At 73.7% G+C, this 41,963-nt stretch carries 41 protein-coding genes and 1 pseudogene; 23 read left to right on the forward strand and 19 right to left on the reverse strand.

What is annotated here, in order from left to right; translation table 11 throughout:
* On the reverse strand, nt 1-622 hold a 622-nt coding region (sepH, locus tag GFJ45_RS05195), incomplete at its 3' end, for a septation protein SepH (protein WP_153394882.1).
* 112 nt (nt 623-734) lie between these two features.
* Between sepH and GFJ45_RS05200 the strand changes: the two genes are divergently transcribed.
* The 8 genes from GFJ45_RS05200 (at nt 735) to GFJ45_RS05235 (ending at nt 6,509) form a co-directional block, all read left to right on the forward strand.
* Complete coding sequence (locus GFJ45_RS05200; RefSeq protein ID WP_153394884.1) at nt 735-1,403, forward strand: trimeric intracellular cation channel family protein; 669 nt, start codon at nt 735-737, stop codon at nt 1,401-1,403.
* On the forward strand, nt 1,404-2,600 hold the full coding sequence (locus tag GFJ45_RS05205) for a ferrochelatase (protein ID WP_153394886.1): 1,197 nt from the start codon (nt 1,404-1,406) through the stop codon (nt 2,598-2,600). It abuts the gene before it with no gap.
* Nucleotides 2,600-3,502 carry an inositol monophosphatase family protein gene (locus GFJ45_RS05210; RefSeq protein ID WP_153394888.1) on the forward strand — a complete coding sequence of 301 codons (903 nt, stop codon included), beginning with the start codon at nt 2,600-2,602 and terminating at the stop codon, nt 3,500-3,502. Before GFJ45_RS05205 ends, GFJ45_RS05210 begins: the two co-directional genes overlap by 1 nt.
* 206 nt (nt 3,503-3,708) lie before the next feature.
* The gene (locus GFJ45_RS05215) at nt 3,709-4,008 is read left to right on the forward strand and encodes a DUF4193 domain-containing protein (RefSeq protein ID WP_153394890.1); all 300 of its coding nucleotides are present in this window, start codon (nt 3,709-3,711) and stop codon (nt 4,006-4,008) included.
* Between the two features lie 96 nt (nt 4,009-4,104).
* Complete coding sequence (gene dut / locus GFJ45_RS05220; RefSeq protein ID WP_153394892.1) at nt 4,105-4,632, forward strand: dUTP diphosphatase; 528 nt, start codon at nt 4,105-4,107, stop codon at nt 4,630-4,632.
* Nucleotides 4,632-5,429 carry a DUF3710 domain-containing protein gene (locus tag GFJ45_RS05225; RefSeq protein WP_153394894.1) on the forward strand — a complete coding sequence of 266 codons (798 nt, stop codon included), beginning with the start codon at nt 4,632-4,634 and terminating at the stop codon, nt 5,427-5,429. The genes dut and GFJ45_RS05225 overlap by 1 nt, the downstream gene beginning before the upstream one ends.
* Nucleotides 5,426-5,794 carry an OB-fold nucleic acid binding domain-containing protein gene (locus GFJ45_RS05230; RefSeq protein WP_153394896.1) on the forward strand — a complete coding sequence of 123 codons (369 nt, stop codon included), beginning with the start codon at nt 5,426-5,428 and terminating at the stop codon, nt 5,792-5,794. The genes GFJ45_RS05225 and GFJ45_RS05230 overlap by 4 nt, the downstream gene beginning before the upstream one ends.
* Nucleotides 5,781-6,509 carry a DUF3159 domain-containing protein gene (locus GFJ45_RS05235; RefSeq protein WP_153394898.1) on the forward strand — a complete coding sequence of 243 codons (729 nt, stop codon included), beginning with the start codon at nt 5,781-5,783 and terminating at the stop codon, nt 6,507-6,509. The genes GFJ45_RS05230 and GFJ45_RS05235 overlap by 14 nt, the downstream gene beginning before the upstream one ends.
* A gap of 15 nt (nt 6,510-6,524) precedes the next feature.
* On the opposite strand, the gene GFJ45_RS05240 is transcribed toward GFJ45_RS05235, so the two are convergent.
* Together GFJ45_RS05240 and GFJ45_RS05245 are read right to left on the reverse strand one after the other, a co-directional pair.
* Nucleotides 6,525-7,217, reverse strand: coding sequence for a potassium channel family protein (locus GFJ45_RS05240; protein ID WP_153394900.1), 693 nt, complete (start codon nt 7,215-7,217; stop codon nt 6,525-6,527).
* Between the two features lie 52 nt (nt 7,218-7,269).
* On the reverse strand, nt 7,270-7,947 hold the full coding sequence (locus GFJ45_RS05245) for a potassium channel family protein (RefSeq protein WP_153394902.1): 678 nt from the start codon (nt 7,945-7,947) through the stop codon (nt 7,270-7,272).
* 102 nt (nt 7,948-8,049) lie between these two features.
* Here GFJ45_RS05245 and GFJ45_RS16685 point away from each other — a divergent pair, with 102 nt between their 5' ends.
* The 5 genes from GFJ45_RS16685 (at nt 8,050) to GFJ45_RS05270 (ending at nt 17,097) form a co-directional block, all read left to right on the forward strand.
* Nucleotides 8,050-10,125, forward strand: a complete 2,076-nt coding sequence (locus GFJ45_RS16685; RefSeq protein WP_153394904.1) for an APC family permease — start codon at nt 8,050-8,052, stop codon at nt 10,123-10,125.
* The gene (locus tag GFJ45_RS05255; protein ID WP_228386531.1) at nt 10,115-11,365 is read left to right on the forward strand and encodes a class I SAM-dependent RNA methyltransferase; all 1,251 of its coding nucleotides are present in this window, start codon (nt 10,115-10,117) and stop codon (nt 11,363-11,365) included. The genes GFJ45_RS16685 and GFJ45_RS05255 overlap by 11 nt, the downstream gene beginning before the upstream one ends.
* Nucleotides 11,366-11,539: 174 nt before the next feature.
* A complete protein-coding gene (locus GFJ45_RS05260; RefSeq protein ID WP_153394908.1) occupies nt 11,540-14,380 on the forward strand; it encodes an aconitate hydratase in 2,841 nt (946 codons plus the stop codon).
* 90 nt (nt 14,381-14,470) lie between these two features.
* The gene (locus tag GFJ45_RS05265) at nt 14,471-16,003 is read left to right on the forward strand and encodes an MFS transporter (protein WP_228386533.1); all 1,533 of its coding nucleotides are present in this window, start codon (nt 14,471-14,473) and stop codon (nt 16,001-16,003) included.
* Between the two features lie 143 nt (nt 16,004-16,146).
* On the forward strand, nt 16,147-17,097 hold the full coding sequence (locus GFJ45_RS05270; RefSeq protein ID WP_153394910.1) for a hypothetical protein: 951 nt from the start codon (nt 16,147-16,149) through the stop codon (nt 17,095-17,097).
* 25 nt (nt 17,098-17,122) lie between these two features.
* On the opposite strand, the gene GFJ45_RS05275 is transcribed toward GFJ45_RS05270, so the two are convergent.
* The 5 genes from GFJ45_RS05275 to GFJ45_RS05295 form a co-directional block, all read right to left on the reverse strand.
* Nucleotides 17,123-17,908, reverse strand: coding sequence for an iron ABC transporter ATP-binding protein (locus tag GFJ45_RS05275; protein ID WP_153394912.1), 786 nt, complete (start codon nt 17,906-17,908; stop codon nt 17,123-17,125).
* Nucleotides 17,905-18,927, reverse strand: coding sequence for an iron chelate uptake ABC transporter family permease subunit (locus tag GFJ45_RS05280; protein WP_153394914.1), 1,023 nt, complete (start codon nt 18,925-18,927; stop codon nt 17,905-17,907). Before GFJ45_RS05280 ends, GFJ45_RS05275 begins: the two co-directional genes overlap by 4 nt.
* Nucleotides 18,924-19,922 carry an ABC transporter permease gene (locus GFJ45_RS05285; RefSeq protein WP_228386535.1) on the reverse strand — a complete coding sequence of 333 codons (999 nt, stop codon included), beginning with the start codon at nt 19,920-19,922 and terminating at the stop codon, nt 18,924-18,926. The genes GFJ45_RS05280 and GFJ45_RS05285 overlap by 4 nt, the downstream gene beginning before the upstream one ends.
* Nucleotides 19,923-19,942: 20 nt before the next feature.
* Complete coding sequence (locus tag GFJ45_RS05290; RefSeq protein ID WP_153394916.1) at nt 19,943-20,974, reverse strand: siderophore ABC transporter substrate-binding protein; 1,032 nt, start codon at nt 20,972-20,974, stop codon at nt 19,943-19,945.
* Nucleotides 20,975-21,074: 100 nt separating this feature from the next.
* Nucleotides 21,075-21,890 (reverse strand): siderophore-interacting protein, encoded by an 816-nt coding sequence (locus tag GFJ45_RS05295; RefSeq protein ID WP_153394918.1) that lies wholly within the window; start codon nt 21,888-21,890, stop codon nt 21,075-21,077.
* Between the two features lie 138 nt (nt 21,891-22,028).
* Here GFJ45_RS05295 and GFJ45_RS05300 point away from each other — a divergent pair, with 138 nt between their 5' ends.
* Entirely contained in the window at nt 22,029-22,394 is a 366-nt protein-coding gene (locus GFJ45_RS05300) for a hypothetical protein (protein ID WP_153394920.1), read from the forward strand.
* A 57-nt stretch (nt 22,395-22,451) separates the two neighbouring features.
* Nucleotides 22,452-24,359, forward strand: coding sequence for a 1-deoxy-D-xylulose-5-phosphate synthase (gene dxs, locus GFJ45_RS05305; RefSeq protein ID WP_153394922.1), 1,908 nt, complete (start codon nt 22,452-22,454; stop codon nt 24,357-24,359).
* Nucleotides 24,360-24,375: 16 nt separating this feature from the next.
* On the opposite strand, the gene GFJ45_RS05310 is transcribed toward dxs, so the two are convergent.
* Both GFJ45_RS05310 and GFJ45_RS05315 read right to left on the reverse strand, forming a co-directional pair.
* Nucleotides 24,376-26,661 (reverse strand): acyltransferase family protein, encoded by a 2,286-nt coding sequence (locus tag GFJ45_RS05310; RefSeq protein WP_153394924.1) that lies wholly within the window; start codon nt 26,659-26,661, stop codon nt 24,376-24,378.
* 52 nt (nt 26,662-26,713) lie between these two features.
* A complete protein-coding gene (locus tag GFJ45_RS05315) occupies nt 26,714-27,772 on the reverse strand; it encodes a Gfo/Idh/MocA family protein (RefSeq protein WP_194288525.1) in 1,059 nt (352 codons plus the stop codon).
* A 166-nt stretch (nt 27,773-27,938) separates the two neighbouring features.
* Here GFJ45_RS05315 and helR point away from each other — a divergent pair, with 166 nt between their 5' ends.
* Complete coding sequence (gene helR / locus GFJ45_RS05320; RefSeq protein ID WP_153394926.1) at nt 27,939-30,098, forward strand: RNA polymerase recycling motor ATPase HelR; 2,160 nt, start codon at nt 27,939-27,941, stop codon at nt 30,096-30,098.
* Nucleotides 30,099-30,148: 50 nt separating this feature from the next.
* On the opposite strand, the gene GFJ45_RS05325 is transcribed toward helR, so the two are convergent.
* The 5 genes and pseudogenes from GFJ45_RS05325 to GFJ45_RS17045 all read right to left on the reverse strand — a co-directional run.
* Nucleotides 30,149-30,526: a nuclear transport factor 2 family protein gene (locus GFJ45_RS05325; protein WP_228386541.1), complete on the reverse strand. Its 378-nt coding sequence runs from the start codon at nt 30,524-30,526 to the stop codon at nt 30,149-30,151.
* Nucleotides 30,527-30,568: 42 nt separating this feature from the next.
* Entirely contained in the window at nt 30,569-31,048 is a 480-nt protein-coding gene (locus tag GFJ45_RS05330; RefSeq protein WP_153394930.1) for an SRPBCC family protein, read from the reverse strand.
* A complete protein-coding gene (locus GFJ45_RS05335) occupies nt 31,045-31,359 on the reverse strand; it encodes an ArsR/SmtB family transcription factor (RefSeq protein ID WP_153394932.1) in 315 nt (104 codons plus the stop codon). The genes GFJ45_RS05330 and GFJ45_RS05335 overlap by 4 nt, the downstream gene beginning before the upstream one ends.
* A 131-nt stretch (nt 31,360-31,490) precedes the next feature.
* On the reverse strand, nt 31,491-31,673 hold the full coding sequence (locus GFJ45_RS05340; RefSeq protein WP_153394934.1) for a PspC domain-containing protein: 183 nt from the start codon (nt 31,671-31,673) through the stop codon (nt 31,491-31,493).
* A 275-nt stretch (nt 31,674-31,948) separates the two neighbouring features.
* Nucleotides 31,949-32,179, reverse strand: a pseudogene (locus tag GFJ45_RS17045) (DoxX family protein); the annotation flags it as partial.
* 168 nt (nt 32,180-32,347) lie between these two features.
* Between GFJ45_RS17045 and GFJ45_RS05350 the strand changes: the two are divergent.
* On the forward strand, nt 32,348-33,283 hold the full coding sequence (locus GFJ45_RS05350; protein WP_153394936.1) for an RNA polymerase sigma-70 factor: 936 nt from the start codon (nt 32,348-32,350) through the stop codon (nt 33,281-33,283).
* 154 nt (nt 33,284-33,437) lie between these two features.
* Nucleotides 33,438-34,091 (forward strand): class I SAM-dependent methyltransferase, encoded by a 654-nt coding sequence (locus GFJ45_RS05355; protein WP_153394938.1) that lies wholly within the window; start codon nt 33,438-33,440, stop codon nt 34,089-34,091.
* Nucleotides 34,092-34,114: 23 nt separating this feature from the next.
* Here GFJ45_RS05355 and GFJ45_RS05360 read toward each other — a convergent pair whose 3' ends face one another.
* Both GFJ45_RS05360 and GFJ45_RS05365 read right to left on the reverse strand, forming a co-directional pair.
* Nucleotides 34,115-34,630: a CoA-binding protein gene (locus GFJ45_RS05360; protein WP_153394940.1), complete on the reverse strand. Its 516-nt coding sequence runs from the start codon at nt 34,628-34,630 to the stop codon at nt 34,115-34,117.
* A gap of 5 nt (nt 34,631-34,635) precedes the next feature.
* Nucleotides 34,636-35,967: an O-acetylhomoserine aminocarboxypropyltransferase/cysteine synthase family protein gene (locus tag GFJ45_RS05365; RefSeq protein ID WP_153394943.1), complete on the reverse strand. Its 1,332-nt coding sequence runs from the start codon at nt 35,965-35,967 to the stop codon at nt 34,636-34,638.
* Between the two features lie 67 nt (nt 35,968-36,034).
* On the opposite strand from GFJ45_RS05365, the gene GFJ45_RS05370 reads away from it, so the two are divergent.
* On the forward strand, nt 36,035-36,817 hold the full coding sequence (locus tag GFJ45_RS05370) for an inositol monophosphatase family protein (RefSeq protein WP_153394945.1): 783 nt from the start codon (nt 36,035-36,037) through the stop codon (nt 36,815-36,817).
* Between the two features lie 18 nt (nt 36,818-36,835).
* Here GFJ45_RS05370 and GFJ45_RS05375 read toward each other — a convergent pair whose 3' ends face one another.
* Both GFJ45_RS05375 and GFJ45_RS05380 read right to left on the reverse strand, forming a co-directional pair.
* The gene (locus GFJ45_RS05375; protein WP_228386539.1) at nt 36,836-37,225 is read right to left on the reverse strand and encodes a DUF2304 domain-containing protein; all 390 of its coding nucleotides are present in this window, start codon (nt 37,223-37,225) and stop codon (nt 36,836-36,838) included.
* Between the two features lie 9 nt (nt 37,226-37,234).
* Nucleotides 37,235-37,918, reverse strand: a complete 684-nt coding sequence (locus tag GFJ45_RS05380) for a glycosyltransferase family 2 protein (protein ID WP_153394947.1) — start codon at nt 37,916-37,918, stop codon at nt 37,235-37,237.
* A gap of 58 nt (nt 37,919-37,976) precedes the next feature.
* Here GFJ45_RS05380 and GFJ45_RS05385 point away from each other — a divergent pair, with 58 nt between their 5' ends.
* From GFJ45_RS05385 to GFJ45_RS05400, 4 genes are all read left to right on the forward strand, one after another.
* Complete coding sequence (locus tag GFJ45_RS05385; RefSeq protein WP_153394949.1) at nt 37,977-38,573, forward strand: acyltransferase; 597 nt, start codon at nt 37,977-37,979, stop codon at nt 38,571-38,573.
* A complete protein-coding gene (locus GFJ45_RS05390; RefSeq protein ID WP_153394952.1) occupies nt 38,570-39,694 on the forward strand; it encodes a DegT/DnrJ/EryC1/StrS family aminotransferase in 1,125 nt (374 codons plus the stop codon). Before GFJ45_RS05385 ends, GFJ45_RS05390 begins: the two co-directional genes overlap by 4 nt.
* Nucleotides 39,695-39,771: 77 nt before the next feature.
* On the forward strand, nt 39,772-40,743 hold the full coding sequence (locus GFJ45_RS05395) for a Gfo/Idh/MocA family protein (RefSeq protein WP_228386543.1): 972 nt from the start codon (nt 39,772-39,774) through the stop codon (nt 40,741-40,743).
* On the forward strand, nt 40,740-41,963 hold the full coding sequence (locus GFJ45_RS05400) for a glycosyltransferase (protein ID WP_153394957.1): 1,224 nt from the start codon (nt 40,740-40,742) through the stop codon (nt 41,961-41,963). The genes GFJ45_RS05395 and GFJ45_RS05400 overlap by 4 nt, the downstream gene beginning before the upstream one ends.

The raw sequence follows: 41,963 nt of genomic DNA on the forward strand, positions 1-41,963 counted from the left end.
CGGTCCCGTCCCCGCCGAGCCCGGCGTAGCCGCCCGCGCCGCCGGGCAGCGCCTGCTCGTCCTCGCTCAGCCAGCGGGCCTCGTCGTCGAGCGCCTCCACGTGCCGCGCGGCCGGGTCGAACCGCCAGGCGGCCCGCCGCTCCCGGTTGCCGGCCACGAATCCGACCAGCACCGTCCACTGGCCGCCCTCGGGGCGGCTGGCGTCCCACCGGGCCAGGTCGGGGTCGACGCCGCGGGCAGTCAGCCGCTCCCGCACCCGGGACTCCAGGGTGGGCCGCTCGGTGCCGTCGGCGGCTCGGCCGCGCACCTCGCACCGCTGGGCCAGCGTGGCGACGTGCTCGCGCTCGGCCAGGATGGGGGCCTCGTAGCGCTGCACCCGGTCCACCGGCCACCCGGTCGCCGCGGCCACCTCCTCGGCCGACTCGCCGGCGCGCATCATGGCCTGGACGGTTCGGGGGGTCAGCGCCTGCGCCGGGTGCTCACCGATCCCGCTCCGGCGGCCGCGGACCGCGTCGCGCAGCCGCTCGTCGATCTCGACGAGGCACTCCTCACCGTCACCGGGGTCGGTGAGGACCAGGTGCTGCCCGTCCTCGTGGACCGCGGTGAACCGCAGCTGTCGCATCCTCGTCACTCCTCGCGCCGTGCCTGGCTCGACTCTTCCACCCGGGAACGGGTCCCGGGCGGAGGCCACGCCGGGCCGTGCGGCCCGCACGTGCCGCTACCTTAGGCAGACCATGCCCGCCACCGACACCGGCCTGCAGCTGGCCCTGGAGCTGCTCGGCGTGTTCGCCTTCGCCCTCTCCGGCGGCCTGGTGGCGGTCCGGCGGGGGCTGGACCTGGTGGGCGTGGTGGTGCTGGCCTGGGTCGCCGGGCTCGGCGGCGGCATCATCCGGGACGTGCTCATCGGCGACGTGCCGCCTGTCGGCATCAGTGACTGGCGGCTGGTGGCGGTCGCGGTGGCCGCCGGGCTGCTCACCTTCACCGCCCACGGCCGGGTCCGGGTCGTCGCGGCCCGCACCCGCGGCCTGCGCCTCGGCCTGGTCACCCGCACCGTGCAGGCGCTGGACGCGGTGGGGCTGGCGGTGTTCTGCGTCGGTGGCTCCGTCAAGGCGCTCAGCCTGGGCGTCGCGCCGCTGCCGGCGGTGGTCGTCGGCGTGATCACCGCCGTCGGCGGCGGGCTGCTGCGTGACCTGCTCGCTGGCCAGGTGCCCGAGGTGCTGCGCCGCGAGCTGTACGCCGTGCCGGCGCTGCTCGGCGCGACGGGCGTGGTGACCGCGCACGCGGTCGGGGCCCTGACCGACCTCGTGCTGGCCGGATCGGTCATCCTGGTGTTCGTCATCCGCATCGTCGCGGTCGGCCTAGGCCTCAACGCCCCCACCCGCCTACGCACAGGAGAGCACTGAATGACCACACCCGGCACACCCGGTGCGGCGGCCCCCACCACCGAGCCCTACGACGCCATCGTGCTGATCTCCTTCGGCGGGCCGGAGGCGCCGGAGGAGGTGATGCCGTTCCTGCGACGGGTCACCCGGGGGCGGGGGGTGCCGGACGAGCGGCTGGCCGAGGTCGCCGAGCACTACCAGCACTTCGGCGGCCGCAGCCCCATCAACGACCAGAACCGCGCCCTCCTGGCGGCCATGCGCGCCGAGCTGGACCGCCGGGGGATCGCGACGCCGCTGCTGTGGGGCAACCGCAACTCCGAGCCGTTCCTCACCGACGTGCTGCGGGAGGCGCACGAGCAGGGCCTGGGCCGCGTCGTCGCCGTGGTCACCAGCGCCTACTCCAGCTACTCCTCGTGCCGGCAGTACCGCGAGGACATCGCCGAGGCGCTGGAGACGCTGCAGCTGGAGGACCGCACGCTGGCCGTTGACAAGACCCGGCCCTACTTCAACCACCCCGGCTTCTCGGCGGTGAACTCCCGGCTGGTCACCGAGGCCACCCGGCGGCTGCTGCGGGACGGCGGCGGCGAAGCCGCGGCGCCAGGCGGGGCGCCGGGCGGGGCCGTGACGCCGGGCGAGGCCGCGGAGCCGGAGCTGCCTCGGCTGGTGTTCGTGACCCACTCGATCCCGGACGCGATGGACGAGACCTCGGGACCCGGGGACGGCGACGGCCGGCTCTACAGCGAGCAGCACCAGCAGCTGGCCGCCGCGATCACCGACGAGGTGTCGGCGACGGTGGGCCGTGACCTCGTCGGTGAGCTGGTCTTCTGCTCCCGTTCCGGGCCACCCAGCCAGCCGTGGCTGGAGCCGGACGTCAACGACCGGCTGCGCGCTCTCGCCGAGCAGGGGGTGACCCGGGTGGTGCTCGCCCCGATCGGGTTCGTCTCTGACCACATGGAGGTGGTCTTCGACCTGGACACGGAGGCGGTCGAGACCGCCGCGGAGCTCGGTCTGGAGCTGGTCCGGGTGCCGACCGTCGGCGTCGACCCCGAGTTCGTCTCCGGCCTGGTCGACCTGGTGCTGGAGCGGGCCGGCGAGGCCCGCGGCGACCAGGTCACCCGCCCCTGCTGGCCGGCCTCGCAGGTGCGGCCCTCGGTGTGCCCGCCCGGCTGCTGCCCCAACCTGCGGACCGCCAAGCCGGCCGCGTGCGGAGCCGACTGATGAGCGGTGACCTGCCCCTGCCCGCAGCTGAGGAGGTCGCGGCGCTGCGCCGGCTGGCGGTGCGGCTCGCCGCCGAGGCCGGCCGCTACGTCATGACCGAGCGGCCGGACGACCTGTCGGTCTCGGCCACCAAGACCACCGCCCTGGACGTGGTCACCCGGATGGACACCGGCAGCGAGCAGCTGCTGCGAGCCAGGCTGGCCGAGCACCGTCCCGAGGACGGCGTGCTGGGGGAGGAGGAGGGGCTGCGCCCCGGCCCCAGCGGGCTGACCTGGGTGCTCGACCCGATCGACGGCACCGTCAACTACCTGTACGACCAGCCCGCCTACGCGGTGTCGGTCGCCGTGGTGGTCGGCGACCCCACCCGGGCGGGAGCCTGGCAGCCGGTCGCCGGCGCGGTCAGCAACCCCCGGGTCGGTGAGGTATTCCACGCCGGCACCGGCCAGGGTGCCGGGCTGTCCACGATGCGGCTCACGGCCGGTGCTCCCGCCGCCGAGCTGGTCGACCTGGAGCAGCCCGGTGCGGTCCGGCCGCTGCGGGTGGCCGACCCGCCGGCGCTGGCGAAGGCGCTCGTCGGCACCGGGTTCGCCTACGACCGGGAACGGCGGGAACGGCAGGGCCAGGTGGCGCTGGAGGTGCTGCTGCGGTGCCGCGACCTGCGCCGCATCGGCGCGGCCGCGCTCGACCTGTGCGCGGTCGCGGCGGGGCGGCTGGACGCCTACTACGAGTGGGGCCTGCAGCCGTGGGACATGGCCGCCGGCCAGCTGGTCTGCACAGAGGCCGGTGCGATCGTCACCGGCCGGGACGGCCAGCCGCCGGGGGAGGCGTTCGTCCTCGCGGCGCACCCGCGGCTGCACCAGGAGGTGCACGCGCTCCTGGCCGGGCTGGGCGCCGGACTCTGACCCCGCGCTGCCGGTATCCCTGCAGCTCAGCGAGGGTGTCCGACCCCGGTTGGCGGCCGGGCACGCCGATGGGGCACAATCCCGGCGCACAGGTCCGGCGTGCGTGCAGCAGGTGGGCACAAAACCGGCCCTGTCGACGTTGACACGCTATCGCCGCGGTTTCCCGTGACGCGGCCACGCACGCACCCCTGGGAGGGACGAAGGACATGGCGACGGATTACGACGCCCCGCGCAAGACCGACGACGAGCTGAACGAGGACTCGATCGAGGAGCTGAAGGCGCGCCGGGTCGACAAGAGCTCTGGCAACGTCGACGTCGACGAGGCCGAGCACGCCGAGGGCTTCGAGCTCCCCGGGGCCGACCTCTCCGGCGAGGAGCTGTCGGTGCGGGTGCTCCCGCGCCAGGCCGACGAGTTCACCTGCTCCAAGTGCTTCCTGGTGCACCACCGCAGCCAGCTGGCCAAGGAGGTCGGCGGCATGCCGGTCTGCACCGAGTGCGCGGCCTGAGCAGGCCGGGCCACGCCACCCACGCCACCAACACACCAACACCGCAGCAGCCGCAGAGCCACGACTGCCCACCCTCGAGAGGTAGCCTCGACGTCTGTGACCGACCACCCCGTGCCCGTCCTGCTGCGCCGGCTGGACGCTGAGCTGCCGCTGCCGAGCCGCGCCCACCCCGGCGACGCGGGCCTGGACCTGCACGCCCGGGAAGGGGTCACCCTCGCCCCGGGGGAGCGTGCCCTGGTCCCCACCGGGGTCGCGATCGCCCTCCCGGACGGCTACGCGGGCTTCGTGCACCCGCGCTCGGGCCTGGCCGCGCGACACGGCATCACCATGGTCAACGCGCCCGGCACGGTCGACGCCGGCTACCGCGGCGAGATCCTGGTGAACCTGCTCAACACCGACGCCCGGGAGCCGTTCACGATCACCCGCGGCGACCGGGTGGCCCAGCTGATCGTGCAGCAGGTGGCCCGGGTGCAGGTCACCGAGGTGGACCGGCTGCCGGGCAGCGCCCGCGGCGCGACCGGCCACGGCGCCTCCGGTGGCTTCGGCGACGGTGCCTCCGCGCCGGTCGCGACCACCGGCCCGGGCAGCAGCCCGGGCACCGACTTCCCGACGACGAAGGACTGATGCACCCCGTGGGCATCTTTGGCCGACGCAAGCAGACCGCTGCGACCGAGGAGACCGAGGCCGCCGCTGCCGAGGAGCAGCAGGCCGCTCCCCCCGAGGGCCAGCCCGGCGTGGACCGGGACTGGGACCGGGAGGTCGATGGCCCGTTCGACATCACCGAGAAGCCCGAACCCACCGGCGTGCTCGACCTGGGAGCGCTCAAGGTCCCGGCCGCCAAGGGCATGGAGATGCGGCTGGACGTGGAGAAGGGCAGCGGCCGCGTGGTGGGCGTCACGCTCGGCGCCGGCGGCTCCCACCTGCAGCTGCAGGCCTTCGCCGCGCCCCGCTCGCAGGGCCTGTGGACCGAGCTGCGCCAGGAGATCGCCGAGAGCATCCGCAACACCGGGGGCACCGCAGAGGCGGTGCCGGGAGTTCTGGGCACCGAGCTGCGGTGCCGGATGCCGGGCCGCTCCGCCGACGGGCGCACCGCGTTCCAGCCCGCCCGGTTCCTCGGCGTGGACGGCCCTCGGTGGTTCCTGCGCGGCGTGGTCCACGGACCAGCCGCGACCGAGGAGAAGGTCTACCGCGCCGTCGTGGGCCTGATGCGTGCCGTGGTCGTCGACCGGGGCGCCGAGCCCCGGCCGCCGCGGGAGGTGCTCGCCCTGCAGCCGCCGCGTGAGGTCGTCGAGGCGATGGCCAAGCGGGCCGAGGAGCGCCGCGCCGCCGGTGACGGTGGCGGGCAGGCGCCATCCACCGCGCCGACCGCGCCGGGCGCGCCGGCGCCGGGGCCGGGACCGCAGGGCGGTGAGCAGGGATGAGCGTGGTCACCCGGGTCCTGGAGACGCTGGGCCAGAACCAGGCCGCGCTGGAGGCCGAGGACCTCGCCCAGGAGTGCGGTCGTCCCGGCTGCACGCGGATCGCGGCGCTGCAGCCGCGCCAGGTCGCCGAGGTGACCGGCGCGGTGCACAGCCTGGCCGTGCAGCCGCGGGACCGCACACCCGCGCTGCAGGTCGAGCTCTACGACGGCACCGGCGTGCTGCGCCTGCTGTGGCTCGGTCGCCGCGCCATCACCGGGATCAGGCCCGGGGTCTTCCTGACCGTCCGCGGCCGGATCACCGAGGTCGACGGGGTGCCCGCCATGTACAACCCCGCCTACGAGCTGCTGCCCGATGACGACGCCTGAGCAGCCGCCGCCACGCCCCGAAGAGGTCCAGTCCGAGGAGGTCCAGTCCGCCGAGGAGACGGTCGAGGCGGTGATCCGGCGCCGGCTGGCCGACCTGCTTGGCGGCTGGTACGGCTCCATCGAGACCGCCCTGCCCACCGTCGCCTTCGTCGCGGTGTGGCTGATCCGCGACGAGGTGCGGCCCGCACTGCTCGCGGCTGCCGGCATCGTGCTGGTACTGCTGGCCATCCGGCTGCGGGTCGGCGGGTCGCTGCGGTTCGTCGGCACCGCCGTGGTCGCCACCGCGGTCGCGGCCTTCTTCGCGCTGCGCTCCGGACAGGCCGAGGACGCCTTCCTTCCCGGCATCCTCACCTCCGCCGCCTACGGGGTGGGGGCGCTGGTGTCCATCCTGACCCGGTGGCCGATGGTCGGCTTCCTGGTCGCGGCCGCCGAGCCCGACTACGCCGAGCACCCGACCCGGTGGCGCCACGACCGGGCCCTGGTCCGCGTCTGCAGCCGGCTGACCTGGGTGCTGGTCGCCCTGTTCGCCGTCCGGGTCGCCATCATGCTGCCGCTGTACCTCGGCGGCGAGGTGGCCTGGCTGGGGGTGGCCAAGATCGTGCTGGGCTGGCCGGCCTACCTGGTCGCCATCATGGTGATGGGGCTGCTGCTGGCCACCGGCCGCACCCCGCGCACCTCCCCGGAGCCGGCCCCCGACGGCACGCCGCGCAGCTGAGCCCGGCGACCGCGCCTACTCCTCCTCCTCGCGCTGCTCACGCGGCCGCGCCTCGGGGTTGAGCGTCATCGCCAGCTCTCGCTCGTCCTCGGGCGCGCACATGAACAGGATCTCGTCGCCGGCCTCGATGGCCTCGTCGGCCTCCGGTGTCAGCGCCCGGCCGTCGCGCAGCACCGCCACCAGGGTGGTGTTGGCGGGCAGCGGGACGTCACCGATCCGCTTGCCCGCGTAGGGGCTGGACTCCGGCAGCGTGAGCTCGACCATGTGGACGCTGCCCTGCTGGAACTCGAACAGCCGCACCACGTCGCCGACGGCCACCGCCTCCTCCACCAGGGCGGTCATCAGCCGGGGCGTGGAGACCGCCACGTCGACGCCCCAGGAGTCGCTGAACAGCCACTCGTTGCGGGGGTTGTTGACGCGGGCCACGGTGCGGGGCACCCCGAACTCGGTCTTGGCCAGGAAGCTGACGACCAGGTTGACCTTGTCGTCACCGGTCGCGCACACCACGTGGTCATAGCTGTCCAGGCCCGCCTTCTGCAGCGTGCTGATCTCGCAGGCGTCACCGATCAGCCACTCCGCGGCCGGGACCCGGGTGGTCTGCTCCGGCAGCGAGTCCCGGTCGATGATCAGCACGTCGTGGCCGTTGTTGATCAGCTCCCGGGCGATGGAGCGCCCCACGGCGCCGGCACCGATCACCGCGATCTGCATCGTCCCTGCTCCTCTCGCTGGCCCTCCGGGTGCCGACCCACCCCAGGCGTCCTCACCGGTGACCCCGCTCACCGTCCGGCGGCGGCTGGTCCAGCAGGTGCTCCAGCCGCGGCAGCTCCTCACGCCGCATGATCAGGTGCACCTCGTCGCCCTCCTGGAACACCGTCTCGCGGTCGGGGATGAAGGCATCGCCCAGCCGGGTCACGAACCCGACCCGGACGTCGGCGAAGCTCTCGACGTCGGTGAGCCGGTGCCCCACCCAGCCGGTGTCGAGGTGGATCCGCGAGAGCACCAGCCGCCCGCTGGGGTCGAAGTAGTCCGGGGTGGCGCCCTGCGGGAGCAGGTGGTGCAGCGCCTGGTCGGCGGTCCACCGCACGGTCGCGACCGTGGGGATGCCCAGCCGCTGGTAGATCTCGGCCCGCGCCGAGTCATAGATGCGGGCGACGACCCGCTCCACGCCGAACGTCTCCCGGGCGACGCGTGCGGCGATGATGTTGGAGTTGTCGCCGCTGCTGACCGCCGCGAAGGCGTAGGCGCCCTCGACCCCCGCCCGCCGCATCACCTCCCGGTCGAACCCGAACCCCTTGACCCGCAGCCCCGGGAAGTCCTGCCCCAGCCGCCGGAAGGCGCCCTCGTCCTGGTCGATCACGGCGACGTCGTGCCCCCGCCGGAGCAGGCTGGTGGCGAGCGTGGCGCCGACGCGCCCGCAGCCCATGATCACGAAGTGCACGGCACGACGCTACAACGCCGGGCAGCACCGCCCGCCCACGCCCGTCCCGCGCGAGCCGCTCCGGCCAGCGGCCCGCGTCCCGGCTTCCCTACACTCGGCGCCATGGACCCCGGCCGGCTGCTCAAGCGCGTGGTCGTGGGCCGTGCGCTGCGGACTGAGCGGCTGCAGCGGCAGCTGCTCCCGCGGCGGCTGGCGCTCCCGGTCTTCGCCAGCGACGCGCTGTCGTCGGTGGCCTACGCCCCGGACGAGATCCTGCTCACCCTCGCGCTGGCCGGCGGCGCCGGGCTGATCACCAGCTCCTGGCAGGTCGGGGCGGCGGTCGCGTTCGTGATGATGGTCATCGTCGCCTCCTACCGGCAGAACGTCCACGCCTATCCCAGCGGCGGCGGCGACTACGAGGTGGCCACGACCAACCTGGGCCCGCGGGTGGGCCTCGGGGTCGGCGCCGCGCTCATGGTCGACTACATCCTCACCGTCGCGGTGTCGGTCTCGGCCGGCGTGCAGAACGCCGCCGCCGCGCTGGGGTTCCTGCGCGGCTACGAGCCGGTCGCGGCCACCGCGCTGATCCTGCTGCTGACCGTGATCAACCTGCGGGGGACCCGGGAGTCGGGGCGGGCGCTCGCGGTCCCGGTCTACGCCTTCCTGGGCTCGATCGCGCTGCTGGTCCTCGTCGGCTGCGGGCAGTGGCTGACCGGCAACCTGGACCGGGCGCCGTCCGCCAGCTACGAGCTGCTGCCCGCGCCCGGCTACGAGGGGCTGACCGCGATCGGGGTGGCGGTGCTGCTGCTGCGCTCGTTCGCCTCCGGGTCGGTAGCCCTCACCGGTGTGCAGGCGGTGGCCAACGGCGTCCCGGCGCTGACCCGCCCCAAGAGCAGGAACGCCGCCTCGATCCTGCTCATCATGGCCGCGATCTCGATCACCATCACGATCTCGACGCTGCTGCTGGCCAGGGAGACCGGGATCCAGCTGGTGCTCAACCCCGACGAGCAGCTGCTCGTGGACGGCGAGCGGGTCGGCCCGGAGTTCGTCCAGGACACCGTGCTGGGGCAGCTGTCGCAGACCGTGTTCGGCGCCGGCAGCCTGGGGCTGCTGCTGGTGTCGGTGTGCACCGGCGTGATGCTGGTCGTCGCGGCCAACACCGCCTTCAACGGCTTCCCGGTGCTGACCTCCCGGCTGGCCGCGGACGGCTTCCTCCCGCGCGACCTGCTCAGCCGGGGCCAGCGGCTGACCTACTCCAACGGCATCCTGCTGCTCGCCGGCGCGGCCGCCGCGCTGGTGCTGGTCTACCAGGCGACGGTCACCCAGCTGATCCAGATGTACATCGTCGGGGTGTTCGTCTCCTTCACCCTCAGCCAGCTCGGCATGGTCCGGCACTGGAACCGCCAGCTGCGCACCGAGGTGTCCCTGTCCCAGCGCCGCGCCATGGTGCGCTCGCGCACGATCAACATGACCGGCGTCGCGATGGCCGCGACGGTCCTGGTCGTGATCCTGCTCGCCCGGTTCGTCCACGGTGCCGGGCTGTCCCTGGTCGCGATCGCCCTGCTCTGGATGGTGATGACGATGGTCTACGGCTACCACCGCTCGGTCGGCGAGGAGGTGGCGCTGGGGCACGGGCCCGATGCCAGCCAGATCGTCCCCTCCCGGGTGCACGCCCTGGTGCACGTGCCCCGGCTGGACCGCGCGACCATGCGGGCACTGGCCTACGCCCGGGCCACGCGGCCGCACTCCCTGGAGGCGGTCACCGTCGACATCGTCGCGGCCGAGACCGAGCGGCTGCGTGCGGAGTGGACCCGGCGGGAGATCCCGGTCACGCTGCGCGTGCTCGAGTCCCCCTACCGGGAGTCGACGCGGCCGGTGCTGGACTACGTGCGCCGGCTGCACCGGGACCGTCCGCGGGACGCGGTCATCGTCTACATGGCCGAGTACGTCCACCGCTCCCGCTGGGTCCGGCTGTTCCGGGACCGCGCCGACGACCGGCTGCGCGAGGAGCTGCTGCGCACCCCCGGCGTCGCGCTGGTCACCGTGCCCTGGCAGGGCAAGGACGCCGCCCGCCAGGTGGACGAGGAGGAGGTGGTCCGCGCCGTGCTGGAGGCCGACGAGGACGCCGCCGAGGAGCCCGGTTCCGCCCCGCCCTCGGCGGTGGTGCGGCGGTCTGGCGGGGGCGGCCGTGCCGGCTGAGCCGCAGCCGGGCCCGGGCGCGCTGCTGGAGCTGGACGTGGACCGGGTCGCGCACGGCGGCCACTGCGTCGGGCGGCACCAGGGCCAGGTCGTGTTCGTGCGGCACACCCTCCCCGGTGAGCGGGTCCGCGCCCGCGTCACCGAGGTCGGTGGCGGTGGCCGCTACCTGCGTGCCGATGCCGAGGAGGTGCTCCGGGCGGCACCGGGGCGGGTGGAGCGGCGGTGCCCGTTCTCCGGACCGGGCCGCTGCGGTGGTTGCGACTGGCAGCACGTCGACCTGGCGCGGCAGCGCGAGCTCAAGGCCGCGGTGGTCACCGAGCTGATGGCGCGGCTGGCCGGGGTCGCGGTGGAGGCGCTGCCGGGCGGGCCGTTGCGGGTCGAGGCGGTGCCCGGTGACCGGGACGGGCTGCGGTGGCGGACCCGGGTGGAGTTCGCCGTGGACCAGGAGGGCCGGCCGGGCCTGCGCAAGCACCGCTCGCACCAGGTGGTGCCGGTCACCGACTGCCCGATCGCCGACGAGCGCGTCGTCGGTACCGGGGTGCTGCAGCAGCGCCACGCCGGTGTGCACAGCCTCGACGTGGTGGCGCCCTCGGCCGGCGACCCCGTGGTCGTGCCGGTCCCCAGCGAGACCGCCGGCGAGCAGGTCGTCACCGAGGGGGTGCCCGGCGCCGGCGGTGACCGCGAGTTCCGGGTGGCCGCGCGGGGCTTCTGGCAGGTGCACCCGGGCGCCGCGGCCACGTTCGTGGCGGGCGCGCTCGACTGGCTCGACCCGCAGCCGGGGGAGCGGGCGCTGGACCTCTACGCCGGGGTGGGCGTCTTCGCCGCGGCGCTGGGCCAGCGGGTCGCCCCCGGCGGCTCGGTCATCGCCGTCGAGGCCGACCCGACCGCCGTCGAGCACGCCCGCACCAACCTGGCCGACCTGCCCTGGGTGCGGGTGCGCGGCAACCGGGTGGACCGCGAGCTGCGCCGGCTGCGCACCGGTGGCGGACGCTCCCGCCGCGCCGGCACCGACGTGGTGGTGCTCGACCCGCCGCGCACCGGCGCCGGCAAGGCCGTCATCCGTGACATCGCCGGCCTGCGCCCGCGCGCGGTCGGCTACGTGGCCTGCGACCCCGCGGCGCTGGCCCGTGACGTGCGCTACGCCGCCGACCAGGGCTACCGGCTCACCCGGCTGCGCGCCCTGGACGCCTTCCCGATGACCCATCACCTGGAGTGCCTGGCCCTGCTCGAGCCCGGCTGAGCGGCGGCCGGCACCGGCACGGTGGCGGCTTCCCGGCCGCTACGACACGATGGAAGCGCCGCTCGCGTCGCTGCCCGGCGTGTGGCAGAATTATCTTGACATCAAGATAAGTGACGCGATCAGCGACGTCAGGCGACCACGACGCGAGGTCGCAGGTCGAGGAGAGGAGCCGGTGTGAGCGCCAGCACAGACAGTTTCGGGACCCGCGGCAGCCTGCAGGTCGGGGACAGCAGCTATGAGATCTTCCGGCTGGCCGGCCTGGAGGGAGCCGAGACGCTGCCCTACAGCCTGAAGGTGCTGCTGGAGAACCTGCTGCGCACCGAGGACGGCACCAACATCACCGCCGACCACATCCGGGCGCTGTCGCAGTGGGACGAGAACGCCCAGCCCGACACCGAGATCCAGTTCACCCCCGCCCGCGTGGTGATGCAGGACTTCACCGGCGTGCCCTGCATCGTGGACCTGGCCACCATGCGCGAGGCGATGGCCGACCTGGGCGGCGACCCCGCCAAGATCAACCCGCTCTCACCGGCCGAGCTGGTCATCGACCACTCGGTGATCATCGACGTGTTCGGCCGGTCCGACGCGTTCGAGCGCAACGTGGCGATCGAGTACGAGCGCAACGGCGAGCGCTACCAGTTCCTGCGCTGGGGGCAGAAGGCGTTCGAGGACTTCAAGGTGGTCCCCCCGGGGACCGGCATCGTGCACCAGGTGAACCTGGAGCACCTGGCCCGCACCGTGATGACCCGGGAGGCCGAGGACGGCTCGGTGCTGGCCTACCCGGACACCTGCGTGGGCACCGACAGCCACACCCCGATGGTCAACGGCCTCGGTGTGCTGGGCTGGGGCGTGGGCGGCATCGAGGCCGAGGCGGCGATGCTGGGCCAGCCGGTCTCGATGCTGATCCCGCGGGTGGTGGGCTTCAAGCTCTCCGGCTCCATCCCGCCCGGGGCGACCGCCACCGACGTGGTGCTGACCATCACCGAGAAGCTGCGCGAGCACGGCGTGGTCGGCAAGTTCGTGGAGTTCTACGGCGAGGGCGTCGCCGCGGTGCCGCTGGCCAACCGGGCCACCATCGGCAACATGAGCCCCGAGTTCGGGTGCACCGTGTCGATGTTCCCGATCGATGAGGTGACGCTGGAGTACCTGCGGCTGACCGGGCGGAGCGAGGAGCAGGTCGCCCTCGTCGAGGCCTACGCCAAGGAGCAGGGCATGTGGCTGGACGAGAACACCCCGGAGGCCCGTTACAGCGAGTACCTCGAGCTGGACCTGTCCACGGTGGTGCCCTCGATCGCCGGCCCGAAGCGGCCGCAGGACCGGGTGGCGCTCTCGGAGGCCAAGGAGGAGTTCCGGGAGGTCCTGAAGGACTACGCCGAGGACGGCAGCATCGAGGCCACGCACAGCATCGTCGACGAGGCCAGCATGGACTCGTTCCCGGCCAGTGACGTCCCCTCCTACATGTCGAGGGAGAACCAGACCGCGGAGGACCTGGCCGCCGACGCGCCCCACCACCACCAGCACGGCACCGGCGAGTCCCAGCGGATCAGCAAGCCGGTGACGGTCAGCCTGGACGGCCAGGAGGTCGAGCTCGACCACGGCGCCGTGGTGATCTCCTCGATCACCTCCTGCACCAACACCTCCAACCCCTCGGTGATGATGGGCGCCGCGATGCTGGCCAAGAACGCGGTGGAGAAGGGACTGACGATCCCGCCGTGGGTGAAGACCTCCATGGCTCCGGGCTCGAAGGTGGTCACCGGCTACTTCGAGAAGGCCGGTATGTGGCCCTACCTGGAGAAGCTGGGCTACCACCTGGTGGGCTACGGGTGCACCACCTGCATCGGCAACTCCGGGCCGCTCATCGAGGAGGTCTCCCAGGCGGTCAACGACCACGACCTGGCCGTGGTGTCGGTGCTCTCCGGCAACCGCAACTTCGAGGGCCGGATCAACCCGGACGTGAAGATGAACTACCTGGCCAGCCCGCCGCTGGTCATCGCCTACGGGCTGGCCGGCACGATGGACTTCGACTTCGAGACCCAGCCGCTGGGCACCGACACCGAGGGCAACGAGGTGTTCCTGCGGGACATCTGGCCCTCGCCGGAGGACGTCGAGCGCACCATCACCGAGTCGATCAGCCGGGAGATGTTCACCGAGGACTACGCCGACGTCTTCGCCGGTGACGAGCAGTGGCGGTCGCTGCCCACCCCGGAGGGCGAGACGTTCGAGTGGAACGAGGACTCCACCTACGTGCGCAAGCCCCCGTACTTCGACGGCATGCAGGCCGACCCCGAGCCGGTGGGCGACATCAGCGGCGCGCGGGTGCTGGCGCTGCTGGGCGACTCGGTCACGACCGACCACATCAGCCCCGCCGGTGCCATCAAGGCGGACAGCCCGGCCGGCCGCTACCTGGCCGAGCACGGCATCGAGCGCAAGGACTTCAACTCCTACGGCTCCCGGCGCGGCAACCACGAGGTGATGATCCGGGGCACCTTCGCCAACATCCGGCTGCGGAACCTGCTGCTGGACGGGGTGGAGGGCGGTTTCACCCGCGACTTCCTCAGTGACGGCGAGCAGACCACGATCTACGACGCCGCCCAGCACTACGCGCAGGAGGACGTGCCGTTGGTGATCCTGGCCGGCAAGGAGTACGGCTCCGGCTCCAGCCGCGACTGGGCCGCCAAGGGCACCCGGCTGCTCGGTGTCCGCGCGGTCATCGCCGAGAGCTACGAGCGGATCCACCGCTCCAACCTGATCGGCATGGGCGTGCTGCCGCTGCAGTACCCGGAAGGGGAGAGCGCCTCCTCGCTGGGGCTGGACGGCACCGAGACGTTCGACGTCAGCGGGGTGACCGCCCTCAACGAGGAGATCCCGCGCAGCGTCAAGGTCACCGCCACCAAGGAGGACGGCCAGACCGTCGAGTTCGACGCCGACGTGCGGATCGACACCCCCGGTGAGGCCGAGTACTACCGCAACGACGGCATCCTCCAGTACGTGCTGCGCTCGCTCGTGAAGAGCTGAGCGCCGGGCTGCTGGTAGCGGGCGCCCGCCTCCCCTCGGGGAGGCGGGCGCCGTCGTCGTGCCGGCCGGCCCGCTCCTTAGACTGCGGGGGTGCCAGCACCCCAGGACCCGCCGGAGCCGCGCCGTGGCCTAGTGCTGACCGTCCTGGTGCTGCCGCTGTTCATGGCGCTGATGAGCGTCAGCATCGTCAACGTCTCCCTCCCGGCGATCCAGCAGGGCCTGCACGCCTCGACCGCGCAGCTGCAGTGGGTGCTGTCCGGCTTCGCGCTCACCTTCGGGCTGCTGCTCGTCCCCGCCGGCCGGCTCGGGGACGTGGTCGGCCGGCGCACCCTCTTCCTGGTGGGGGTGGCGCTGTTCACGCTGACCTCGCTCGGGGCGGCGCTGGCGACCTCGGCCACCACGCTGAACCTGTGGCGGGTCGCGATGGGCATCGGCTCCGGCGTGCTCAACCCGCAGATCATCGGGCTGGTCCAGCAGCACTTCCACGGCGCGGAGCGAGCCCGCGCCTTCGGCGTGATGGGGGCCTTCATCGGGATGGCGATGGCCGTCGGCCCGCTGCTGGGCGGGCTGATCATCGGGGCGGCCGGCCCGGACCTGGGCTGGCGGTGGACGTTCGGGGTCAACGTGCCGGTCGGCCTGCTCACCCTGCTGGTGGCCTGGCGCTGGCTGCCCCGGGAGGACCGCCACCCCGGGGCCCGCCGGGCGGCCGGCGGCGGCCGCGCCCGGACCGACCTGGACCCGGTGGGGGTGGTGCTCTTCGGCGCCTCGATCCTGCTGGTGATGCTGCCGTTCCTGCACGTCACCGACGCCGCCTGGATCTGGGGGAGCCTGCCGGCCGGGGCGCTGGCGCTGCTGGGGTGGCTGGCGTGGGAGCGCCGCTACCGGGGGCGCGGGCACGACCCCATGGTCGACCTGGCGCTGCTGCGCGAGCGCGGGTTCGCCTTCGGCACCGTGCTCATCCTGTGCTACTTCATCGGGCTGGCCCCCTCCTGGGCGGTGCTGGCGATTTTCGTCCAGGACGGGCTCGGCCACTCCGCCCTGGTCGCCGGCGTGGTGACGGTGCCGGCCGCGCTGGCGGGTGCCGTCGCCTCCGCGGCCGGGGGCCGGCTGGTCACCCGGTGGGGCCGCCCGCTGGTGGCGTGGGGGGCGGCGCTGGCGGTGGCCGGGCAGCTGGCCACCGGCCTGGTGGCGGTGCTGATGGGCGACCACCGGCTAGTGCTGTGGGCGCTGGCGGCCTCATTCGTGGCCATCGGCGCCGCGCAGGGGCTGGTGATCGGGCCGAACCAGTCGCTGACGCTGGCGGCGGTCCCGATCGCCCACGGCGGCGCGGCCGGGGGCGTGATGCAGACGGGGCAGCGGGTCGGTGCAGCGATCGGGCTGGCGGTCGGCACCGGGGTGCTGTTCGCCACGCTGGGTGCCCGGGACTGGCCGCAGGCAGTGCTGGCGGCCTTCCTGTCGATGTCATTGGCGACCAGTGTGGCGCTGGTCGTGGCAGTGGTGGACGCGCGCCGGCGACGGGACCGTGGGGAGAGCCTGCGCGGCGCCGTGACCGGCCCACGCTCGCTGGACACCTCGCCGGACACCTCGCCGGACACCTCGGCCGCCGCCTCGCCGCGCTCCTGACTCCGCGTCACCGGGGCGGCCTCGGCCCGGTGCGTTGCTACCGTGGCGAGGCAGACAGCTCTCACCACCACCGTGGGGTGCGTATGTGGCGACCAGCAGGCCGGCGCCGGCCGTGGCCCGGTCGCGGTCCGTCGCGGCCGGTCGTGCCCGTCTCGCTCGCGGTCGCCGTGGTCGCGGCCTGCTCCGCCCCCGGCGAGGAACGGCCGCCGGGCGCCACGAGGACCACGACGACCACGACGCCGGGGACGGCCTCCGCGACGACCGCGACACCGGAGCCGGCGTCCGCGACCGAGGCGGCCGCCGAGCTGCCCCGCGGCGGCCGGGAGTTGTTCCCCCGCTACCGGCTGTTCGGCTACTCCGGGGCACCGGGCGCCCCGGGCCTGGGTCGGCTCGGCCTCGGTGACCTGGACGAGCGGGTGGCCGAGATGGAGGAGCGGGGTGAGGACTTCCGCCGCGGCCGGGAGCTGCTGCCGGTGCTGGAGCTGATCACCAGCATCGTGCACGCCGTGCCCGGCGCGGACGGCACCTACCGCACCCAGCAGCCGGACTCCCTGATCGCCGCCCACCTGGCGGCGGCCCGCCGGCACGACGGCCTGCTGCTGCTGAACATCCAGCCCGGCCGGGCGGACTTCATCGACGAGGTCCGCGACTACGAGCACTTCCTGGTCGAGCCGGACGTCGGGGTGGCGCTGGACCCGGAGTGGGCGGTGTCGGAGGGGCAGGTGCCCGGGCGGGTGTACGGCCGCACGACCGGCGCCGAGTTGGACGAGGTGGCCGCCTACCTGGCCGAGCTGGTGGCCGAGCACGACCTGCCGGAGAAGGTGCTGGTCTACCACCAGGTGCACCGGTCGGTCGTCCGCGACGAGCACCAGCTCGGCCGGCACGACGGGGTGGCGGTGGTGAAGTCGGTCGACGGCATCGGCGCCCCGCCGGACAAGGTGAACACCTACCACCGCGTGAACGAGGACACCCCGGAGCACGTGCACGCGGGCTTCAAGCTGTTCTACGAGGAGGACGCCGCGATGGGGCCGCTGATGACCGCCGAGGAGGTGCTGGCGCTGCGGCCGCGGCCGGAGTACGTGCTCTTCGAGTGAGCCCGGCGTAGGGCAGCGGCGGCCGCTACCCGGCGGCGGCCGGGACGGGCCCGGGCGCCCAGTGCATGCCCACCAGGTGCCCGCCCACGCGGTGCACCGGGATGGTGAGGCCGAACAGGTCGGACAGCACCTCCTCGCGCATGACCTCCGCCGGGGTGCCCTGGACGGTCACCCGGCCCTCCCGCATCCCCACGATGCGGTCGGCGTAGCACGAGGCCATGTTGATGTCGTGGAGCACCACCACGACGGTGCGGCCCAGCTCCTCGGCGGCCCGGCGGACCAGCTGCATGGCGGCGGTGGCGTGCGCCATGTCGAGGTTGTTGAGCGGCTCGTCCAGCAGCAGGTAGTCGGTCTCCTGGGCGAGCACCATCGCGATGAACGCCCGCTGCCGCTGACCGCCGGAGAGCTGGTCCAGGTACCGGTCCCGCAGCTCGCCGAGCTGCACGTAGTCCAGGCACTCGGCCACCACTCGGTGGTCCTCCTGCCGCAGCCGGCCCTGGCAGTACGGGAACCGGCCGAACCGCACCAGGTCCAGCACCGTCAGCCGCGCAGCCACCCGGTTGTCCTGGCGCAGCACCGCCAGCCGGCGCGCGACCACGTCGGCGGGCGCGTCGGCCACCGCCAGCTCGTCCACGAGCACCCGGCCGCTGTCGGGGGACAGCAGCCGGGCCATCGCCGACAGCAGCGTGGACTTGCCCGCCCCGTTGGGACCGACCAGCGCCGTCACCTGCCCACGGGGCAGCCGCAGCGTGACGTCGGTGAGCACCAGCTCGTCGTCGTAGGCGTGGCTGAGGTCGTCGACCCGGATCACAGTCGCACCGCCTTCAGGAGGAGGATCAGGAAGTAGAGGCCGCCGACCAGGTTGACGACGACGCTGAGGGTGGTCTGGAAGGCCAGCACGTGGTTGACCACCAGCTGCCCGCCGACCGTGCACACCACGCCGACCAGGGCGGCCACCGGCACGAGCACGGTGTGGCGGTGGGCGGGGACCAGCTGCCGGGCCAGGTTGGCGACCAGCAGCCCCAGGAACAGCATCGGCCCCACGAGCGCGGTCGAGGTGGCCACCAGCACGGTGACCACCACCAGCGTGCGGGTCACTGTCCGGTGGTGGTCCAGCCCGACGGCCACCGCGCCGTCCCGGCCCAGGGCCACCACATCCAGCTGCCGCAGCAGCGGGACCAGGGCAGCCAGTCCGAGCACGGTCGCGGCCGTGGTCACCACCAGCAGTGAGCGGTCGACGGTGTTGAAGCTGGCGAACAGCAGCTGCTGCAGCGTCAGGTAGTCGTCCGGGCTCAGCAGCCGGGAGGCGAACGTGGTCAGCGCGCTGAAGAACGAGCCCAGCACGATCCCCACCAGCACCAGCACGAACAGGTTGCGGCTGTGGGCCCGGAACAGCCACCGGTAGAGCAGCAGGCCGAACCCGGTGAGCACCGCGGTGTTGAGCAGGAACCGCTCCGGGACGCCCATGAGCGCCAGCGCGTTGCCGCCCAGGGTGTAGACGACGACCGTCTGCACCAGCACGTAGAGGGAGTCGAACCCCATCACGCTCGGGGTGAGGATGCGGCTACCCGCGACGGTCTGGAAGACCAGGCTGGAGGCGCCCACGGCCGCGCCCACCACCACGAGAGCCCCGAGCTGGCGGCCGCGCAGGTCCATGGCGTACTCCCACGACCCGGCCACGCCGACCACCAGGTAGGTCACTGCCCCCAGCAGCGCCAGCACGACCAGCCCGGAAGTGCGGCGGCGCACCTGCCGCTCCCGGTGCCGCTCCTCCTCGGAGGAGGCGGAGGGAGGCAGCTGCCGGGGAGCCAGCTGCAGGCCGGCCGTCATGGCGCCGTCCTCTGGGCCGCGCGCAGGATGAGCCACACGAAGACCCCGGCGCCGATGACGCCGGCGACGGTGGCGACCGGGATCTCGTACGGGAACCGGATGGTGCGGCCCACGACGTCGCAGCCGAGCACGAAGCCGGCGCCGGCGAGCGCGGTGGCGGGGAGGGTGCGCCGGATGTGGTCACCCAGGAAGAGCGAGACCACGTTGGGCACGATCAGGCCCAGGAACGGGATGGCGCCGACCACGACCACGACCACGGCCCCCATCACCGAGACCACGACCAGCCCGGTGTAGAGCACCGCGGTGTAGCGCACGCCCAGGTTGGTGGCGAACTCCCGCCCCATGCCGACGACGGTGAACCGGTCGGCGAACAGGTACCCCAGCGCCCCCACTACCAGCACCAGGTAGAGCGGCTCGTACTGGCCCGCGAGCACGGCGCTGAAGGACCCGGTCTGCCAGATCTCCAGCAGCTGCAGCAGGTCGCGCTGGTAGGCGAGGAAGACGGTGACCGCCGAGATCACCCCGCCGTACATGAGCCCGACCAGCGCCACGACCACCGGGTCCTGGTAGCGGATGTGCTGCAGCAGCTGCAGGAATACCAGGGTGCCCAGGACCGCGGTGACGATCGCCACCGCCATCTTGGCGGTGAGGGAGGCGCCCGGCAGCAGCAGCGTGGCCATCAGCACGCCCAGCACGGCCGCCTCGACCGTGCCCGAGGTGGACGGCGACACGAAGCTGTTCTGGGTGATCCGCTGCATGATCAGCCCGGCCACGCTCATGGCGGCGCCAGCCAGCAGCACCGCCAGCAGCCGGGGGATCCGGGAGACCGTCAGCAGCTGCCACTGCTGCGGGGTAGGGGAGAGCAGGTCGGCCGGCGGGATCGGGACCACCCCGATCGACAGTGACAGCACCGACACGACGGCCAGCAGCACGCCGGCCACCAGCAGTGCGCTGGTCGCAGCCGGCGTGCGCAGGCGTCGTGCGGTGCTCGTCACGAGGGGCGAGGGGCGAGGGCTCAGAGCGAGGCGCGCACGTCGTCGACCATCTGCTGCCACGAGGACGGCGCGGCCGGGGCGAGGTACCAGGAGAACCCGTCCAGCTCGACGATGGTGTCGTTCGCCGCGGCGTCGGTGGTGCCGACCAGCCCGTTGTTCAGCACATCCAGCGCCGGGGTCTGCTCCTCGCCGATGGCCTTGGCGCGGTCGAGGACGAACAGCACGCCGGGGTTGTACTGGACGAAGAACTCCTGGCTCACCTCCTCACCGTGGCTGCCGGTGCCGTCGACCGGGGCGTCGGTGGCGGCGTAGCCGAAGTCCTTGAAGACGGTGCCGAACCGCGAGTTCGGCCCGTAGGCCGCGACGGTGCCGTCGGACACCTGCACCACCATCGCGGTCTCGCCGCTGGCCTCCGCCTCGGTGCGGACCGCCTCGACCTCGACGCGCAGGTCGCCCATCAGCTGCTGGGCCTCGTCGGTCCGGTCCACGATCTCCCCGAGCTGGAGCACTCGCTCCTCGACCAGGTCGAACAGCTCATCCGGGCTCTCCTCGCGCACCGACAGGTCGACCACCGCGGGGGCGAAGTTCTCGAACTCGGCGACCACCTCCGGGGTACCGCTGCGGGAGCCGACGATCACTAGGTCGGGGTTCATCGCCTCGATGGCCTCGTAGTCCGGCTCGAAGACGGTGCCGACCTGGGCGACGTCGCCCTCGGCGTAGCCGGCCAGGTCCGCCGGCAGCGCGCCGGCCATGCCCGGCACGCCGTCGACCTCCACACCCAGGTCGGACAGGGTGCGGATGACGCCCCAGTCCATCGCCACGATCACCTCGGGCTCGACCGGCACCTCCACCTCACGGTCCTGGGCGTCGACGATGGTGACCGTCTCACCGGCCTCGCCCCCCTCGTCCACGTCGGCCTCCGCGCCGGCGGCGGGCTCCTGGGCCTGGCTCTCCGGCTCGGGGCTGCCGTTGCCGCCGCACCCGGCCAGCAGCAGGGCGGCGGTCACGGGCAGCGCGGCGGCGGCCGCGGCGGTGCGGTGTCGGATGGTCATCGGGGTCTTCCCTCCTGCAGGTGGTGTCGCCGGCGGGTGCCGGCGGCCGGGTCGGCCCCGGAGGGCCCGGTGTGGCGTGCGTGGGTGGTGGCGGCCCCGCTCAGCTCTCGAGCGGGGCGTGGTGGTCGCGGCCGGCCACGCCCTGCCGCCAGTAGCCGTCGACGTGCCAGCGGTCCTCGGGCAGGTCGCTGTCCCGGAGCAGCTGCCGCACGGCGACCATGGCGCCGGCCTCGCCGGCGGCCCAGACGTACCGGTCCTCGGCCGGCTCGGCCAGCGCATCGGCGAGGTGGTCGGCCAGCGCGGTGGCGGCGTCCGAGACCAGCCAGCTGACCGAGCCGTCGCGCGGGGTCGGCAGGTCGATGACCCCGGTGGCGTCCGGCACCTGGACCGCGACGTCGACGACGCTGGTCGCCGGAGCCTCCTCCAGCCAGCGGGCCAGGGCCGGCAGCGCCGACTCGTCGCCCAGGCACAGGTAGCGGCCGGCGGCCGTGGGCTCGACGACCGAGCCCCGGGGGCCGAGCACCCCCACGACCGACCCGGGGCTCGCGGCGGCGGCCCAGCTGCTGGCCGGCCCCTCACCGTGCACGACCAGCTCGACCACGACGTGCTGCTCGTCCGGGACCGCCCGCACGGTGTAGTCGCGCAGCACCGGCCGGGTGGGCCCGGGCACCGGCCGCCCGTCGACGACCGTGGGCAGCGCCAGGTCGCCGGTGCGCGGGTGTGGGAAGGCCAGCTTGACGTGGGTGCCGACCGCTCCGGGGACCCACGGCACCGCCGCCGCCCCGTCCTCCAGCCGGAGCACGACCCGCCGCAGCCGGGGCCCCAGGTCGGCGACGGCGCTGACGCGGGCCTCGCGCACGCGCAGCTCGTGCCGGACGGCGGTGCGTTCCCAGCGTGTCGCGGGCGCGGCGGTCATCGGTCCCCCTGAGCGATTAGGTTAGGCATACCTTTGTTGGGCCGATATTAACCACATCGACGTGCCGCAATTCCAGCGAGTGTGAGCAGGGCCACCGTGGGTGTGCGACTGTGCGCGCCGCGTCGTACAGTTGTTCGCATGTCCCAGGGTCCCGCAGGTTGGCCGGAGCGCGTGCCGCCGGCCGGCGTGGCCGGGTGGGAGCAGGCGGCGGTGGCGTGGCTGCTCGACCAGTGCCCGGCCGACTACCGCGCCTACCGTGCCTGGCGCCGGCACCCGGTGGCACTGGCCTGGGTGACGGTGCGCCACCTGCGCGCCCAGCTGGAGGGGATGCGGCTGGCGTGGCGGCAGGTGCGGCCGGAGCTGGGTCCGGCGCTGCCGCCCGGGACGCTGGGTGACGTGCTGGACTGCCTGACCCAGGAGGGGCTGCGGCTGCGGGCGGCGCTGCGGGGGGCCGAGCTGCTGCTGGCCGCGCTGCAGGAGCGGGCACCGATTCCCGTCCGGTGAGGCCGCAGCGCCTACACTCGGTCGAGCACCTCCTGACACGAAAGGGGCGACCTGCCCGTGGGTCTCCTGCGCAGCATCTCCGGCCCGGCCGACCTGAGGGGGCTGTCCCGGCCCCAGCTGGCCGAGCTGGCGGCCGAGATCCGGGCCTCGCTGATCTCCTCGGTCTCCCGCACCGGTGGCCACCTGGGCCCGAACCTCGGCGTGGTCGAGCTGACGCTGGCGCTGCACCGGGTCTTTGACTCCCCCCGCGACACCCTCGTCTTCGACACCGGGCACCAGTCCTACGTGCACAAGCTGCTCACCGGGCGGCAGGACTTCAGCGCGCTGCGCAAGCAGGGCGGCCTCAGCGGGTACCCGAGCCGCGCCGAGTCCGAGCACGACGTGGTCGAGAACTCCCACGCCTCCACCTCGCTGTCCTGGGCGATCGGCATCGCGAGCGGCCGCCGGGTGCGGGGGGAGGGCGACCGGCACACGGTCGCGGTCATCGGCGACGGAGCCCTCACCGGTGGCATGGCCTGGGAGGCGCTCAACAACATCGCCCACCACCAGGACCTGCCGCTGGTCATCGTGGTCAACGACAACGAGCGCTCCTACGCCCCGACCACCGGCGGGATGGCGCAGTACCTCGCCACGCTGCGGGCCGACCGCCGCTACGAGGACGTGCTGCAGTGGGGCAAGCGGCAGCTGCACCGGGCGCCGGTCGTGGGCCGGCCGATGTACGAGACGCTGCACGGGGTCAAGAAGGGGCTGAAGGACATCGTCAGCCCGCAGGGCATGTTCGAGGACCTGGGGCTGAAGTACCTCGGTCCGGTCGACGGCCACGACCAGGCCGCCGTCGAGACCGCGCTGCGGCGGGCCCGCGACTTCGGGGGAGTGGTGCTGGTGCACGTGCTCACCGAGAAGGGGCACGGCTATGACCCGGCGCTGGCCGACGAGGCCGACCGGTTCCACGCCGTCGGCGCGATCAACCCCGAGACCGGGCTGCCGCTGGAGGTCTCCGGCCGGTCCTGGACCGACGAGTTCAGCGACGAGCTGCTGGCGGTAGCGGCGGCGCGCGAGGACGTCGTCGCGATCACCGCGGCGATGCTCATCCCGGTGGGGCTGCGCCCGTTCGCCGAGGCGCACCCGGACCGGGTGTTCGACGTCGGCATCGCCGAGCAGCACGCCGTCACCATGGCCGCCGGCCTCTCGTTCGCCGGGCTGCACCCGGTGGTGGCCGTCTACGCGACGTTCCTCAACCGCGCCTTCGACCAGCTGCTCATGGACTGCGCGCTGCACCGGCAGGGGGTCACCTTCGTGCTGGACCGGGCCGGGGTGACCGGGAGCGACGGCCCCAGCCACAACGGCATGTGGGACATGAGCGTCGTCGGGGTGGTGCCGGGGCTGCGGCTGGCGGCGCCCCGGGACGGTACGCAGGTGCGCCGGGCGCTGCGCGAGGCGGTCGCGGTCGAGGACGCCCCCACCGTGCTGCGGTTCCCCAAGGGCGGGGTCCCCGACCCGGTGGTGGCCGAGGCGAGCGAGGGCGCCCTGGACGTGCTGCGCGGTGCCGAGGTGGCCGAGCCGGACGTGCTGGTGGTCTCGGTGGGCGCGATGGCCCCGGTCGCCCTGGGCGTCGCCGACAAGCTGGCGGCCGAGGGGCACACGGTGCGGGTGGTCGACCCGCGCTGGGTGCTGCCGGTCTCCGCGGACCTGGTCGCCGCGGCCCGCCGCGCGGGCGCGGTGGCGGTCGTGGAGGACAACGTCGTGGGCGGCGGCATCGGCACCGCGCTGGCGCAGGCGGTCGCCGAGTCCCTGGACGCCGGCACCGAGCCGGGCACAGGCACGCTGCCGCCGGTGTGGTCCTACGGGATCCCCAAGGAGTTCCTCGACCACGGTTCCCGCGGCCAGGTGCTGGAGCGGGTCGGGCTCACCCCCGACACCATCGCCACCTCGGTGACCGGCCGGCTGCGCCGGCTGCGCCACTGAGGGCCGGCGCGGGCGGCTACCGGCCGATGACGCCCGCCTCGCGCAGCTGCTCCGCCCACTGCGGCTGCAGCGAGGCGGCGTAGCTGTCGGTGATGTGGGTGCCCTGCCGGTACACCAGCACCTCGCCCAGCACCGGCAGGCAGGTGCCCTCCGGGCAGACCCACGGGTTCAGGTCGACGACCCGCACGCCGTCGACCTGCTCGGCGGCGCCGAGCAGCGCGGGCGTCCCCAGCCCCTCGTTGGCGGTGAAGGCGCACCCGCTCCAGTCCTCCCGGTGGGCGGCCACGCACTCGTAGACCGACTCGGTCCCGCCCGCCAGCTCCGGGGGCGGCGCCGGGTTGTCGGTCACCGCCAGGACCTGCACCCCGGCCTGCTGCAGCCCCCGCCAGCTCTCGGCGTAGCCGCCGGCGTACCGCTCCTGGCCCTCCTCGTCGTCCTCGTCCGGGAGCGAGGAGCGCCCGCCGGAGACGAGCACTGCGTCCACCCGCCCCTCCTCGGCGGTGAGGTGGTCCTGCACCGCGTGGGTCCACTGTCCGCACTCGGGGTACTCGGGGTTCTCGTCCTCGACCAGGTTGAACGTGCACGCCGACTTCAGGTAGGTCTCCAGCCGCCAGCCGTGCTCCTCGGCCAGCTCGGTCAGCGGCGTCATCCACTGCCCCATCTTGGAGTCGCCCGCGACCGCGACCACGGTGTCGGACTCGGGGTCGCCGTAGACGCAGGACAGGTCCGGCTCGGTCGCCGCCTCGTCGGCCTGGCAGCCGTCGTCGTAGTAGGCCGGCACGTCCAGCGTCGCCACGTCGGGGTCGGGGTAGACCGGTCCAGTCGTCGGGGCGGCCGTCGCCGCGACCTGCTGCGGGTCGGCCGGCGTCTCCTCGGTCTGCTGCCCCTGCTCGTCCTGCTCCCCGCCGGGCTGCCCGGTCGGGCCTTCGGTCCCGCCGGGGCCGGGGGTCGCGGTGGTACCCCCGCTCGGCTCCGGCCCGCCGGTGGTCTCGGCGGAGTCGCCGTCGTCCTGCAGCACCTGGGCGCCGCGGGCGTCAGCGGGCCGCTGGTCGGCGGAGGGGATCGTCTGCAGCACCGCCGTCGCGGCGAGCACCGAGGCCGCCATGCCGGTCGCCCCGAGGGTCAGCGCCCGCCAGCTGGGCCCGGTGAAGACCGGCCCGAACCGGACCGGGTCCTCGACCAGGCGCCGGCTGAGGACCGACAGCGTGAAGGTGAGCACCACGACCGTGACCATGGTGAGCGGCCCGCCCCCGCCGAGCCGGTCGGCGAAGACGACCAGCGGCCAGTGCCACAGGTAGATCGCGTAGGACAGCCCGCCGACCCACACCATCGGGCGCACCCCGAGGGCGCGGGCCACCATCGTGTCGCGGTGAGCACAGCCGGCGGCGATGACCAGGAACGAACCCACGACCGGGAGCAGCGCGGCCGACCCCGGCCATGGGGTGCCGGTGTCGACCGCGAACGCGGTCAGCACCAGCAGCCCGGCCCCCGCGGCCGCCAGCATCTCGCAGCTGCGGCGGCCCAGCCGCTCGGCCACCGGGAGCAGGCACGCCAGCAGCGACCCGGCGCCCAGCTCCCACACCCGGGTGGTGGTGACGAAGTAGGCGGTCGCGGGGGAGGCGGCGGTATGCACCACCGACCAGGCCAGCGAGGCCAGCACCAGCACCCCGACCACCACCGTCGCCACCGGCCGCACGGCATGGCCCGGCCCGTCCGGGGCGGGCTCACCGGCAGCGCCGCTACCGCCCCGGCTGCCCCGGCGGCGGACGACGAACCACCCCACGGCCAGCAGCAGCACCGGCACCACCAGGTAGAACTGCTCCTCGACCGACAGCGTCCAGTAGTGCTGCAGGGGCGAGAGCTCGGAGTCCTCGGCCAGGTAGTCCACCGACCGGGCGGCCAGCCCCCAGTTGACGACGTAGACCGCCGAGAGCGTCACGTCGATCGCGAGCTCGCGGTGCTGGACGGTCGGCAGGATGAGGTAACCGGCGGCCAGCGTCGCCAGCAGCACTACCGTGGCGGCGGGCAGCAGCCGGCGGGCGCGCCGGGCATAGAAGCGGGCGAGCCGCACCCGCCCGGTCGCCTCGACCTCCCGGAGCAGGTGGGAGGTGATGAGGAACCCGGAGATGACGAAGAACACGTCCACCCCGGCGAAGCCGCCCGAGAACGCGGAGATCCCCAGGTGGTAGGCGAGCACGAGCAGCACGGCGACGGCGCGCAGCCCCTCGATGTCGGGGCGCAGCGCCTCCTGTCGCCGGTCGCGGCGGGGCCGGGTGTGCCGGGCGGGGGACGGGGTGAACATGCCGGCCTTAGTCTCACACGCGGCGGCTGGGTGCTCCCCGCGAGAGCGCTGGTCAGCGGCTGGGCGCCCGGACCGTAGCGGCCTGCTCGCCGGGGTAGCTGACCCCCACCTGCCGGCGGATCTCGTCCATCGTCGCCATCACCTGCCGGGTCTCCTCCCACGGCAGCAGCGGCGACTCGGTCGCCCCCTGGGCGAGCAGCCGGGCGGCCTCGGCGGCCTCGTACACCAGGCCGTCGGCGCCGCGGAGCGGGCCGCCGTCGGTGCTGAGCACGCCCCCGTCGCGGGTCCGGACCGTCAGCGTGGTCGGCGCGAAGAACGGCCCCGCAAGCTCGGCCCGCGCGAGCGAGCCCGAGACGCTGGCCGTGGTGGGGGTCTGGGCGAACAGGGTGCTGGTCACGACCGCGTCGGCGGTCTCGGTGGACAGCACGGCGCTGACCTGACCGTCGACACCGGTGAAGGCCCTGCGGCCGGTGGCGGTCACCCGCTGCGGCGCGCCCAGCGCGAACGAGGCGAACGAGACCGGGTAGACACCCAGGTCCAGCAGCGCGCCGCCGGCCAGCTCGGGGTCGAACAGCCGGTGCGAGGCCTGCGGGTGGAAGTACTGCCCGTGGTCGGCCAGCACGGTGTGCACCTCACCGAGCGCGCCGTCCGCGAGCAGCTGCCGCAGCACGTCGGTGCCCGGGAGGAACCGGGTCCACATCGCCTCCATCACCAGCAGCCCGGCCGCCTCAGCGGCGGCGGTGACCGCGCGCGCCTCGGCCTCGTTGCGGGTGTACGCCTTCTCCACCAGGACCGGTGTGCCCGCGTGGAGGGCCAGCAGGGCGTGCTCGTGGTGGGCCGAGTGCGGGGTGGCAACGTAGACGATGTCCACGCCCGGGTCCTCGACCAGGGCGAGGTAGCTGCCGTGGGCCCGCTCGATGCCCAGGTCCCGGGCGAACGCCTCGGCCCGGTCGGCGTCGCGGGAGGCCACGGCCACGACCTGCTGCCGGCTGTGGCGCTGCAGTGCGGTGACGAAGGCCCGGGCGATCCCGCCCGGACCCAGCACCCCCCAGCGCAGCGGCGGGGCGTCGGCCGGGTCAGCCACCCGGCTGGTCGGCAGGCTGCTCAGCACGCCGGTGACGCTACCGGACGCCGCCCGGGGGAGGACATGGGAACGGCGAGGGGCAACCCCTCGCCATGTCTAACGTATAGCGCACGGGGGGTCTTGCGGCAAGGCCCCGGTGGTGCCGCAGAATCGCGCTCCTGCCCTGCCACCCGCTGCGGACGGAGCCGACCACGTGAGCCCCCTGACGAGCACCGCGTTCAACCTGCCCGACCACCTCGCCGCCAAGGCGGACCCGGCGCTGATCGCCAGGGACGAGGAGCACTTCGCCGCCCTGGCGGACAGCCTCGAGCAGTCGATCACCGACCTGTCGCAGCGGCTGGACGCTGCCCGCCGGGCCCCCGGCGGCAGCGGCCAGGAGGCGATGGACCGGGACCTGGAGATCCACCGGCTGACCGCCCGGCTGCGGGCGCTGCGTCGCTTCGGCCTGGACCTGTGCCTCGGGCACATGGTCAGCGCGCAGGACGGGGAGCCGGTCTACGTCGGACGGCTCGGACTGACCGACGGCACCGGCCACCGGCTGCTCGTGGACTGGCGCTCGCCGGCGGCCGAGCCGTTCTTCGGGGCGACCCACGCCAACCCGATGGGGCTGGCGAGCCGCCGCCGCTACCGCTGGACCAGCGGGCGCGTCACCGACTACTGGGACGAGGTGTTCACCCCGGAGGGACTGCGCGGGCACGCCGCTCTCGACGAGCAGTCGGCGTTCATCGCCAGCCTGGGGGAGCGCCGGTCGGGTCGGATGCGCGACGTGCTCGGCACCATCCAGGCCGACCAGGACGCCATCATCCGCGCGGGCTCCCGGGGCACCCTGGTCGTCGACGGCGGTCCCGGGACGGGGAAGACGGTGGTGGCGCTGCACCGGGCGGCCTACCTCCTCTACTCCGACCCCCGCCTCGGGCACCGGCGGGGCGGGGTGCTGTTCGTCGGCCCGCACCGGCCCTACCTGGCCTACGTCGCCGACGTGCTCCCCAGCCTCGGGGAGGAGGGGGTGCAGACCTGCACCGTGCGCGACCTCGTCCCCGAGGGGGCCGGTGCCGGGGTCGAGACCGACCCGGACGTCGCCGCCGTGAAGTCGGCTGCGGGCATGGTGGCGGCGATCGAGCGGGCCGTGAGGCTCTACGAGGAGCCGCCGACCGAGGGCATGGTCGTCGAGACGCCCTGGTCCGACATCTGGCTCGGCGCCGAGGAGTGGACCGAGGCGTTCCAGGCGCCGGACCCGGGCACACCGCACAACGAGGCGCGCGACCAGGTCTGGGAGGAGCTGCTGGCGATCCTGGTGGACAGGCACGGCGACGACGACATCCCACCGGAGTCGCTCCGCCGGTCACTGCGGCGGAACGCAGAGCTGGCCGCGGCCGTCAACCGGGCGTGGCCGCTGCTGGACTACACCGACCTCGTCGGTGACCTGTGGTCGGTGCCCGCCTACCTGCGGATGTGCGCTCCGTGGCTCAAGGCCGACGAGGTCCGCATGCTGCAGCGGCGGGACGCCCAGGCCTGGACGGTGTCCGACCTGCCGCTGCTGGACGCGGCACGGCAGCGGCTCGGTGACCCGGAGGCCTCCGCGCGCCGGCGGCGGCAGCAGGCCGCCGCCGCGGCCGAGCGCGAGCACCGGGACCGGGTCGTTGACGACCTGGTCGCGGCGGATGACTCCGACCTGCTGGTGATGTCGATGCTGCGCGGCCAGGACCTGCAGGACACCCTGGTCGACGAGGCCGCGGTGCCCGGCCCGGATGCCGACCTGCTCGCCGGACCGTTCGCGCACGTCGTCGTGGACGAGGCCCAGGAGCTGACCGACGCCGAGTGGCAGATGCTGCTGCTGCGCTGCCCGTCGCGCAGCTTCACCGTGGTCGGGGACCGCGCGCAGGCCCGGCACGGGTTCACGGAGTCGTGGCAGGAACGGCTGGCACGGATCGGCCTGGACCACCTCGCGCTCGCTTCGCTGAGCATCAACTACCGGACACCACGGGAGGTGATGGCCGAAGCCGAGCCGGTGATCCGGGCCGTGCTCCCCGACGCGAACGTGCCGACCTCGGTCCGCAGCAGCGGCGCCCCCGTCCTGCACCGGGCCACCTCACAGCTGCGCACGATCCTCGACACCTGGCTCAGCACCAACCCCGACGGGACCGCCTGCGTCATCGGCGCCGGCGAGAGCACCGATGACAGGGTGCCCGGGCACCCACGCGTCCGGTCGCTGACCCCCGAGCTGGCCAAGGGCCTCGAGTTCGACCTGGTCGTCCTCGTCGACCCGGAGTCGTTCGGCGAGGACGTGAGGGGAGCGGTCGATCGCTACGTCGCGATGACGCGGGCGACCCAGCAGCTCGTCATTCTCGGCTAGAGGCGCAGGCATCGGACTGGTGGCAGCGCTGCCCGTCGGCGACCGTGCTGCTAGCTGAGGCCCAGCCGGGCCCGCACCTCAGCGGTGTCCTCGTGGACATGCCACTCCGCGACCTTCCCGCCCCGGACGACGGCCGTCCAGATGGCGGGCCCGTCCAGCGCAGGCTCCGCGCTGCACACCGAGTACCCGCGCACGACCACCGACTCGCTGCGCGTCTCGGCCATGGTGAACACGTTGCGGTAGCCCGGGAACGCGGCGAAGAACCCGGACCAGGTCTGCGCACACGCCTGCCGGCCGCGCCACGCCGTCCCGGCGCTGTCGATGAAGGCGTGGTCGGCGGTCATGAGCTGCGCGAGCCCGTCGGCGTCCCCCGCGGTGATGCAGTCGTTGAACTGTTGGACCACATGCCAGGGATCGTGCGGCTGCATCACCAGTGGCTCCGTTCGGATTCGCAGCGCCCGGAGCGGCGGCTACTCGGCGAGCAGGTCGGCGTACCGCTGCAGGTAGAGCGGCCAGCCCTGGTCCGCAGCGATCCCGTCCCGCTCGGACTCCCAGCCCGCACCGTGCCGGTCCAGGTGCCGGTGCTCCAGGACCACCCGCGTGGAGTGCGCCCCGTCGGCGATGAACCGCACCTCCACCTCGCTGGTTCGGTCGGGGTCTGTCTCGAGCTGCCACCGGGGACTGATGTCCCAGCTGAACACGACCCGTGCAGGTGGCTCGAACGCCAGCACCCGGGCCCAGCGGCACTCGGACCCGTCCTGGCCGCGGTCGTAGATGGCGCCTCCGACGCGCGGTTCGAAGACCGTCTCGACGATCGGTACGTCGAGCAGGTTGTGCTCGCGCGGCTTGATGAGGTCGAACTGCTCGGTGAACACGGCGAACGCGCGCTCGGGGGGCGCGTCGACCACGATCTCCCGGCGTACCGATGTCTCGGTGGATGCGACGGTCATGGCTGGGTCTCCTGTTCTGCCAGTTCCTTGAGGTTTGCCAGTGCCCCGCCCCAGTAGGAGTCGAGGTCGTTGCGCAGCGTCCGCAGACCGTCAGGGTTCACCTGGTGGATCCGGCGGGTGCCCACCGCCCGCACCGTGACCAGGTTGGCCTCCCGGAGGGCACGAAGGTGCTGGGAGACGGCCGGCCGGCTGATCGGGAGCAGCTCGGCGAGCTCGGTGACTGATCGTGGGCGCTCGGCGATGCGCTCGAAGATTTGGCGCCGGCTCGGGTCGCCGAGAGCGGTCCAGGGATCCAGCGCGTAAGTGGACACGAACCGTAAGTTACCACTTACGGATATAGGTGGCTAGGCCCCGTCGCCGCACGGCGCGCTGACGACGCGCCGCCGGTCGCGATCGCGAAGAAGGCCACCCGGCGCTGACGCGCCGATGGGTCGAGGAGCGGTCAGGTCGCCTTGGGGATCATGATCCACAGCACGATGTAGACGAGCTCGCCGACTCCGAACAGCCCGAAGAGGATGAAACCGAGCCGGACCAGGATCTTCGGCAGACCGAAGCGCGCCGCGAGCGCCGCGCAGACGCCTGCGATGACCTTGCCGCTACGAGGGCGGACCAACGCCGTGGACATGGTGGGAACCTTTCGTTGGTGTGACGCCAGTCTGCCACCTGGCCCGCAGGCCGACACCTCGGAGAACACCGATGGCTGCCGAGGAGCCCGGGTCCCGTCGTCCCTAGCCGCCGAACGACTCCGCCGCGAACCGTCCCCAAGCCACGAACCCGGCCATGGCGAAGAAGACCAGCCACCACGGCGAAACGCCACTCTCGGCGCACGATGCGCACGATGCGCACGATGCGCACGGTCGTCGCGCCGGTCATCAGCAGCACGATGCCGAGGGCGGCCATCGGCACCAGCACCGGGGCGATGTCCAGCATGGCGGGCAGCGTCAGTCCCGCCGCTGCCAGCACCGTGACGGCGCCGATCCTCTTGATGAAGCCAGGGCTAAACTCGTCGACGTAGCGCTGGCCGGCACCGACTGCGCGGAACCGGGGCTTGGACAGGGCCAGCATCGTCAGGCCGCCGCCCAGGCAGCCGACGGCAAGCAGGCTGGCCACGATCCACAGTGCGATGTTCATCTGCGCTCTTTTCTCCGGCACCCGTTCGGTGCTGTCCGACCCGGTGACGAGGTGGGGGGAGCGGACGTGACATGGCGGGCCCAGAGCGGTGGCGATGTCACAGCCCGGACCGCTGTGTCGTCCCACGGACGTGCCACAGCAGAGTCCACCGTGACGAGGGGAGACGCGATGACGGGGACCCAGGAGTTCGAGGAGCTACGACCACTGCTGTTCTCGATCGCCTACCGGATCCTGGGCAGTGTCAGCGAAGCCGAGGACGCGGTGCAGGAAGCCTGGCTGCGCTACGCGAGCGCCCGCACCGAGCCGGAGTCGCTCAAGTCCTACCTCTCCACGGTGGTCACCCGCATCTCGATCGACGTGCTGCGCTCGGCCCGAGCGCGGCGGGAGACCTACACCGGGGCGTGGTTGCCCGAACCGCTGCTGACCGACCCGCTGGTCGCCCACCCCTACCAGGATCCCGAGCATGCCGCCGAGCTGGCCGACTCGGCGTCGATGGCGGCGCTGCTCCTGCTGGAACGGCTCAGCCCGCTGGAGCGTGCGGTGTTCGTGCTCCGCGAGGTGTTCACGTTCGGGTTCGACGACGTCGCCGCGGCGGTGGGCCGGTCCGAGGCCGCCTGCCGCCAGCTGGCCTCCCGCGCCCGTCGCCACATGCAGGAGGGGCGGCCACGCTTCGAGGCCGACCGGCGCAAGCGGATGGAGCTCGCGGACCGGTTCTTCGATGCGCTCCGTGATGGCGACGTCGAGCGGCTGCAGGGACTCCTCGCGGCCGACGTGGAGACGGTCAACGACAGTGGCGGCAAGGCGGGCGGACAAGGCGGCTGGTTCGGTGCCGCCAAGGCAGCCCGCATCCTGGTCGCCGCGGTGCCACCGCTGCTGGCCATCGGGGCGAGGCTGGAGCCGCGGGAGATCAACGGCCACCCGGGTGCGGTCCTGCGCGACCCCGAAGGGAACGTGATCGGCACCTGGACCCTGGAGATCCTCGACGGGCAGATCCAGACCATCCGCTCGGTGACCAACCCGGACAAGCTCGGCCACCTGGGGACCGTCGGTGACCTCCGGGCTGTCGTGCGGCAGCGTCACCGAGGCAGCCAGCGGCCGAGCTGACCGCTCCCAGCGGTCACAGCCCCCCTGCCGTTGCCAGGTCAGCAACATAGTTTGTCAGGCCGTGGTCGCGTTTTCATGCTGCGGTCATGGATCTGCACGAGCGGCACGACGTGGGCCCGGCCCGCGTCGCGGCGCAGCGACGAGGAGTGGCCTGATGGGTGGACACGGGCACCAGCACAGCGACGCGGACGCCGCTGCCATGTTCGAGGCGGCGAGCTGGGAGGAGCGGTACGACAGCGAGGAGACGATGTGGAGTGGGCGGCCCAACCCGCAGCTGGTCGCCGAGACGTCCCGGCTGACACCAGGCACCGCGCTCGACGTCGGCTGCGGTGAGGGAGGGGACGTGGTCTGGCTGGCCCGGCAGGGCTGGCGGGTCACCGGCGCCGACTTCTCCGCCAACGGTCTGTTCCGCGCCGCCAGGCATGCCCAGGAGGCCGGCGTGGCCGACCGCACCCACTGGTGGCAGGTGGACGCCCGCAGCTTCGCGGCCGAAGGCCGGTCCTACGACCTGGTGACCAGCCACTACCTGCATCCACCGGACGGCGGGATGGTCGAGGTGACGTCCCGGCTCTGCGAGGCCGTCGCCCCCGGCGGGCACCTGCTGGTGGTGGGCCACGCCCCCGCCGAGGTGTTCACCCAGCTGTCGGCCAGCCACCGGGCAGCGATGTTCCACGCAGCCGACCTGCTGCCTGGCCTCCCTGACGGCTTCGAGCCACTGGTGGTCGAGCAGCGGCCTCGGACGGTGACCCGTGACGGCGTGACGGTCGACGTCCACGACGCGACGTTGTTCGCCAGGCGCACGACCTAGCGCGCGCCGTCGCCCCCTGCTCCTCAGAGCGCCTCGGAGCGGCGGGCGCGGTGGGAGTCGATGACGCCGGTGTCGAAACCGGCCAGGTGCAGCCCGCCGGCGAACCGGGCGTGCTCGATCTTGATGCAGCGGTCCATGACCAGGGACAGCCCGGCGGCCTCGGCGTCCCGTGCGACCCCCTCGTGCCACAAGCCGAGCTGCAGCCACAGCGTCCCGGCGCCGACGGCGACCGCGTCGTCGAGCACGCTCGGGAGGTCCTCGTGCCGGCGGAACGCGACCACGACGTCCGGGGTCTCCGGCAGGTCGGCCAGCCGGTCGTACACCGGCTGCCCCAGCACCTCATCGATGCGCGGGTTGACCAGGTACACCGTGTAGCTGCTGCTGGAGAGCAGGTAGGTCGCCACGAAGTAGCTGGCCCGCGCCGGGTTGTCGGAGGCGCCGACGAGGGCGACCGACCTCGCCCGGCGCAGGATGGCCAGCCGCTGCTGCGGCGAGGGCCCCTGCCAGGTGCGCCCCGCGGGCGTGGTGCGCTCGCTCATCGTGCTCAGCTCCCGGTTCGTTCGGTGCCCGTTGCCGCGGTGAGGGCCTGGTCGAGGTCCCACAGGATGTCGTCGACGTCCTCCAGCCCGACCGAGATCCGGACCAGGTCGGGCGCCACCCCGGCGGCCTGCAGCTGCGCGGCCGTCAGCTGCTGGTGGGTGGTCGAGGCGGGGTGGATGACGAGGGTGCGGCTGTCACCGACGTTGGCCAGGTGGCTGGCCAGCCGGACGGCGCCGATGAACCGCTCGCCGACCTCGCGGGCGCCACGCTCGGCGGTCTCCGCGACCCCGAACGCGAACACCGCACCGGGCCCGGCAGGCAGGTACTGCGCGGCCCGCTCATGGTGCGGGTGGGAGGGCAGCCCCGCCCAGGTGACGTACCGCACCCGTGGGTCGGCCGCCAGCCACTGCGCCACCTCGCGCGCGGCGGCGACATGGGCGTCCATCCGCTGCGGCAGCGTCTCGATGCCCTGCAGCAGCTGGAAGGCCGAGGTGGCCGACAGCGCGGGGCCGATGTCCCGCAGCTGCTCCGACCGCAGCTTCATGAGGAAGCCGTACTCGGCGAAGTTCGCCCACCAGGAGATGCCCCCGTAGGAGCCGACCGGCTCGGTCATGCTCGGGAAGTTGCCGTTGTCCCAGGGGAACCGGCCGGACTCCACCACCACCCCACCGAGGGTGGTGCCGTGGCCGCCGAGGAACTTGGTGAGCGAGTGCAGCACGATGTCGGCGCCGTGCTCGATCGGGCGCACCAGGTAGGGCGTGGCCAGGGTCGCGTCGACGATGAGCGGCACGCCGTGGGCGTGGGCGACCTCGGCCAGCCCCGCCAGGTCGGCGATCTCACCGGAGGGGTTGCCGATCATCTCGGTGTAGACGGCCCGGGTGCGGGGGGTGATCGCCGCGGCGTAGTCGGCCGGGTCGGTGCCGGAGACGAAGGTCGTCTCCACGCCGAACCGACGCAGCGTCACGTCCAGCTGGGTGACCGTCCCGCCGTAGAGGGAGGCCGCCGCGACGACGTGGTCACCGGAGCCGCAGAGCGCGGCGAAGGTGACGAACTCGGCGGCCATGCCCGAGGCGGTGGCCACGGCACCGATGCCGCCCTCCAGGGAGGCCATCCGCTCCTCCAGGGCGGCGACGGTGGGGTTGCCGATGCGGGAGTAGATGTTGCCGAACTTCTGCAGCGCGAACAGGCTCGCCGCGTCCTGGGTGTCCTCGAAGACGAAGCTGGTGCTCTGGTAGACGGGCACCGCACGGGCGCCGGTCGTCGCGTCCGGCGCGCCGCCGGCGTGCAGCGCCCGGGTGCGGAACCCGAACTCCCGGTCCGGGGACGTGCCCGTCATCCTCGATCCACCTCTTCACCGTCCGACTGCCTCCGCAGGCACTCTATGCGCTGGGTAGGTTGGAGCCGTGGATACCCAGGCCGTGCTCGAGCTGATGCAGGAGGTCGCGGCCGGGGTCATCAACCCGCGGTTCCGCTCGCTCGACGAGGCGGACGTGACCGAGAAGAAGCCCGGGGACCTGGTGACGGTCGCCGACCACGAGGCCGAGGAGTGGCTGACCCGAGAACTGTCCCGCGCCTACCCCGGGGCGGTCGTGCTGGGCGAGGAGGAGTTCGAGCGCGACCCGGGGCTCATCGACCGGTTCGCGCAGGCCGAGCACGCCTTCACCGTCGACCCGGTCGACGGCACCAAGAACTTCGTCCGCGGCTCGCCCGACCACGCGGTGATGGTCGCCGAGGTGCGGCTGGGGGTCACCGTGCGCGGCTGGATCTGGCAGCCGCAGCACCAGCTCGGCTACGTCGCCGAGCAGGGCGCCGGCGCCTACCGCAACGGTGAGCGGTTGCGGCGCGCCCCGGCCGCGGAGGACGTCGACCGGCTGCGCGGGGTCACCGCGACCCGCTCCCGGGTGGGCCACCGCTACGGGCCGCTGCGGCCGCTGGGGCTGAGCTGGGTCTGCTGCGGGGTGGACTACCCGCGGCTGGTGGAGGAGCGGGCCGACTTCGTGCTCTACGGCAGCGTGCGGCCCTGGGACCACGCCCCGGGGTCACTGCTGGTCACCGAGGCCGGCGGCTACTCCGCGCCGCTGGCCGGCCCGGCCTACCGTCCCGGCAGCCGCCCGGGGGACCTGCTGGTCGCCGCGGACCCGCGGACCCACCAGCGGGTCGCCCCGCACCTGCGCCAGCAGCAGTAGCCGCCGGCGACGCCCGGCTCAGCGCGGAGCCGTGGGCCCGTCGCCGGGGTCCCGTCCGTGCTCGTCGTGCCGGTGCAGCGCCTCCCGGACCGCGAGCTCCCGGGCCAGCGTGGTGACGTGCTGCTCCATGGTCCGCATCCGGCGGTAGGAGGAGGCCACGTAGCCGAAGAAGGCGATGGTCAGCGCGTACAGCAGCAGGTCGGCTCCGCGCCCGACGCCGACCAGCTGCGCCGTCTGGGTGAGCAGCCGTGGGAAGAGCACGGCCGCGACCGCGAGCAGCACGAAGCCGATCAGCAGCAGCCGCCGGATCGCCTGGTGCCGCACCCCGGCCGTGGACCGGGTGAGCATGATGGTGACCAGGATGATCCCGGCCAGCAGCAGGACCTTGATGACGGGCTGGTCGAGCACGGCGGGTCCTCACTTCCAGAGGGTGTCGATGAGGATGTTGACCGAGTTGATGAGGGACTGGCCCTTGCCGCGGGAGTAGTCGGTGTAGAGCACGTGCACCGGGTGCTCGGCCCACGGCAGCCCGGTGCGGCCCAGCTGCAGCACGATCTCGGTGGCGTGGGCCATCCGGTCCTGCTTGAGGTCCAGCCGGCTGGCCGCGTCGCGCCGCAGCACCCGCAGCCCGTTGTGGGCGTCGGAGAGCCGCAGCCCGGTCTGCTGGTTGGTCAGCCAGACCGCCCCCCGCAGCACCAGCCGACGCAGCGTCCCCGGGTCGGTGCGGTCGTCGAGGAAGCGCGAGCCGAAGACGATCGCCAGGTCCTCCTCCCGGGCCCGCCGCACCATGTCCTCGGCGTCCTCGACCCGGTGCTGCCCGTCGGCGTCGAAGGTCACCACGAACGGGGCGTCCGTGGCCTCCAGCACGTACCGGATCCCGGTCTGCAGCGCCGCCCCCTGGCCGAGGTTGAACGGGTGCTGCACCACCACCGCGCCGGCCTCGCGGGCCAGCCGCGCCGAGTCGTCCTGGGAGGCGTCGTCGACGCACACCACGTGCGGGAACCGCTCCCGCGCGGTGGCGAGCACCTCGGCGATCACCGGACCCTCGTTGAACAGCGGGATCACCAGCCAGGCGTCCTCGACTGGTGGCGATAGGGTCATGGCGGCATTGTGGCAGCAGCGGCACCCCGGCAGCCGCCGGCACAGGAACGGAGGAGCGATGGCCACCCGCATCGTCGACAGCGCCGATGTCTCCGCGGAGGCCACGATCGGCGAGGACAGCATGGTGTGGCACCTGGCGCAGGTCCGGGAGGGGGCCGTGCTGGGCCGCGGCTGCATCGTGGGGCGCGGTGCCTACATCGGCACCGGCGTCGAGCTCGGCGACCACTGCAAGGTCCAGAACTACGCGCTGGTCTACGAGCCGGCCAGGCTGGACCGGGGCGTGTTCATCGGGCCGGCCGCGGTGCTCACCAACGACACCTTCCCGCGCGCCATCAACCCCGACGGCTCCCGCAAGAGCGGTGAGGACTGGGAGGCCGTCGGCGTGACCATCGGTGAGGGCGCCTCCATCGGGGCCCGTGCCGTCTGCGTCGCGCCGGTCTCGGTCGGCGCCTGGGCGATGGTCGCCGCCGGCGCCGTCGTCGCCAAGGACGTCCCCGAGCACGCCCTCGTCGTCGGGGTGCCCGCCCGCCAGGTCGGCTGGGTCGGCCACGCCGGCCACCCGCTGGAGCAGCAGGGCGACGGCACCTGGCGGTGCCCGCACACCGGTGACAGCTACGAGCAGCACGGCGAGACCCTCAGGAGGGCGCAGGCATGACGGAGCGGGCGATGATCCCGGCGGCCAAGCCGGTGATCGGCGAGGAGGAGCGGGCCGCGGTGGACGCGGTGCTGGCCTCGGGGATGGTGGCGCAGGGACCGCAGGTGGCGGCGTTCGAGGAGGAGTTCTCGGCGGCGCTAGTGGCGGGCCGGGAGTGCGTGGCCGTGAACTCGGGGACCTCGGGGCTGCACCTGGGGCTGATCGCGGCCGGGATCGGCCCGGGGGACGAGGTGGTGGTGCCCTCGTTCACGTTCGCGGCGACCGCGAACGCGGTGGCGCTGACGGGGGCGCGGCCGGTGTTCGCCGACATCGAGGAGGACACCTTCTGCCTGGATCCGGCGTCGGTGGCGCAGGTGGTCGGTGATGCCACGGCGGCGGTGATGCCGGTGCACCTGTACGGCCACCCGGCGGAGATGACGGGGCTGGCGCGGCTGGCCGAGGAGCACGGGCTGCAGCTGTTCGAGGACGCCGCGCAGGCGCACGGGGCCAGCTACGGGGACCGGCCGGTGGGCTCGTTCGGGTCGTTCGCGATGTTCAGCCTGTACCCGACGAAGAACATGACCTCCGGTGAGGGCGGGATGGTGGCCTGCGCCGACGGCGAGCTGGCGCGGGGCGTGCGGTTGCTGCGCAACCAGGGGATGGAGGCCCAGTACGCCAACGAGGTGGTCGGGCTGAACAACCGGATGACCGACATCCACGCCGCGATCGGGCGGGTGCAGCTGGCCAAGCTGGCGGGCTGGACGGCGCAGCGGCAGGCCAACGCGGCCTGGCTGGACGAGCACCTGGCCGGGGTGGCCGGCGTGGTGACCCCGCCGGTGCGGGCGGGGTGCGAGCACGTATACCACCAGTACACGGTGCGGGTCTCGGGGGCGAGCGCGGCCGAGCGGGACCGGCTGGTGGCCGCGCTGCGGGAGGAGCACAAGGTCGGCTGCGGGGTGTACTACCCGACGCCGTGCCACGAGCTGGTGTCGCTGGCACGGTTCGCCCCGGCGGGGGAGCTGCCGGTGACGGCGCGGGCGGCCGCGGAGGTGGTCTCGCTGCCGGTGCACCCCTCGCTGAGCGAGGCGGACCTGGAGCGGGTGGCGGCCGGGGTGGCCGCGGTGATGGGGGCGGGCGCGTGATGGCCGGCCAGCAGGAGCAGCGGGGTCCGGTGCGGGCGCGGGCGGGGCAGGTGCTGCCGGAGGGCCGGCCGGTGCGGATGGGTCTGATCGGGCTGGGGTCGATGGGGCGTCACCACGCGCGGGTGATCCGTGAGGTGGAGGGGATGGAGCTGGTGGCGGTGGCCGACCAGTACGGGGACCGGCACGGCGTGGCCGAGGGGCTGGAGGTGCTGCCGGATGTGCAGGCGCTGATCGCGGCGGGCATCGACGCGGCGATGGTGGCGGTGCCGACCTACCTGCACGAGGAGGTGGCGCTGGCGTTGGCCGAGGCGGGGGTGCACGCGATGGTGGAGAAGCCGATCGCGGCCACGGCCGAGTCCGGGCGGCGGGTGGCGGCGGCGTTCGGGGACGCCGGGCTGGTGGGGTGCGTGGGGTATGTGGAGCGGTGCAACCCGGCGCTGCTGGAGATGCGGCGCCGGATCGAGGCCGGGGAGCTGGGGGAGGTGTACCAGATCACCACCGAGCGGCAGGGCCCCTACCCGGCGCGGATCGCCGACGTGGGCGTGGTCAAGGACCTGGCCACCCACGATGTGGACCTGGCCTCCTGGATCGCGCAGTCGCCGTACGCGCAGGTGTCGGCGCAGGTCACCCACCGCTCGGGCCGTGAGCACGAGGACATGGTGGTCGCGGTCGGGCGGCTGGAGCGCGGGATCATCGTCAACCACGTGGTGAACTGGCTGTCACCGATGAAGCGCCGCCAGACGGTGGCGACGGGGGAGAAGGGTGCCTTCATCGCCGACACCCTCTCCGGTGACCTGACCTTCATCGCCAACGGTGACGTGGCCAGCGACTGGACCGGGGTGGCGGTGTTCCGTGGTGTCTCCGAGGGCGACTCCATCCGGTACGCCATCGCCAAGCGCGAGCCGCTGCGGGTGGAGCAGGAGAACTTCCGCGACCGGCTCTGGGGCCGGCCCTCGGAGGCAGTGTCCATGGCCGAGGGCGTGCACGCCCTCACCGTCGTCGAGGCCCTCCTGGAGTCCGCCGCGCACGGGCGCACCCTCGCCCTGTGACGCGGGTCCTGCTCGTCTCGCGGGTGTTCGCGCCCGAGAGTGCCGCCGCGGCGTTCCGGCTGCGGGCGCTGGTCGACGCGCTGGCCGAGGCGGGCGCCGAGGTGGAGGTGCTCACCGCGCAGGCACCGCCGGCCCTGCGCGGCACCCCGCAGGAGCGAGAGGCGGACCGGGGCGCGCGGGTGCGGCGCTGGCCGGTGCTGCGGGACGCCAGCGGCTACGTGCGCGGCTACCTGCCCTACCTCAGCTTCGACGTACCGCTGCCGCTGCGGCTGCTGGTCGCCCGGCGCCCCGACGTGGCGGTCGTGGAGCCCCCGCCCACCACCGGTGCCGTGCTGCGGACCGTGCTCGCGCTGCGGGCGCTGGCAGGGCGGCGGGTGCGCTACGTGTACTACGCCGCCGACGTGTGGTCCGACGCGACCGCCGCCATGGCGGAGGCGCCGGCACCGGTCGTGGCGATCCTGCGGGGGCTGGAGCGCTACGCCCTGCGCGGGGCGGCCAGCGTGGTCGCCGTGTCACCGGGCGTGGCCGACCGGGTGGCTGACCTCATCGGCGAGAACAGGCATACTCCTGGGGTCTGCGTGGTCCCCAACGGCGTGGACACGCAGACGTTCACCCCGGAGCCGGCCCGCCCGGCCGAGGGCGAGCAGGCCGGGGCCGCGGACCTCCCGCCGGGCCCGTTCCTGGTCTACGCGGGCACCGCCTCGGAGTGGCAGGGCGCGGAGGTCTTCGCCCAGGCGATGGCCCGGGTCCTGGAGCAGGTGCCGGACGCCCGGCTGGTCTACCTGGGGCAGGGCAGCTCCTGGCCGGCGCTGCAACGCCTCGGTGAGCAGCTCCCGCCGGGAGCGGTTGAGCTGCGCCCGCTCGCGCCGGCGCGGGTGGCCGCTCGCTGGCAGCGCGCGGCCCGGGCCGCCCTGGTCAGCGTCCGCCCCGGCGCCGGCTACGACTTCGCCTACCCCACCAAGGTGCTGGCCGCGCTCAGCTGCGGCACCCCGGTCGTGTATGCGGGACCGGGACCGGCCGCGCAGGACATCCGCGAGCACGACCTCGGCGAGGCCGTCGAGCACTCCGTCGAGGCGGTCGCGGCGGCCATGGTCCGCGCGCTCCGGGCCGAGCCGTCGGAGGGGGAACGGCAGCGGCGGGCGGAGTGGGTCCGGCGCCACCGGTCGCTGGCGGCGGCGGGCCGCCGGGCGGCACGGGTCGTGCTGGACGCCGCTCGGTGA

Origin of the sequence: Ornithinicoccus halotolerans, from assembly GCF_009602535.1 — a bacterium.
Classification (GTDB): domain Bacteria; phylum Actinomycetota; class Actinomycetes; order Actinomycetales; family Dermatophilaceae; genus Ornithinicoccus; species Ornithinicoccus halotolerans.

Bases quoted from the DNA above. Each gene is read 5' to 3' on its own strand.
- GFJ45_RS05385 (WP_153394949.1), top strand. From the start codon at position 37,977: ATGGCCACCCGCATCGTCGACAGCGCCGATGTCTCCGCGGAGGCCACG.
- GFJ45_RS05225 (WP_153394894.1), top strand. From the start codon at position 4,632: ATGCACCCCGTGGGCATCTTTGGCCGACGCAAGCAGACCGCTGCGACC.
- GFJ45_RS05360 (WP_153394940.1), bottom strand. From the start codon at position 34,630: ATGAGCGAGCGCACCACGCCCGCGGGGCGCACCTGGCAGGGGCCCTCG.
- GFJ45_RS05200 (WP_153394884.1), top strand. From the start codon at position 735: ATGCCCGCCACCGACACCGGCCTGCAGCTGGCCCTGGAGCTGCTCGGC.
- GFJ45_RS05380 (WP_153394947.1), bottom strand. From the start codon at position 37,918: ATGACCCTATCGCCACCAGTCGAGGACGCCTGGCTGGTGATCCCGCTG.
- GFJ45_RS05240 (WP_153394900.1), bottom strand. From the start codon at position 7,217: ATGCAGATCGCGGTGATCGGTGCCGGCGCCGTGGGGCGCTCCATCGCC.
- GFJ45_RS16685 (WP_153394904.1), top strand. From the start codon at position 8,050: ATGGACCCCGGCCGGCTGCTCAAGCGCGTGGTCGTGGGCCGTGCGCTG.
- GFJ45_RS05355 (WP_153394938.1), top strand. From the start codon at position 33,438: ATGGGTGGACACGGGCACCAGCACAGCGACGCGGACGCCGCTGCCATG.
- GFJ45_RS05340 (WP_153394934.1), bottom strand. From the start codon at position 31,673: ATGTCCACGGCGTTGGTCCGCCCTCGTAGCGGCAAGGTCATCGCAGGC.
- GFJ45_RS05390 (WP_153394952.1), top strand. From the start codon at position 38,570: ATGACGGAGCGGGCGATGATCCCGGCGGCCAAGCCGGTGATCGGCGAG.
- GFJ45_RS05290 (WP_153394916.1), bottom strand. From the start codon at position 20,974: ATGACCATCCGACACCGCACCGCCGCGGCCGCCGCCGCGCTGCCCGTG.
- GFJ45_RS05295 (WP_153394918.1), bottom strand. From the start codon at position 21,890: ATGACCGCCGCGCCCGCGACACGCTGGGAACGCACCGCCGTCCGGCAC.
- GFJ45_RS05310 (WP_153394924.1), bottom strand. From the start codon at position 26,661: ATGTTCACCCCGTCCCCCGCCCGGCACACCCGGCCCCGCCGCGACCGG.
- GFJ45_RS05330 (WP_153394930.1), bottom strand. From the start codon at position 31,048: ATGACCGTCGCATCCACCGAGACATCGGTACGCCGGGAGATCGTGGTC.
- GFJ45_RS05235 (WP_153394898.1), top strand. From the start codon at position 5,781: ATGACGACGCCTGAGCAGCCGCCGCCACGCCCCGAAGAGGTCCAGTCC.
- GFJ45_RS05280 (WP_153394914.1), bottom strand. From the start codon at position 18,927: ATGACGGCCGGCCTGCAGCTGGCTCCCCGGCAGCTGCCTCCCTCCGCC.
- GFJ45_RS05300 (WP_153394920.1), top strand. From the start codon at position 22,029: ATGTCCCAGGGTCCCGCAGGTTGGCCGGAGCGCGTGCCGCCGGCCGGC.
- GFJ45_RS05365 (WP_153394943.1), bottom strand. From the start codon at position 35,967: ATGACGGGCACGTCCCCGGACCGGGAGTTCGGGTTCCGCACCCGGGCG.
- GFJ45_RS05205 (WP_153394886.1), top strand. From the start codon at position 1,404: ATGACCACACCCGGCACACCCGGTGCGGCGGCCCCCACCACCGAGCCC.
- GFJ45_RS05350 (WP_153394936.1), top strand. From the start codon at position 32,348: ATGACGGGGACCCAGGAGTTCGAGGAGCTACGACCACTGCTGTTCTCG.
- GFJ45_RS05230 (WP_153394896.1), top strand. From the start codon at position 5,426: ATGAGCGTGGTCACCCGGGTCCTGGAGACGCTGGGCCAGAACCAGGCC.
- GFJ45_RS05215 (WP_153394890.1), top strand. From the start codon at position 3,709: ATGGCGACGGATTACGACGCCCCGCGCAAGACCGACGACGAGCTGAAC.
- GFJ45_RS05210 (WP_153394888.1), top strand. From the start codon at position 2,600: ATGAGCGGTGACCTGCCCCTGCCCGCAGCTGAGGAGGTCGCGGCGCTG.
- GFJ45_RS05325 (WP_228386541.1), bottom strand. From the start codon at position 30,526: ATGCAGCCGCACGATCCCTGGCATGTGGTCCAACAGTTCAACGACTGC.
- GFJ45_RS05395 (WP_228386543.1), top strand. From the start codon at position 39,772: ATGGGTCTGATCGGGCTGGGGTCGATGGGGCGTCACCACGCGCGGGTG.